Origin of the sequence: Clostridium sp. UBA4548 (genome assembly GCF_002387895.1) — a bacterium.
In the GTDB taxonomy this organism is placed as follows: Bacteria; Bacillota; Clostridia; order Clostridiales; family Clostridiaceae; genus Clostridium_J.
On the sequence record NZ_DGLI01000017.1, the window covers coordinates 1 to 43,040 of the forward strand.

36 protein-coding genes, 1 rRNA gene and 1 pseudogene are annotated in these 43,040 nt (G+C 30.3%); 26 read left to right on the plus strand and 12 right to left on the minus strand.

The features are described from left to right. Positions 1 to 321 precede the first annotated feature (321 nt). Positions 322 to 439: ribosomal RNA gene (rrf, locus tag B3040_RS06045) — 5S ribosomal RNA — on the plus strand. Positions 440 to 737: 298 nt separating this feature from the next. Here rrf and B3040_RS06050 read toward each other — a convergent pair. After that, positions 738 to 2,126 (minus strand): PLP-dependent cysteine synthase family protein, encoded by a 1,389-nt coding sequence (locus B3040_RS06050; protein WP_291571210.1) that lies wholly within the window; start codon positions 2,124 to 2,126, stop codon positions 738 to 740. 279 nt (positions 2,127 to 2,405) lie between these two features. Here B3040_RS06050 and dpaL point away from each other — a divergent pair, with 279 nt between their 5' ends. From dpaL to B3040_RS06100, 10 genes are all read left to right on the plus strand, one after another. Continuing rightward, positions 2,406 to 3,635, plus strand: a complete 1,230-nt coding sequence (dpaL, locus tag B3040_RS06055; RefSeq protein WP_291571212.1) for a diaminopropionate ammonia-lyase — start codon at positions 2,406 to 2,408, stop codon at positions 3,633 to 3,635. Positions 3,636 to 3,875: 240 nt separating this feature from the next. Further along, on the plus strand, positions 3,876 to 5,087 hold the full coding sequence (locus B3040_RS06060) for a YgeY family selenium metabolism-linked hydrolase (protein WP_291571213.1): 1,212 nt from the start codon (positions 3,876 to 3,878) through the stop codon (positions 5,085 to 5,087). A gap of 162 nt (positions 5,088 to 5,249) precedes the next feature. After that, entirely contained in the window at positions 5,250 to 6,233 is a 984-nt protein-coding gene (locus tag B3040_RS06065; RefSeq protein ID WP_291571215.1) for an ornithine carbamoyltransferase, read from the plus strand. A 288-nt stretch (positions 6,234 to 6,521) separates the two neighbouring features. Continuing rightward, positions 6,522 to 8,072: a sigma 54-interacting transcriptional regulator gene (locus B3040_RS06070; protein WP_291571217.1), complete on the plus strand. Its 1,551-nt coding sequence runs from the start codon at positions 6,522 to 6,524 to the stop codon at positions 8,070 to 8,072. Positions 8,073 to 8,443: 371 nt separating this feature from the next. Further along, positions 8,444 to 9,619 carry a methionine gamma-lyase gene (gene megL, locus B3040_RS06075; protein WP_291571276.1) on the plus strand — a complete coding sequence of 392 codons (1,176 nt, stop codon included), beginning with the start codon at positions 8,444 to 8,446 and terminating at the stop codon, positions 9,617 to 9,619. Positions 9,620 to 9,821: 202 nt separating this feature from the next. Next, entirely contained in the window at positions 9,822 to 10,430 is a 609-nt protein-coding gene (locus B3040_RS06080; RefSeq protein WP_291571218.1) for a DNA-3-methyladenine glycosylase, read from the plus strand. 137 nt (positions 10,431 to 10,567) lie between these two features. Continuing rightward, a complete protein-coding gene (locus B3040_RS06085; protein WP_291571220.1) occupies positions 10,568 to 10,981 on the plus strand; it encodes a DUF805 domain-containing protein in 414 nt (137 codons plus the stop codon). A gap of 175 nt (positions 10,982 to 11,156) precedes the next feature. Continuing rightward, positions 11,157 to 11,891, plus strand: a complete 735-nt coding sequence (locus tag B3040_RS06090; protein WP_291571222.1) for an ATP-binding cassette domain-containing protein — start codon at positions 11,157 to 11,159, stop codon at positions 11,889 to 11,891. After that, complete coding sequence (locus B3040_RS06095; RefSeq protein ID WP_291571224.1) at positions 11,881 to 13,092, plus strand: ABC transporter permease; 1,212 nt, start codon at positions 11,881 to 11,883, stop codon at positions 13,090 to 13,092. Before B3040_RS06090 ends, B3040_RS06095 begins: the two co-directional genes overlap by 11 nt. A 173-nt stretch (positions 13,093 to 13,265) precedes the next feature. Further along, entirely contained in the window at positions 13,266 to 14,657 is a 1,392-nt protein-coding gene (locus B3040_RS06100; RefSeq protein ID WP_291571225.1) for an MATE family efflux transporter, read from the plus strand. 143 nt (positions 14,658 to 14,800) lie between these two features. Here the strand turns inward: B3040_RS06100 and B3040_RS06105 are convergent, their stop codons facing one another. Further along, positions 14,801 to 15,334 carry a rubrerythrin family protein gene (locus B3040_RS06105; RefSeq protein WP_291571227.1) on the minus strand — a complete coding sequence of 178 codons (534 nt, stop codon included), beginning with the start codon at positions 15,332 to 15,334 and terminating at the stop codon, positions 14,801 to 14,803. Between the two features lie 172 nt (positions 15,335 to 15,506). On the opposite strand from B3040_RS06105, the gene B3040_RS06110 reads away from it, so the two are divergent. Further along, complete coding sequence (locus B3040_RS06110; RefSeq protein ID WP_291571229.1) at positions 15,507 to 15,785, plus strand: ArsR/SmtB family transcription factor; 279 nt, start codon at positions 15,507 to 15,509, stop codon at positions 15,783 to 15,785. Between the two features lie 98 nt (positions 15,786 to 15,883). Here B3040_RS06110 and B3040_RS06115 read toward each other — a convergent pair whose 3' ends face one another. Beyond that, positions 15,884 to 16,255, minus strand: coding sequence for a hypothetical protein (locus B3040_RS06115; protein ID WP_017416267.1), 372 nt, complete (start codon positions 16,253 to 16,255; stop codon positions 15,884 to 15,886). A 606-nt stretch (positions 16,256 to 16,861) separates the two neighbouring features. On the opposite strand from B3040_RS06115, the gene B3040_RS06120 reads away from it, so the two are divergent. Continuing rightward, positions 16,862 to 18,235 carry an 8-oxoguanine deaminase gene (locus B3040_RS06120; RefSeq protein ID WP_291571233.1) on the plus strand — a complete coding sequence of 458 codons (1,374 nt, stop codon included), beginning with the start codon at positions 16,862 to 16,864 and terminating at the stop codon, positions 18,233 to 18,235. Positions 18,236 to 18,313: 78 nt separating this feature from the next. After that, positions 18,314 to 18,466 carry a CPC_1213 family protein gene (locus B3040_RS06125; RefSeq protein WP_291571235.1) on the plus strand — a complete coding sequence of 51 codons (153 nt, stop codon included), beginning with the start codon at positions 18,314 to 18,316 and terminating at the stop codon, positions 18,464 to 18,466. 111 nt (positions 18,467 to 18,577) lie between these two features. Here B3040_RS06125 and B3040_RS06130 read toward each other — a convergent pair whose 3' ends face one another. Continuing rightward, the gene (locus B3040_RS06130; protein WP_291571237.1) at positions 18,578 to 19,024 is read right to left on the minus strand and encodes an FUSC family protein; all 447 of its coding nucleotides are present in this window, start codon (positions 19,022 to 19,024) and stop codon (positions 18,578 to 18,580) included. 329 nt (positions 19,025 to 19,353) lie between these two features. On the opposite strand from B3040_RS06130, the gene B3040_RS06135 reads away from it, so the two are divergent. Further along, complete coding sequence (locus B3040_RS06135; RefSeq protein WP_291571239.1) at positions 19,354 to 20,727, plus strand: DUF3298 and DUF4163 domain-containing protein; 1,374 nt, start codon at positions 19,354 to 19,356, stop codon at positions 20,725 to 20,727. Between the two features lie 191 nt (positions 20,728 to 20,918). Continuing rightward, entirely contained in the window at positions 20,919 to 21,368 is a 450-nt protein-coding gene (locus B3040_RS06140) for a hypothetical protein (RefSeq protein WP_291571241.1), read from the plus strand. 52 nt (positions 21,369 to 21,420) lie between these two features. Here the strand turns inward: B3040_RS06140 and B3040_RS06145 are convergent, their stop codons facing one another. Next, positions 21,421 to 21,978 carry a hypothetical protein gene (locus B3040_RS06145; protein WP_291571243.1) on the minus strand — a complete coding sequence of 186 codons (558 nt, stop codon included), beginning with the start codon at positions 21,976 to 21,978 and terminating at the stop codon, positions 21,421 to 21,423. A 422-nt stretch (positions 21,979 to 22,400) separates the two neighbouring features. On the opposite strand from B3040_RS06145, the gene B3040_RS06150 reads away from it, so the two are divergent. Beyond that, positions 22,401 to 23,750: a Na+/H+ antiporter NhaC family protein gene (locus B3040_RS06150; RefSeq protein WP_291571245.1), complete on the plus strand. Its 1,350-nt coding sequence runs from the start codon at positions 22,401 to 22,403 to the stop codon at positions 23,748 to 23,750. Between the two features lie 277 nt (positions 23,751 to 24,027). Further along, positions 24,028 to 24,963 (plus strand): annotated as a pseudogene (locus B3040_RS06155) (GH25 family lysozyme); the annotation flags it as partial. A 1,339-nt stretch (positions 24,964 to 26,302) separates the two neighbouring features. Here the strand turns inward: B3040_RS06155 and B3040_RS06160 are convergent. Then, positions 26,303 to 27,442 (minus strand): aldo/keto reductase, encoded by a 1,140-nt coding sequence (locus B3040_RS06160; protein WP_291571247.1) that lies wholly within the window; start codon positions 27,440 to 27,442, stop codon positions 26,303 to 26,305. A 214-nt stretch (positions 27,443 to 27,656) separates the two neighbouring features. On the opposite strand from B3040_RS06160, the gene pepF reads away from it, so the two are divergent. Both pepF and B3040_RS06170 read left to right on the plus strand, forming a co-directional pair. Then, positions 27,657 to 29,462 carry an oligoendopeptidase F gene (gene pepF / locus B3040_RS06165; RefSeq protein WP_291571249.1) on the plus strand — a complete coding sequence of 602 codons (1,806 nt, stop codon included), beginning with the start codon at positions 27,657 to 27,659 and terminating at the stop codon, positions 29,460 to 29,462. 254 nt (positions 29,463 to 29,716) lie between these two features. Further along, positions 29,717 to 31,024, plus strand: coding sequence for a DUF4139 domain-containing protein (locus B3040_RS06170; protein ID WP_291571252.1), 1,308 nt, complete (start codon positions 29,717 to 29,719; stop codon positions 31,022 to 31,024). A 95-nt stretch (positions 31,025 to 31,119) separates the two neighbouring features. Here the strand turns inward: B3040_RS06170 and B3040_RS06175 are convergent, their stop codons facing one another. The 4 genes from B3040_RS06175 to B3040_RS06190 form a co-directional block, all read right to left on the minus strand. Then, complete coding sequence (locus B3040_RS06175) at positions 31,120 to 32,319, minus strand: MFS transporter (protein WP_291571253.1); 1,200 nt, start codon at positions 32,317 to 32,319, stop codon at positions 31,120 to 31,122. Beyond that, the gene (locus B3040_RS06180; protein WP_291571255.1) at positions 32,306 to 33,043 is read right to left on the minus strand and encodes a glycerophosphodiester phosphodiesterase; all 738 of its coding nucleotides are present in this window, start codon (positions 33,041 to 33,043) and stop codon (positions 32,306 to 32,308) included. The genes B3040_RS06175 and B3040_RS06180 overlap by 14 nt, the downstream gene beginning before the upstream one ends. Positions 33,044 to 33,387: 344 nt before the next feature. Then, complete coding sequence (locus B3040_RS06185) at positions 33,388 to 33,852, minus strand: hypothetical protein (protein ID WP_291571257.1); 465 nt, start codon at positions 33,850 to 33,852, stop codon at positions 33,388 to 33,390. Positions 33,853 to 34,099: 247 nt separating this feature from the next. Then, positions 34,100 to 34,966 (minus strand): nitroreductase family protein, encoded by an 867-nt coding sequence (locus tag B3040_RS06190; protein ID WP_291571259.1) that lies wholly within the window; start codon positions 34,964 to 34,966, stop codon positions 34,100 to 34,102. A 132-nt stretch (positions 34,967 to 35,098) separates the two neighbouring features. Here B3040_RS06190 and B3040_RS06195 point away from each other — a divergent pair, with 132 nt between their 5' ends. Then, on the plus strand, positions 35,099 to 35,566 hold the full coding sequence (locus B3040_RS06195) for a pyridoxamine 5'-phosphate oxidase family protein (protein WP_291571261.1): 468 nt from the start codon (positions 35,099 to 35,101) through the stop codon (positions 35,564 to 35,566). Positions 35,567 to 35,652: 86 nt separating this feature from the next. On the opposite strand, the gene B3040_RS06200 is transcribed toward B3040_RS06195, so the two are convergent. Then, on the minus strand, positions 35,653 to 35,964 hold the full coding sequence (locus B3040_RS06200) for a hypothetical protein (protein WP_291571263.1): 312 nt from the start codon (positions 35,962 to 35,964) through the stop codon (positions 35,653 to 35,655). A gap of 95 nt (positions 35,965 to 36,059) precedes the next feature. Between B3040_RS06200 and B3040_RS06205 the strand changes: the two genes are divergently transcribed. After that, on the plus strand, positions 36,060 to 37,016 hold the full coding sequence (locus B3040_RS06205; protein WP_291571265.1) for a YbgA family protein: 957 nt from the start codon (positions 36,060 to 36,062) through the stop codon (positions 37,014 to 37,016). Between the two features lie 142 nt (positions 37,017 to 37,158). After that, a complete protein-coding gene (locus B3040_RS06210) occupies positions 37,159 to 37,404 on the plus strand; it encodes a hypothetical protein (RefSeq protein WP_017416248.1) in 246 nt (81 codons plus the stop codon). Positions 37,405 to 37,498: 94 nt separating this feature from the next. Here the strand turns inward: B3040_RS06210 and B3040_RS06215 are convergent, their stop codons facing one another. Beyond that, the gene (locus B3040_RS06215) at positions 37,499 to 38,248 is read right to left on the minus strand and encodes a TSUP family transporter (RefSeq protein WP_291571268.1); all 750 of its coding nucleotides are present in this window, start codon (positions 38,246 to 38,248) and stop codon (positions 37,499 to 37,501) included. Positions 38,249 to 38,804: 556 nt separating this feature from the next. On the opposite strand from B3040_RS06215, the gene rlmD reads away from it, so the two are divergent. The 3 genes from rlmD to B3040_RS06230 all read left to right on the plus strand — a co-directional run bounded on the left by rlmD (position 38,805) and on the right by B3040_RS06230 (position 42,847). Further along, the gene (gene rlmD, locus B3040_RS06220; protein WP_291571270.1) at positions 38,805 to 40,157 is read left to right on the plus strand and encodes a 23S rRNA (uracil(1939)-C(5))-methyltransferase RlmD; all 1,353 of its coding nucleotides are present in this window, start codon (positions 38,805 to 38,807) and stop codon (positions 40,155 to 40,157) included. A 605-nt stretch (positions 40,158 to 40,762) separates the two neighbouring features. Beyond that, on the plus strand, positions 40,763 to 41,833 hold the full coding sequence (locus B3040_RS06225) for an endonuclease/exonuclease/phosphatase family protein (RefSeq protein ID WP_291571272.1): 1,071 nt from the start codon (positions 40,763 to 40,765) through the stop codon (positions 41,831 to 41,833). Between the two features lie 267 nt (positions 41,834 to 42,100). Next, positions 42,101 to 42,847, plus strand: a complete 747-nt coding sequence (locus B3040_RS06230) for a MerR family transcriptional regulator (RefSeq protein WP_291571274.1) — start codon at positions 42,101 to 42,103, stop codon at positions 42,845 to 42,847. Positions 42,848 to 43,040 lie beyond the last annotated feature (193 nt).

The following is a 43,040-nucleotide window of genomic DNA, read 5'->3' on the forward strand; positions in this document are numbered from 1 at the left end:
TAAGTCGAGGGCTTGACCTAATTGATAAATTCTCAAATTTAATAGTAGCGAGCAGAACAAGGAAGTGAAGGAGTGAGGAGCAGAGTTTACATAGGCGTAAATGAGCACCGCAGTGACTGAAACTGACGTAGTAATGTGTAGTTAATATTAAATTTGAATCACTGTGCAATTTTGAAAGAACAATATAATTGTTCTTAAATTTTAATAGAATCAAGCAGAACAAGGAAGTAAAGGAATGAGGAGCAGGGTTTACATAGACGTAAATGAGCACCACAGTGGCTGAAACTGACGATGTAATGCAAAGATTATATGGAAATTTAATCTGGTGACGATGCTTCTGTTGGGTACACCCGTTCCCATACCGAACACGAAGGTTAAGCAACAGGAGGCCGATAGTACTGCAAGGGAGACTTTGTGGGAGGGTAGGAGGTCGCCAGGTATTAATGCAAAAGATGAAAAACATCAAGCTTTGCTTGGTGTTTTATTTTTTATTAGCAAAAAAATAAGAACAAATAATAACTGACTACTTTGTTCTTATTTTTATATAATAAAACAAGTATAAAATTAACTGTAGATTAGTGAAGGCTTTATACTAGGAGGATTTTATCCTAGGTTTCATAATAACTGCCGAAGCTTAACTAGATATTCATATAAAGAGGCTTAAAATTGTTTTATATGAATATATTAATTTGCAAATTTATGAACTTAATATAATAAATTGTAAACAGCAATTACCTTTAAAATCCTCTAGCTTCTTTTAAACTAGCATCAATTTTATTAATTTGTTGTTGTTTTTCAATCCAGTAGTCTTGGCACTTTTGAGCATTTAATTCTTCGACAGTTTTGCCTTGTTGCTCAACCCAAGTATAGTACTTCAAATTATGCCATCTCTTTTTATTTAACATAGTTCCTTCTTCTATATAATCTAGTTTAACTCCCTTTAAAATAGAATTAAATCTTACAGCAGCTTCCGTAGTTGTTAAAGGTCCAAAGGTTTCAGTAATTTGGTCCATAACAGAATAATATCTATCGAAGTTATCAGTAGCCATAGTAAAGATATTATCTTTTTCAGTTAACTCATAGTACTTAGCGGTTTTTATAGCACCTAATATATTGCAAATGCCTGATATGCCAAAAATTCTTGAAAGTTTTTCAATAATATCAGAACTTAGACCGATTTCCTCTAGTAAGTAATCTTTACCTACCTTATCAGTGAAAACCTGAAGCGCCTTTTTACAATCCATATCATCAATACACATCATAGCATCCATATTCATGACATTGTGAATCCAAGTTACATGTTTATCACCTATGCCTTGAATATCATGATCACCATAACCATTATTATATAAGGTTGGACATTGAATTGGTTCAAGGCCAACTATTTTTACCTCTGGAAACAGTTGTTTTACTCTATCACCAGATGCAATTGTTCCGGAAGAACCCATGGATGAGACTACAGCGGCTGCTCTTCCATTTCCAACACCTTTATTCTTTAATTCTTCAGATATTTTGCTAATAGTATTTCCAGTTACATAATAATGGAAAAGATAGTTTCCAAAACTTTCAAACTGATTTAATATATAATTAGTTTTACTAGCTTTTTTTAATTCCCAACACTTGTCATATATTTCTTTAACAGAACTTTCACATCCAGGGGTTTTAATATAACTTGCACCGTAGTAATGAATTTTATCAAATCTTTCTTGACTCATTAACTCAGGTAAAATAACTTTAGTATCATAGCCCATACGAGGACCTGTCCATGAACCACCTATACCATAGTTACCAGTAGAAGGATATACAATTGTATGCTCACCAGGAACTATTTCACCGCTTAATTGTTTTTCCATGGTAACAGAATAAGTAGCACCAACCTTATGGCTTCCAGTAGGAAAATTCATACCTAATAAACAAATTATATTCGCTTTTATACCGGTAACTTCTTTTGGTACAAGAAAATAACTTAAATTTCCTTTATGATCTGTAAAGTTAATATTGAATAAATTAATTGGATCCAAAGGATCCTCTTCTAGGGCCTTAAGGGCTTTTTCTCTGATATCAGGTTTTATTGTTTCAGGATTTAACATCTCATTAAAAGTTGGTCCCCATATTAGTTTTTGCATTAAAGTTACCTCCATTTTTATACATAAATTTGTTTTGTTACTGTAAATTAATATGATAAATTTCTTATATTATGACATTTCTCTTAAAGGTCAATGAAATAATATTAAAAATTTAATTATTTAACATAAGTAGCTGCAGATATATATGTTTTAACTATAAATTTAGTAGCTTGAGATACAAATTTAATGTAAGAAAATATAAGCTTGTTTTATGAATAAATATTTAAAGTCAGCATATGTATTTATTAATAATTCCCATAAAATGATGGAGATGAGCAAATGTCAGAAGTTACAAATAAGATTCAATTTATTCAAAACAAAAGATACAAACCTACAACAGATAAATGTCCAAAGTTTTTATCAGGAAAAGAGCTTAAAAAGGTAAGACATATACATGATTCAATTCCACAATGTAAAGCTACTCCTCTAGTACATCTTACAAATTTATCTGAATATCTAGGAGTAAAATCAATATTTGTTAAGAATGAATCAAAAAGAGGAAGTATAAACTCCTTTAAGATTTTAGGTGCCACCTATGGAATTTCCAAATTAATTTGTGATTTACTAGGAATTGAAGTGGACAAGATAACCTTTGATTTTTTAAAAACTGAAGAAATAAGAGAGAAAATTCAAGAAATAACCTTAGCCACTTGTTCAGATGGAAATCATGGCAGGGGTGTAGCTTGGACAGCTAACCAGCTAGGATTAAGAGCTATTATATACATGCCTAAGGGAACCACTCAAAGTAGAGTTAAAAATATAGAAGCCTTGGGAGCAGAGGTAATAGTAACTGATTTAAATTATGATGATACTGTAAGATATGTAAATAAAATAGCAAATAAAAACAATTGGTATATTGTTCAAGATACTTCATGGGAAGGATATGAGGAAGTTCCAAATTCAATAATTCAAGGATATTCAACCATGGGAATGGAAGCAATAGAGCAACTTCAAGATTTAGGTGTTCAAATACCAACTCATATTTTTGTTCAAGCTGGGGTTGGAGCCATGGCTGGTGGGGTTATTGGTGCCATAGCAAATTATTACAATGGTAAAATGCCAATCACAATAGTTATGGAGCCTACTAATGCAGCTTGTTATTTTAAATCTGCTGAGATAAATGATGGGATGCCACATAATGTTTCTGGAAATTTAGAAAGTATAATGGCAGGGCTTGCTTGCGGTGAGCCTGTAAAAGTTGGATGGAAAATAATAAGAGATTTTGTCTATGGTTTCTGTACATGTCCTGATTATATTACTGCAAATGGAATGCGGATACTAGGCAATCCCTTAGGAGAGGATGAAAGAATAATAGCTGGTGAGTCAGCGGGCATTGGAATAGGTCTTCTTTCAATGATTATGATAAATACTGATTATGGACATTTGAAGCAACTCTTAAACTTAAATAAAGAATCTGTGATACTAATATTTAGTACAGAGGGAGATACAGACCCTACAAATTATAGAAGAATAGTATGGGATGGGGCATTTTCTTTTATTGAGGGCTAATTAATGTACTAAAAATAGAAATTATATATTAAGGCATTAGTTATTATATCTAATAGAAATAATAATAAGGAAATTTTAACGAAGTTTTTGAAGGATAATTCTCCTATTCTCATCAGGTGGGAGTGAAATCTTCTTCCAAAGCCGCTCTACAAAATAAACTTGATCATTGCTTAATAAAAAAGTGTTAAATTAAATTTTATAAAACTACTTAAATATAAATGTTTGTAAGGAGAGGTAGAAATGAAAGTTGATTTTCAAAAAGTTTTGGAAAGGGCAAATAATTATAAGGAGGACATGTCTAAGTTTTTAAGGGATATGATTAGGATTCCAAGTGAAAGTTGTAATGAAAAAACAGTAGTTCTGCGAATAAAAGAAGAGATGGAAAAGGTAGGATTTGACAGAGTAGAAATTGATGCAATGGGTAATGTGCTTGGATTTATAGGGCATGGTAAACATGTTATTGCTATGGATGCCCACATAGACACCGTAGGAATAGGTGATATAAATTTATGGAAATACAATCCTTATGAGGGCTATGAGGATGAAAATATAATTTTAGGAAGAGGTGGAAGTGATCAAGAGGGTGGTATGGCTTCCATGGTATATGCAGGAAAAATAATTAAGGAATTAAATCTTGAGAATGATTACACTTTAATTGTTACAGGCACAGTGCAGGAAGAAGATTGTGATGGGCTTTGTTGGCAATATATAATTAATGAAGATAAAATCAAACCTGAATTTGTCGTAATCACTGAACCAACTTCCTGCAACATTTATAGGGGACATAGAGGAAGAATGGAGATTAAGGTAACAACTAATGGATTAAGTTGCCATGGTTCAGCACCTGAAAGAGGAGATAATGCTATATTTAAAATGGCGCCAATACTTAATGAATTAAAGGCACTTCATGAGAATCTAATTGACAATAAGTTCTTAGGGAAAGGTTCATTAACTGTTTCAGAAATATTTTTCACTTCTCCTTCTAGATGTGCAGTAGCTGATAGTTGTACCATATCTATAGACAGAAGACTTACTGATGGGGAAACCTTTGACTATGCATTAGAGCAAATAAGAAGACTGCCTGCAGTGAAGGCAGCTAATGCTAAAGTTGAGATGTATACTTATGAAAGACCAGCTTATACAGGATTAGTTTATCCAACTGAAAGTTATTTTCCTACTTGGGTAATTCCAGAGAACCACGAAATCTGTAAAAATGCAGTTCAGTGTTATGAAGAATTATTTGATAAAAAACCATTAGTAGATAAATGGACATTTTCCACAAACGGAGTTTCTATAATGGGGCGTTATGGAATACCATGTATAGGTTTTGGACCAGGTCATGAAGATGAAGCTCATGCACCAAATGAGAAGACCTTTAAGGGAGAATTAGTACAATGTGCTGCTATGTATGCAGTAATTCCATTTATGTACGTTGAAAACTATAAAAAGTAATTGAGAAAATATTGATTTTAAAGCAGTTGACTATAATAAGTCAGATTAGTTTAGTAATAGCCCAGGTAAGGTTTTAAAGGCTGATTATTGAAGTTAAATAACAATAAATATATAGATATTCTAGGTAACTAAATTTTGAATAAGAAGTTGGGGGAGTTATTAATGCAAAGTGTATTCAGAGGGAAACATTTAATTACACTACAAGAATGGACTAAAGAAGAGATTGACACAATACTTGACGTATCATTTGATTTAAAGAGAAAATTTGCTACTGGGGAACAAACAAATTATCTGCAAGGTCAGTCAATGTTTTTAATGTTCTTTGAACAATCAACAAGAACTAGAAATTCTATGGAAGCTGGTTTTTCGCAATTAGGAGGACATGCTAACTATTTAGATACTAGTACAATGCAAATATCTCATGGAGAAAGTGCAAAAGATACTGCTGTAATTTTATCAAGAATGGGTCATGCAATAGCTTGTAGAAACTGTTTTTGGGGTGTTGGAAATAAGTATTTAAGAGAAATGGCTGCCAATTCATCAGTGCCAATTATGAATCTTCAATGCGATTTATACCACCCAATGCAAGGTCTAGCAGATTTAATGACAATGAAAGAAAAGTTGGGAGATGTAAGACGTAAAAAGGTTTCTATAATATGGGCTTATGCTACTAGTCATAAAAAACCAATTTCTGTTCCCTTAACTCAAGTATTGTTATTCCCAAGGTATGGAATGGATGTTTGGCTTGCTTACCCAGAGGGATATGACTTACCAGAATGGGCAATTGAACAAGCAAGGGAAAATGCTGAAAAACATGGAGGAACATTAACAATAACTCATAATATGGAAGAAGCTTACAAAGATGCAGATGTAGTAATTCCTAAAAACTGGGGAAGTTGGGTTACTAATCAAAGTACTGCAGTAGTTGATGATTTATTAGAATCTTATAGAAACTGGAAATGTACAGAAGAAATCATGGCATTGACAAAAAGAAATTCAATCTATATGCATGCATTGCCTGCAGATAGGGGAAATGAGGTAGAGGATTCTGTTATAGATGGATCTCACTCAGTTGTTTATGATGAGGCTGAAAATAGATTGCATACAGCAAAGGCAGTAATGCTGCTAACTATGGGCGGAAAGTAATATTTAATTATAAACAAAGGTGCTTCATCTAATAGTGAAGTACCTTTATTTATAACTATAAGATAGTTTACTTAATTCTAAATTGAGCAATTAATTTGATTTTAGGGTAAATTTAAGGATAGTAGCTAAAAATTAATAAATAAAGAGACGCTGAACTTAAGGATTAATACTATTTAAAATAGTTTAAATAATCTATAATTAAGGTGTGGGATTAAAATTTGTATAATCCTATAAAAGTACTGTGTAATTTTTGAAAGAGAAAATTGACTATTGGAATATAGGTGAGATATGAAAAAGTACATTAGATTTGAAATAATAACTGAAGATAAGATTGGAGTTACTCTTAAAGTTTTAGAAAAGATATATAAAGCTAATATTAGCTTAACTTCTGTTGAAGTTTTTCCAACAAAGGTATGCGTAAAAATTGAAGATATTCATAAGTGCAAAAAAGAAGAATTAATTAATGAGTTCTATACTATAGAGGAAGTACTTAAGGTTGAAGAAATGGAACTTTTATATTATGAGCAAAATGAAAGAAAGTTGCTAGCAGTATTGGATTCAGTTGATGATGGCATAATTGTGGCTAATAAAAATGGAAAAGTTGAGATTTTTAATCGATATTGCGAGGAAATCTTTAGTTGTAAAAAGGAAAATATTATAGGTAATGATATTAAATCAATATTAAAAGATGAGGATATAATAAAACTAATTATAAACGGAAAGAGTTATAAAAATATTGAAATAAAGGTTAGTAATGACCAAAAGAAAAAACATTACATGATAAATGGAGCAGCTATAAAAGACGATGAGGATAATACTCTAGGAGGAGTATGTTCACTTAGAGACGTAAATAAAGCAATAGAGATGGTTAAGGTAATTTCTTCTACAGAGCAAGGTGCGTTTAAAGATGTTGTAGGTAATAGTAAAGCAATAAAAAAAGTAAAAAATCTAGCTACAACTGTGGCTAAGATAAATTCCACTGTGCTAATCAGAGGAGAAAGTGGTACTGGAAAGGAATTGTTTGCAAAAGCTATACATAACTTAAGCAGCAGAAGGGATAACCCTTTTGTGGCAATAAACTGTGCGGCTCTTCCAGAGAATCTAATTGAAAGCGAGCTTTTTGGATATGAGAAGGGAAGCTTTACAGGCGCATTGAGTAATGGAAAAGAGGGACTATTCAAGCAAGCTCATGAGGGAAGTATTTTTTTAGACGAAATTGGGGAGCTATCTTTGCCACTTCAAGCAAAGCTTTTAAGAGTATTACAAGAAGGCATAATAAGAAAAGTTGGGTCAAATAAAGAGGAGAAAATAAATATAAGAGTTATTGCAGCAACTAATAGAAATTTAGAAGAAATGATAAAAATCAAAAGCTTTAGGGAGGACTTATATTATAGATTAAATGTTATTCCTCTATACATTCCACCTTTAAGAGATAGAGTAGAAGATATACCAATACTAGTTATGCATTTTATTGAGAAACTAAACTTTATGTTGAGTAAAGATATTAAAGGTGCAGAAATGGAATTTATTAATAAACTTTTAGAATATCCTTGGCAGGGGAATATCAGGGAATTACAAAATGTTATGGAAAGAGCTATGATACTTTGTGAAGGGGACAGCTTAACTATAGAAAACCTTATATTTGACCTGGGTAGCAGTACAAGTGAAGAAATACTGGAAGTACATAAAAATGAACCTTTAAAAGTTACAATGGAAAGGGTAGAAGCTATAGAAATTAAGAAAGTGCTAAATAGTCATAAAAGTATTAGATCAGCAGCTAAAGCTCTTGGGATTTCTCACACTGCTTTAATTAATAAAATAAACAAGTATAAGCTATGATATAAATTGGAAAGTTTTAGAACCGAGTGGCAACATAAATTACCGCAAACTGAAACAAAGTGGTAATTTATATTGCCATTTTTCGAAATCTTAGTACCCTTCCTTCATTTTAAAGGTATAGGCATTAAAGTTGAAAAATGTATTCACAAAACCACAGACTAAGAAAATAACTATATATAAGTGGGAATTATATAGTGTAGCTATGCCTTTGCTAGACATAAGAAAAGGTGAAATGATTTAAAAGGTGAAAGAATATAGTATATTTAGTTCTTATTTTTAATATTGGCATAGAATTTGCTACATAATAAATTGAAACTATATGTATTAATCTTACGGGGGGAATTATTGTGGATAAAAATGTGTTAAAAAACATGGGATTTTCAACAAGAGCTGTTCATGGAGGTGCAGTAAAGGATCAATATGGTGCTTTAGCTACTCCAATACATCAAACAGCAACTTTTATATTTGATTCAGCAGAACAGGGGGGCAATAGGTTCGCATTAAAGGAAGAAGGTTACATTTATTCAAGACTTGGTAATCCTACTAATACTGTTCTAGAAGAGAAACTTGCACTTCTAGAAGGTGCAGAAGCTGCTGTGTCTATGAGCTCAGGAATGGGAGCGGTTTCATCAGCATTATGGTCTGCTTTAAGAGCTGGAGATCATGTGGTTGCAGCTAAAACTTTATATGGATGTACATTTGCATATTTAAGCCATGGTCTAACTAGATATGGAGTAGAAGTAACTTTTGTAGATACAAGAGATCCTGAAAATGTTAGAAAGGCCATGAGACCTAATACAAAAGTTGTATATTTGGAGAGCCCAGCCAACCCCAATTTAGATATAGCTGATATTGAAGGAATAAGTAAGATAGCTCATGAAAATGATGGTTGTTTAGTTATGGTAGATAATACTTTCTGCACACCATATATTACAAAGCCACTATCATTAGGTGCAGATGTGGTAATCCATTCAGGAACAAAATTTTTAAATGGTCATGGAGATGTAGTTTGCGGATTTGTAGCTGGATATAAAGAGTTTTTAACTCAAGTTAGATTATTTGGAGTTAAAGACATGACAGGTTCTGTAATGAGTCCTTTTGATGCATATCTAGTAATTAGGGGAATGAAAACCCTTGAAGTTAGAATGGAAAGACATTGTGCTAATGCTATGAAAGTAGCCGAGTTTTTAGAAAGTCATCCAGCAGTAGAAAAAGTATACTATCCGGGGTTAAAGAGCTTCCCACAATATGACTTAGCTAAAAAACAAATGGCTCTTCCAGGTGCAGTAATTGCCTTTGAAATAAAGGGTGGAGTTGAAGAAGGTAAAAAAATGATCAATAACACACATCTTTGTAGCTTGGCAGTAAGTTTAGGAGATTGTGAAACCTTAATACAACATCCAGCTTCAATGACTCATTCACCATATACTAGTGAGGAAAGATTAGAGGCAGGAATAAAGGATAACTTAGTTAGATTAGCTGTTGGTTTAGAAAATGTTGAAGATATAATTTCAGATTTAGACCAAGCACTTAATATAATTGTGTAAATATTATTAAAATAAATATGATGAACAAAATATAATTAGTTTAAAAGTAAGCTAAAGGCATCTATTTAAGTGTAATCTTAAGTGGGTGCCTTTTGTAATGAATAATAAGAATAAAATAACCTACACTATATTTAGTTTAATTTATGATTAGTTTGTTATTTAATATTAATATATTAACTTTAATTGGAGGAAAATTTGTGCTATGAAATTGAATATATCTTTTTATAGAAGGGACACATTACTAGTAGCAAAGGAATTGTTAGGAAAAAAGTTAGTACATAAAATAAATGGTAAAATATTATCTGGGGTTATAGTTGAAACAGAAGCTTATATGGGAATACAGGATAAAGCAGCACATTCCTATGGTGGAAGAAAAACAGAAAGAACTAAAGTTATGTTTGAAGCTGGTGGAGTAAGTTATATTTACTTTATATATGGGCTTTATTATTGTTTTAATGTTGTTACAGCGGAGGAAGGGATACCACAAGCTGTTCTTATTAGGGCTTTACAGCCAGTGGAAGGCATAGAAGATATGGCACTACTAAGAGTTAACAAAAATATAAAGGAACTTACTAAAAAGCAAATAATAAATATAGCAAATGGACCGGCTAAACTCTGTAGTGCTTTAAAACTTGATAAAACCTTAAATGCTGTTAACTTAACCTCTGATATATTATATATAGAAGATGTAAATTATAATAATTTTGAAATAGTTGAAACTACAAGAATAGGTATAGATTATGCTGAAGAAGCAAAGGATTATCCTTGGAGATTTTATATTAAAGATAACCCGTACATATCGAAAAAGTAACCAGTTTTGAATATTCTGTAAAAATAATATAACATTATGGTAAATAATGTATAATAGTCCTTCCTTTGGTATAAAATAAGAGTAGATAATATGATTTACTACCTTAAAAATGAGGATTATATAAGAGGGGCGATTACATGGAGAATAGTTTATTTAAACTAGAAGGAAGAATGAGTAGAAAAAAATATGGGATCTATATAACTGCTTTAATAATGGGATTTATAATTATGAATCTTTTATTTGACTTAATAATTAACTTAACTTCAACTTTTAATAATGATACATTAGGAATATTATTATTTGCTGGAAAGTTCACTTTAAAAGTGCTACTAAGCATCTTAATAGTTCTTAGTAGTTATAAAAGGGTTCAAGATATAAATATCTCTGGTATATTAGCAGTAGTATGTGGTATTCCTTATATACAAATACCTGCAATTTTAACATTACTTTTAATAAAAGGAACCGAAGGAGATAATAAATATGGAACTGCTCCTATAAAAACTAAGAATAAAAATAGAAGTGAAGTTGCTGTAGATGTATTTGAAAAATAATATGGAAAGTTGATGAAATATTAAATGGTGTAACTATAAAGGTTACACTATTTTTCTGTTTTAAGTATGTACGAATTTAAATTTATAACTTGAAGATGTGGAAGAATATGTTATATTGTGCTAGAATATATAATGATTATTAAAGTTTTACGTTTGAACGGAGGAGAGTGAATTTATGATTGAAGTAAATAGTTTGAGTAAAAGCTTTAAAGAAATAAAGGCTGTAGATAATATAAGTTTTTCAGTAAAATCTGGAGAAATTGTTGGCTTACTAGGAGAAAATGGAGCTGGAAAAACTACTACTCTAAGAATGCTAGCTACAATGCTTAAACCAACAGAGGGAACTGCTAAGATAAATGGTTACGACATCTTAACAGAAGATTCCAAAGTTCGTTCTCAAATTGGTATATTGTTTGGTGGAGAGGTAGGACTTTACGATAGACTTACTGCTAGAGAGAACATAAAATATTTCGCTATGTTAAACGGATTATCCAAAGAGGAAGCTAATAAAAATATTGAAAATTTAGCTAAAGCACTAGAAATGGAGGAGTACATCGATAGGAGAGTTGGAAAGTTTTCAAGAGGAATGAAGCAAAAGGTTGCTATAGCTAGGTCCATTGTTCACAACCCAAAAGTCATGCTTTTTGACGAACCTACAATGGGATTAGATGTAACAGCAGCGAGAATTGTTCAAAACTTCATTTTTAAGTGTAAAGAAGAAAATAAATCCATTATATTTTCCAGTCATAGCATGATGGAAGTTGAAAAGCTATGTGATAGGGTAATAATTATAAATAAAGGAAAAATAGTGGAACGTGGATCTATAACTGAGTTAAAGGAAAAATATAAAAATAATAACCTAGAAGAAGTGTTTGTTGCTTTAATTGGGGGTGATACTCATGAAAAATAATATAATAGGACTAGTTTTTAGGAAAGAAGTAATGGACATTTTTAGAGATAAGAAAACTATAATTGCCAGTATTCTAGTACCACTTTTAATATTTCCTATTATGTTTTTTGTGCTTGGGAAAGGCATGGCAAAAACCACAGAAGATGCAACAAAAGATATGAAAATTGCTATTGTTGATTCAGGTAACAGCTCTTTAAGAGAGTTTATTAAGGGGCAAGAAAATGTAATAGTAGTAGATTCTACAGAGGTTGATAGAGATATAAAGGATGGAAATCTTTCAGTTGCAATAGAAATTCCAAAGGAGTTTGATGAAAAAATTAAAGGTGAAGAGCAAATATCAGTGACTCTTATAATGGATAATGCAAGTCAAACCTCTTCAATTGTTGCTGGAACAGTTGAAAGGTTTATACAAGCCTATTCTCAAGGCATAGTAACTAATAGATTATCGGAACGAAATATAGATACCAAAATACTAACACCAATAAACATAGAACAAAAAACTGTTAAGGAAGAGGAAAGTGGAGCTTCAACTATGATTTTGTCAATGATGCTTCCATTATTACTTGTAATGTATTGTATTACAGGACCAATTCCTGCAGCAACAGATTTAGGAGCCGGTGAAAAGGAACGTGGAACCTTAGAACCTTTACTTACTACACAAGCTGGTAGAATGTCATTATTATATGGAAAGTTTTTTGCAATTACCTTACTTGGGATGATTACTGCATTAGCTTCCCTAGTAGGGCTTTATATATCCTTTGCTATAAATCCAGGAGTGTTTACTGGTGAAATGGGTGCAAACAGTGCCGCATCAGCTTTAAGTTTTGGGATAGATTACAAGGTCTTTTTATTTATATTTATTATAGCTGTGTTAACTACAATGGTGTTTGGTGCTTTAGAACTAGCTATTAGTATTTATGCTAGATCTTTTAAAGAAGCGCAAACTTATATTACTCCATTAACTGTAATAGGTATTATACCAATTTATGCAACCTACATGTTAGATGCTAAAAATATTGAGACTTTCTACTTTCATATACCTTTAGCTAATGTAGTATGTCTTCTCAAGGAATTGATATTTGGTATTTATAATTATACCCATATTGGAATCACATTAGGATGGACAGTGGTTTATATATTTATTTCTTTACTTATTGCAAGAACTATGTTCAAAAAGGAACAGGTCATTTTCAGAACTTAATATTTACTATGATGAATTCTATTTATGTATGTAAAAAAATCCCTCAATTTTGAGGGTTTTTTTTTTGAATATGCATATACGTTAATAAATATAAAAATTAAAAGGGTTTTTTATTACTGCGTTGAATATACATAATAGTATGAAAATAGAAAAGTTGAAAGGTGGATAGTGTTATGCTAGATTTAAAAAAAAGACTGAATTTTACTGAAAATATAAATGATCCAATTACAAAAGATGTAGTAAATATAGCATGGCCAGTGCTACTAGAGTCATTGTTAGGTTCATTGTTTTCCATGGTAGATATGATAATGCTGGGGAGAATCAATGATAACTTTATAGCAGCAGCATCAGTGGCGGCGGTAGGAATTACTAATCAGCCTCTATTTATTGGTCTTGCAATAGTGCAGGCTTTAAACATTGGTGGAACAGCTATGGTAGCTAGATACATAGGAAGAAAAGAAGAAGGAAAAGTAGAAAATACTGTTAAACATATTGTGTTAATTAATTTAGTTTTTTTAGTTGTTCCACTATTTATTCTAGCTCAAATATTTGCTGTAGATATTATGAGGTTTATGGGAGCAGAAGCTGATACAATTAACATTGGAATATGGTATTTTAGAATAATTATGTTTGGGTTCTTATTCCAGGGAATAAACAATTCACTGTTTGCAGTATTAAGGGGAGTTGGGGATACTAAAACTCCAATGAAAATAAATATAAAAGTTAATGCTTTGAATGTAGTTGGAAATGCACTACTTATTTATGGAGTATTTGGCTTACCAGCTCTAGGCGTTACTGGGGCTGCAATATCAACTTGTTTTTCTCAAATTGTGGCTACCTTCATGATTGTAAGATTATTTTTAAAAGGGAAAACTGGAATTAAAATTGATTTTAAGAAGAAATTTAAATATGATAAAGATATTGTAAGAAATTTTATAAGAATTGGGGTACCATCTTCTATAGAAATGATGATACTAAGAGTTGGTATTATGTTATTTACTAAAACCGTGGCCTCATTAGGTACTGTGATTTATGCTGCACATCAAATTTGCTTAAATATCTTAAGTTTTTCTTTTACTACGGGGCAATCCTTTTCAATAGCTGCTGCGTCCTTAACGGGAAGAACTTTAGGGGAAGGGGATCCTGCAAGAGCAGAAGCTTATGTTTCAAAGGCCCGTCAAATTGGATCTATACTAGCAACACTAATTGGAGTGGTTTTCTTCTTATTCGCACCTGAAATATTAGGACTTTATACTAAAGATGAGGTAATAATTAACTCAGGTGCAGATGCTTTGAAAATTGTTGCTGTAATGCAACCATTTCAATCTTCAGCTTTTATAATTGTAGGTTCCTTAAGAGGTGCAGGAGATACAACTTTTCCAATGCTATCCACTGGAATTGGAATTTTAGGTATAAGAGTTGTATTAGCATATGTGTTTATTAATATATTCAATCTGGAACTTATGGGGGCTTGGATTGCAGTATTTTTGGATCAAGTATTTAGGTGGATGATGGTTTATGCAAGATTTAAAACTGGTAAATGGAAGCATGTTAAAATTAGATAAGCAATGATAAAAAGCACCTATATTAAGGTGCTTTTCACATAATAAATTGAGCTTTTTTTAATACCACACAAAAATAAATTTGTATGAGCAAAATCTTTATAGAATAAGAGTTTTTTTGAAGTTATTAGGGAACATTAGAAAAATTAGTAATCTGGACATAAGAGTCTATACCACCCTTGAGGGAAAAAGCAAAGTGGACAAAATTCAGGAGCTTCTTTTCCTTCATGTAGATAACCACAGTTCATACATTGCCAAATTTGAACTGTCTCTCTATTATATAGAGTGCCATCCGCTAAACGAGTATATAAATCATTGAATTGTCTATAGTGAAGATTTGTTACTACTCTTGCCTCTCTATAAAAAGTAGCAATATCTTCTAAGCCTTCTTCTCTAGCAATTCTTTCATACTCTAAATAAATACTTAGTTCTGCATTCTCAGCCTTTGCAGTGGACTCCAGATTCTCTGGCAGCGATTTTATGTTTCCTAGAAAGCGTCCATATACTTGTCGTGCATGAGCTAAATTTTGTTCTGCCGCTTCTTCATATACTCTAGCAATAAATTCATAACCTTCTCTTCTAGCATTTTCAGCAAATAATTGATATTTTGTCACACTTCTGGCTTCAGCAGCAAAGGTTTTCCTTAGATTAGTTTGAGTTTGAGAACCTTCTAGTGGCATTAGATAACCTCCATAAAATGATTCTACTATAATATACTTTAAAACCTAGGTTAAGGTGACAAAATTAGCATAAAATATTGACAATAGCAAGACTTTAACATAATATACAAATAGTATCATGAATATAAAATCTATATATACAAATAATAATAAAGAGTTGGGAGGGATTAATATGGATATGAATTCTACAAGATATAATGAAGATGCAGAGATGCTTAAGGCTTTAGCACATCCTGTTAGATTATGTATAGTTAACGGATTGTTAGGAAAGGGAAATTGTAATGTTTCCTTTATGCAAAATTGTTTGGGGATGCCTCAATCTACAGTTTCTCAGCATTTGCAAAAACTAAGGGTAGCTGGAATAGTTAAAGGTGAAAGAACGGGAACAGAAATTACTTATTCAGTATGTAATCCAAAAGTAGAAAAAATATTAGAAATATTAAACACATAAATTCAGATATAAAAAATATCTGAGTCTATGTGTTTAATTTTAAAATGAAATAATATTTACAATATTATTCTTTATAATATTGTAAACCTTAATGAAAACTAATCCTCATAATAGCTAAAGCAATACCAGAGACAGTCTTTACCATAAGGTAAGTCACTTTCTATAATTACATGACCATTGTCAGGCATTTTATTATAGAATTTTTTTGTTCCATCATCAAATCTACACTCTATAGTTCTAAGCTTTTTAAACAGTTCATTAGCTAACTCGTATGGAATTGGTTTTACAATTCTCCATTTATCACTTAAGCTAACATGCTTATCCTTAGCCATTTTGATACGACGATGAATTATAAATTTTTCTTCTCCTCTTAGTTCCAAAGTATGACCTTCTGCATTAACAGCTCTATAGGTTGGATTCTCATCTAAGATTTGAAATGCTTCAATAGTTGATAGGTTATATTCTACCATCGAAACAACTCCTTTCTTATTTTAATAAATATTATAATTGGAAGTTTAAGCAATAACATAACCAATATATTATTAGCTAAAATATGACCAATTATGAAATGACATGAATAGTATACATATATAATAACATAATAATTATTAAAATTATATAAATATTTAGAAAATTTAAATAAATTATTGTGAATTTATAAATCCTCAATTTATATATATTATGAAGTATATATGTTATTTAGGACAAAATAATATTATATTAACTAAGGATCAGAATATATAAGATAGTGAGTATTACAAAAATATATTATCAAGTATATTATTAAGTATATGAATTTCCTGTTAAAAGTTGCATAATAGTGTATTAAGTTAAAAGAGTTCACTAATGTAAAATTTCAGTAGGACTAGAATTTTATAAGGATATAGGATGAAAAATACTTCCTAACACATCTAAACAACCTATCAAAACTATTATAGTTAAAGTATAGTAAATAGGAATCTTCTCTAATTATTGTAACAATGCAATCTAAAATAATATAGCTCCTTCTTGTCATTAAAGTGAGGGATTTTACATAGTATTTATTAAATTAAAAAAACTTAATAGGAGGAGAGAATTTGTCTAGTATTTTATTTAAAAATATAGGTTATCTAATTACCATGAATGATAATAATGATATTTTAGAAGGAGTAGATTTATTAATAAAGGATAATAAAATTATTTCTATGGGTAAAAACCTTTGTCCCTTTGAGGATAGTGAAATTATATCTTGCGACAACTTAGTAGTAATGCCTGGATTTGTAAACACACACCATCATCTATACCAAACTTTATTTAGAGGTATTCAAGAAGTACAAGATATGCCATTATTTCCATGGCTAGTTGGACTTTATGAATTTTGGAAGCACATAACACCAGAGGCAGTATATTATGGTGCCATGGTAGGATTTAGTGAATTGCTAAGAACAGGTTGTACAACTACTATGGATCACCATTATTTATTTCCAAAGTTTACATCAGGTAAACTTATAGATGATCAAATAAAAGCAGCTAGTGAAATTGGAATTAGATTTCATGCCACAAGGGGTTCAATGTCTTTAGGAAAAAGCGGTGGTGGATTGCCACCAGACTGTGTAGTCCAAAAGGAAGAAGATATATTAGTGGATTCGGAAAGATTGATAAATAAGTACCACAATTCTAAAGATTTTGCAATGACTAGAATTGCATTAGCACCTTGCTCCCCTTTTTCAGTAAGCACAAGACTAATGACGGATACAAAGGACTTAGCACGTAAAAGAGGAGTAATGATGCATACACATTTATGTGAGACTATTGATGAGGAGAAGTTTTGTATTGAAAGGTATGGAAGAAGACCTGTAGAATTAATGGAGGATTTAGAGTGGATCGGATCTGATGTATGGTTTGCCCATGGAATATATCTTAATGATAGAGAAATAAAGGCTATAAAAGGTGCTGGTATTGCACATTGTCCAAGCTCTAATATGAAGTTAGGTAGCGGTATTTGTAGAACCTCTGAACTTATAGAAGCAGAGGTTCCTTTAGGAATAGCAGTAGATGGTAGTGCATCCAACGATGGCTCTAATATGTGGGAAGAAGTAAGAAGAGCTTATTTATTAAACCACTTAAAATATGGAGATAAAGGGCTTACTGCCTACGAGACTTTGAGGATGGCAACCAGAGGAGGGGCTGAAGTTCTAGGAAGAACAGATACAGGTTATTTAGAGATTAATAAAGCAGCAGATATTATTGTATTAGACTTAAGTGATATTGCTTTTGCAGGGTGTCATGATCCCTTAGTTTCAATAATTTGCTGTGGAAATACTAGTTTTGTTAAACATACTATAGTAAATGGTAAAGTTTTAGTTAGAGATGGTGTGATATGTACTATAGATATAGATAAAACAAAAGAAATAGCACATGGTATTGCAAAAAATATTGTGGAAAAGGAAAGAAATTTAAAGCTTAAGTAAAATTTAAAAATGGATATTATTAATTTGAATAAAAGGATTTTAAGTGGATACTCTAAATTTAGAGAGGAGAGTGTTCATATGACAAAAATGAAAGATACTAAGGAAAATAGAAAGCATGATGGTAAGTTTAGGAAGAAACATATAAATCATGACCCAGCTGCTGAAAGTGCAAGAGCTACCTTTGGAGAACCTAGAGTAAATGATGATAATCCTAGAGACTTCAAGATTTAAGTTTGTTTTTGCAGATTAAAATTCTTTAATAATTAAATATATGATAAAATCCTTAGCCAATTTAGGCTAGGGATTTTTTATTAATTGTAGTAATTTAAACTATAGAATAAATTAATTTTTTGGAGGAAATAAGGTTACATTAACTATAACAGCGATAACAATACCAAGTAAAGTTTGAAGCAATCTTTCAATACCGCTTTGAATGGGTGAGACAACAGTAGGATCAACCATAATAGCTATTACTACAATACAAGCAATGTTAACTGCTCCCTTGCTATTTAATAAAGTGATAGTATATATAGCACAAAGTAAAGCAAGTGCAGTGAAGAAGGAGCTATTTTGACCAAAATAAGAAAAAATCACACCAAAAAAGGCACCAATAGCACTTCCAACCATTCTATCTCTTCCAACTACAAAGGAAGATTGGATAGAGGTTTGAATTGTTGATACTGCAGCAATACAGGAATAAAAAGGATCTATGCCAAACATAGCGGTTATAGTAATACAAAAATATACTGCTATTGAAGTTTTAATAGTTCTTAATCCTAATCTAGGCATATTAAACTCTCCTTTAGTTTAAATTAGGGTTATTGAATATTGTTGGTGCTATATTTTCAAGGGTATTTTAAAACTGAAATATTTGAAAGTTTTTGATTAAAGTATATAAAATACAAAGATACAACAAATGAAAGTTTATGTTAACGTGTGAATTAAATAATTTTGTGTAGTGGATAACTATAAATTAGTATGGATAATAAACGTGTAAATTATTAAGAAATAAATATAATTATTAGGTGTAGTTGAGATTTTCATGGGTAAACTAATTGTAAAATGGAAAGGGTGGTACCATGAGGAAAATAAAGATTTGGCTATTATTTATAATTTTTATGTCTAATTTATCTTATAATACCTATGCAATGGAAAATTCAATTTATTTAGGAGAGAATTTATGTCAAAAAGCAGGGGAAGTCACAAATAATAGTAAAGTAACTTCAAAGTTAGTTGAATATAGTAATGAATATATAGCGGTAAAATTGGATATCCCTGTAATCTCTGGTTTAAAAAATAGTGATGCTGAAAAAGCTATTAATGACAAAATTCAAAGTACTATACTAACTATCAAAGATTCTGTAGAAAAAATGGCTAAAGAAGATAGTGAGTTAAACAAAAAAACTGGATATGATGTAAGGCAATATAATGTTACTTCTGAATACAATATCTCTTATAATAAAGACAATTTATTATCTGTGGTACTAACCATATACCAGTATACTGGTGGTGCTCATGGTAGTACAAATAAAATAGCCTACAATTTTGATTTAAATACTGGGAAATATGGAGTGTTACAGGACTTCTTTGGGAACAATCCAGATTACAGAGCTACGATTTTAAAAGAAATAAAGACCCAAATGGAAAAAGATATACAGAAATACTTTCCTGATTCAATAAAGAATCTCAATGGTATTCCTTACAACCAAAATTTTTATTTAACTGACGATGGAGTTGTTATATATTTTGGGGAATATGCAATAGCGCCTTATGCTTCGGGAATTTCTGAGTTTAAGATTCCAGATAAAATATTCCCTAAGGGTTTGAATAAGAAGGTGAAGATTTTAAAAAATCCTTTAGAAATTCAAACTGAAACATATATATCAAGTGAAGATGGTTTTCAGTCTTATTTATCTTACCCTGTGATAAAGGATGATGATAATACAATAGTAAATAATATAAACAAGACTATAAAAGAACAAGTATTTAGCTTTAATAGCTTAATTAAAAGTAAGGCTAATGAAGATAAAGTTAAAATCAATGAGTCTGGTGAGGCAAAAGTATGGGGAGCTTCAACCTATTTTAAAAGTTACTACGTAAACAAAGATTTATTAAGCATAGTTATAACTTACTCCGGAAATAATGGAACCACTGAAAATTATGTTTTATATAATAAAGGATATAATATTAACCTTAGAGATGGAAGAATATATAAGTTAAAGGACGTATTTAAAGGAGACTTTAATTTCATTTCAGCAATAAATAAGGAAATAAAAGATCAAATAAAGAACTTAGAAATGACTTTAGGTCATAGTAATATATATAACTTTAACAGTGTAAATGCAGATACAGAATTTTATATTGAAAATGGAAATTTAATAATTACTTTTCCGCAAGGTGAAATTGCACCGAAGGAATATTATAATCCAGAATTTAAAATACCTTTAAGTAAATTTCAAGGTAATATTAATAAAGAATTCTTAGAAATATAGCTTTAAAAGTCCTTCAAAGAAAATTTACAAATATTTTTAGGGTTACAGAGCTGATTCAATGAAAATAATCATATACTTAAGTAAAAAGACTGATGTGAAAGCAGTTTTTTTACTAGCATATATTTCCAATATTTTACTATTGTGTTATAATAATACTACATTGCAGTAAATAAAATAGAGGGGGACAGGTTATGTACAAATTTAGAAATTCAATTTTTGTAAGAAAAAACATTAATGAGGTGTTCAGGTTCTGTAGTGATTTTAAGAGGTTTTGTACAGTATGGAATGATATCCTCTCTATTAATAAAATCACAGAAGGCCCAGTAGTTAATGGGAGTAAGTATGAAAATGTTATACTTCATAATGGCAGAGATTTTAAGTATGAAAGCGAGATCATAGAGATTATAAATAACAGAAGATTTATTTTTCATACCATTAAATATGGGGTGAAAGTAGTTTATAGTTACGAATTTGAACAGGTAGGAATGGGAACTACCATTAATTTTAAAGGGGAGGTAATGTTTAAGGATTATCCGGAAGATTTATCAAGGGATATTTTTAGTGTTATAGCAGAAGAAGATGAAAATCATCTAGAGATAATAAAAGCTTATTTAGAATCTGATGAGGAAATAGCAATATAGTGTTAAGTATATTGTTTCAAATTAATAAAGGGTAACTTTAATAGTTACCCTTTTAATTTATAGAAAAATCTGTTTTTAATTTAATTACCATGTTTCTTACAGAATTAACCTCATCAATCAAATCACTATTAGATGGAGAAATATTAGTTTTTAAAATACTTTGCAAATTTTCATCTCCAGTTTCAGTCCAGTGATTGTAATTTTTCTGAAGGGAATCAAAATGATACATTAAATCAATGATTTGACGAAGTTCTAATTCAGTTAAATAATCTCTAAGAATAAGTATATCGTTAAACCATTGATTATTTATAATTATATTACTGATACATATTCTTAAATTATTATTTAAATACAAGTGTATTTGTTGAATTATTTCAGTAGATTCTAGAACTTGAATCTCCAAAAGATTAATAACTTTAATAGATTGTTGTAGATCATTATATTTTCTTATCCTTAGAAATAGCCATAGTATGATTAAGGTAACAGTAGTTAAAGACACAAATATTGATAGTGCTAAATTTTCGTTCATATTAAACATTGATAGGATCAAGAATCCAACTATTACTAATAAAATATCTTGCGGAAAATAAAAAAGTTTTAAGCCATTCATTATACTTCACCTCATAAAAAATTTACTATTGTTTATATTCTACAAAACAATTGAAAATCCTCTATTAAAAGTAATATTTGTTATATTATGGATAAATAAACTGCGATTAGTATATTGAAGGAGACATAATTTACTAAAGATATTTCCTTATAATATAAGTTGTTTTGGGTTACATCTAGTCACATTTTATAGTTATGAAATTTCCGTTGTATTCATGTTAGTAAAGAGGTAATATATTATTAGAAATTTATTATAATACCATATAAATAATGTTTATTTTATAAAGACTATTTACAAGTGTAATTTGAAAGCTTAACGATGTTTTGGAAGGATAACTTTCTCATCCTCATCAGGTGGAAGCCAAATCTCCTTTCAAAGCTGCTATACAAAATGAACTTGTTCATTATTAAAAAGGAGATTTTATGGACGTAATTTTAGGTTTAATACTATCAGCTACTTTATTAATTTTTAGTGTGATTAAAGGCATAGATATTTTAGTGCCACTGACATTAGTTCTAGGTATATTTTTAATTTTATCTATGAAAAAGGGATTAACTCTCAAGGAAAGTTTAAAAGTTGCCTTTAAGGGAGGAAAAAAATCCTTTATCGTTCTTCAAATCTTTGTGCTTATTGGAGCCATTATTTCTTTATGGATGGTTTCAGGAACGGTGCCAGCAATAGTTTATTACGGAATAAAATTAATAAGTCCAAGTTACTTTATAATTAGTGCATTCCTTTTATCTTCATTAGTTTCATTACTTATTGGCACCTCTTTTGGGACTATTGGAACTGTAGGTATTTCACTAATGGTAATGGCTAGAGCAGGGGACGCAAATTTATTTGCTGTAGCAGGAGCAATATTATCTGGAGCTTATTTTGGAGATCGATGCTCACCTATGTCCTCAAGTGCAAATTTAGTAGCAAATATAACAGAAACAGAGTTATATAGAAATATTAGGAATATGATAAAGTCTTCGATTATACCTCTAATCTTAACTTGTATTATATATACTTTTTTATCTTTAAGGCACCCCTTAGATTATAGTAACTCAAACATTATTATAGAAATAGTAAACTATTTTGATGTAAGCATCATGGTTCTTTCTCCTGCTTTTATAATAATGGTATTATCCCTATTCAAGGTGAAAGTCAAAACTTCAATGTATATAAGCATGGCAACAGCTTCACTTATTGCATTCTCTATACAAGATTATAAAATAATAGATATAACTAAAACCTTAATTTGGGGCTTTAAGTTACAAGAAAATAATCCGCTTTTTCATATTATTAAAGGTGGAGGAGTTCTATCTATGGTGAAGCTTTCTCTTATTGTATTTATGTCATCAGCACTTAATGGAATTTTTGAGGGAGCTAATATGCTTCAATTTATTCAAGAACCAATAAATAAAATAAAGAGAAAAGATTTATTGTTTTTAGTAACTATAGTAGTAAGCATTGTGAGTGCTATGGTAGGCTGTACTCAAGTCCTAGCTGTGATGCTTACTAATATGACTATGAAAGGTTCTTACGAAAAAAATGGTATTAATAAGTATAATCTTGCTATGGACTTAGAAAACACGGCAATAGTCATAGCCCCGCTTATTCCTTGGAATGTAGCAGTTTTAGTTCCATTGACAAGTTTACAAGTTGGGCCAAAGGCAATATTATTTTCATTTTACTGTATTTTAGTTCCAGTAGTTAATTTAATCATTTTATACTTTAAATCAAAAGTTCATATAAAAAGTGTTATTAATAGCAAACTAGGTAGTTAGGACTAATAAGTTAATAGTAAAGAGTTAGTATAGTCTATAAGATTTTTAAAATAATTCTAATTTTTTAATTCCTATAATCAAAGTTGATCATGTTAATTTAACTTGTATAAATGCTTAAATTTGAATCACAAAATATTTTAAGAAGAATATAAATAAACTAGTGAGATATATAAACTTGCTAGTTTATTTTTTATATAAAATAACTTGTTATATTGTAACAAATTACCCATAAAATTAATAATATATTAAGTGAATTACTATTATTATGGAGGAGAGTATGCAACAGGCAACTTTTGCTAATATAATAGGTCCAGACATAAATGAATTTAGAGGTGAAGTTAATTATGCCTTGCTAGCAACAAAGACTAGTTATTGTTACGTACGTGGATCAAGCTCTGGCACTGGAAGATTTAGAGTGGATAGAAGATTTTTTGAGTATGTAAGAGGATTAAGATCAGTAGGAATACTTAGTGGAGCATATCATTATGCAGTGCCGTCAACAGATTTAACCACTGCAGATGCTCAGTGTGATGATTTTATACGAGTTCTTCAAGAAGCGTATGGTCCTGGAAATTTTGGGGACCTATTTCCAGTAGTTGACATAGAAAGCCCACAGGATAAATCCATATCTACTGACAATTTATTAGATTGGGTAGACAGATTTAGAAAAAGGTTTGAAAGAAGAACAAGAAGAAGATTAATGATTTATACAGGACTATTCTTCATTCAACTATACAATAACTTCCGTCATTCAACTAAGGGATATATTCTATCAAATATGCCTCTTTGGATTGCTATGTATAAGGAAATTCCAATTAATCCACCGTTCCCACCTGATGCTGGAGGATGGACTAGATGGAGATTATGGCAGTATACAGAAAGTGGAACTATGGCTGGGGTTAACCCACCGGTAGATCTAAACTATGGGCCAACGAACTTAGACTATTTGAAACCACCAGTAGCGGTTAAAAACTTTAAAGCTTATCCAAGAAAAAATGAAATAGTACTAAGTTGGTCTAAAAACCCTGATGTAGACCTAAATGGATATAACATTTTTATAAATTCTAATTATGTTACTACTGTGTCTAAGAATGCTACAAGCTATACATTAAAGCTTGCAAAAACTCCTAGACCTAATGAAAGATACGAAATGACAATTGAGGCCTTTGATGTTGATGGAGACTTCTCACCTACAAGGGCTAAGGCACAGGTTACTTTCAGAAGTGCTGATATAAAGTATGATGATGTGGAGGATACTATGGTCAAGGATAGGTTGACTCAAAACAATATTAATAAAAATACAGTTTCACCTAGGGTTACTACAAGGAAAAAATATAAAGATCCTGTAGACAATATGCAGCGTGAGTTTATTAGTAAGCAATCAGATAGAACAGAGTTCTTTGGGCAAGAGGAAGAATTTGATTTCTATAGTTTGCCCACAGAGGATTTAGATGAAAAAGAATTTAATGAATATAATTTTGAAGAAGATCAACAAATAGATATGGACAATGTTAATCCAAATGTTAAATACAGGGAAATAGAAGGAGATTTTAACCAATATGAGATTAAGCCTGTGTTTAAATATTATTTAGATGAAGAGGACGAAGAATTTGATGAGTTTGATGAGCTTGATGATTTAGATGAGTTTAATACTGTTCCAGTATTTAGTGATAGCACTGATGACTTGAATGAAGACAACTATGATATAAACTATGAAGATGAGGCATATTATCGTGAGGATGACCTTTATGAATATGATGATAAGCTTACAACTGAAGAGTATAACACCTTTAATGAGCAAAACTTTGGTGATTATAACTTAATGATTAATCCAAAATATAATAAGTATATTAAGGATAATAGACAGGAAAGTAATACCAAAGCATGGGAGCAAGAGAGTTATAATGAGGAAGAGGAATTTGAGAATAAGAAAGAAGAAAGTTTAGAAAAACCAATTTTCCAAACTTCATCCTTAAGCGATGAAGAGGAAAATAAAGATAAGGACAATAACTTTATAGTCTTTAACAATGATGTTGAAGATAAGATGCGCTATCGCAGAGTTGTTGAAAATCAAATAGATTCTAGAAATAAAAAATGTAAGAAGTGCAAGAAATATAAAAAGAGTAAAAAGTACTGTTATAATTGTAAGCACTATAACAATCAATATGGATTCCAGTCCTATTCTCATGACAAAGATGAACATCACCATGATTATGAAAAGCACAATGATGATTATTTATACCATCCTGACTATCTCCCTAAAGATCATCACAAAAACAAGAAGAAAAAGAAACATCATAGGGATTATTAGTTAAAATTATGAGATGAGTCTTAAAATATATAAAGAAAAATTGTTATAAGTAAATAAATATGTAAATGTTGAATCCAGGGCTAATAGAAATTTAACCCTGGATTTTTTATGAACTTTTATTTAAAACAATAACTATAAGGTATATAATACTATAAAGAAACCTAAAAATTATTAGTTCCTTGTTACATTGTCTTTGGATATCTTTTAATACAGAAATAATATTTGAACTTATATAAAATAATTATTTTCTACCAAGTTCGGCATGAACCTCTTTAAGTAATTGCCTAATAGGTAAGTTTTGAGGGCATTCTTCCTCACATTTTCCACACTCAGTACAGTTTGATGCAGTTTGATTTTTGGGCATGAAATTATTGTAGGAATTTGATGATGCTTCTAACATGTTAAACATATGGCCCTCATTGTACAATTCAAAGTTTCTTGGAATATCAACTTCGAAAGGACAAGGTTGACAATAGTTACAGCCTGTACAATTAACTTTAGTTAGTCTTAGATAAGCGTCTTTAGCTTTATCCATAATCTCAAGTTCTTCACTGTTCATTGAATTTGCACTATAAGTAGAAGCAATTTGTAAATTTTCCTTCAGCTGCTCCATGGTTGACATGCCACTTAAAATTGTTGTTACCTCTGGAAAATTGTACAACCATTTTAATGCCCAGTTTGCTGGAGTTCTTAAACTATCATAACTTTCAAATAACTCTTTAACTTCATTTGGTGGGTTTCCAGCTAATTTTCCACCCTTCAGAGGTTCCATAATAACCACTGCCATGCCTTTTTCAGCTGCATATTTTAACCCTCTAAGTCCAGCTTGATATTCTACATCCATATAGTTTAATTGAATTTGACAGAAAGTCCATGGATAGCTATCAGCTATTTCATAGAAAGCATCCTCTTCATCATGGAAGGAGAACCCGGCATACTTAATTTTCCCACTAGCAATGGCCTCATCTAGGAATTTAAAAACATTATTTTTCTTTAAGCTGTCAAATCGTTCCTTATTCAAAGCATGCATTAAATAAAAATCTATATAATCTGTTTGAAGTTTTTCTAGTTGCTCATTTAAGTACTTGTCAAAATCATTATATTCTTTTACTAGCCAAACAGGGGATTTAGTAGCAAGTCTTACTTTTTCTCTATAGCCATCTTTTAGTGCTTTTCCAACTACAATTTCAGAATTTTTACCATGATAAGGGTAAGCAGTATCAATATAATTTACACCATTATCGATAGCATGTCTTATCATTGCTATTGCTTTATCTTCATGAATTTTAGAAGAATCCTTATCAATAACAGGAAATCTCATGCAACCAAAGCCTAAAGCCGATACAGTAAAGTTACAGTTACCAAATTTTCTATATTCCATTTTATTCCTCCTAAACATTATAAAATTTAAGTATAACTTTACATTTTTAAAATAATATTAAATATATGGTAGATTTATTTCAGAAACATAAGGTTATATAAAAATAATTAACTCGTCTTTATATATTATAGCAGAAAAGCCTTTGAAATAAATGCACTAAATTCATAATTATGGTAAAATGTATTTAAATTTATTAATATGTAGGAGGACAATCATGGGAGAAGTAAAGAAATTAAAAACCAGAAAAGAAATTGAAGCTAAATATAAATGGAATGTAGAAAAAATGTATGCAACAGACGAGGTTTGGGAAGAAGATTTTAAAAAACTTCAGGAAATTGCACCTAGGTTAGGAGAATATAAAGGTAAGCTTAATGAAGCAAAGACTTTGTTACAATACCTTAATAATTATGTAGATGTATTAAGTTTGTTTGAAGACTTGGCAGTATATGCGCACTTAAGAGGGGACGAAGATACTGCAAACTCAAAATATCAAATTATGAAAGATAAAATTTCTACTTATGGAGCAGAGTTTAGTGCCATAACCTCTTTTTTCATACCAGAGGTTTTAAAAATGAAGGAAAATCAAATAAAAAAACTAATTGAAGAGGAAGATGGATTAAAACTATATGAGTTCTTCTTAGAGCAAATTATGGAGAAAAAACCTCATGTGCTTTCCGAAGAGGAGGAGAAGATATTAGCTTCAGTTAGTGATTGCTTAAGTGCTCCTGGAAATATATTCGGAATGTTTACTAATGCAGATATGACCTTCCCAGTGATTAGAGATGAAGAAGAAAATGAAGTTGAACTTACAGAGGGAAATTATACAGTATTTATTAGAAGCAAGGACAGGAGAGTTAGAAAAGAAGCTTTTGAGGCTTTATTTGGAACTTATGAGAAATTTAAAAATACAGTAGCAACTACCTATACAGCATCACATAAGAATTTTATATTTAAGGCTAAAACTAGAAAGTATAATTCCGCTTTAGAGAGTTCCTTAAAACCAGATAAAATTCCAGTAGAAGTATATCATAATGTAGTTGATACAATAAATAAAAACTTAGCTTCTCTTCATAGATATGTAGATATTAAGAAAAGACTTTTAGGTTTAGAAGAAATTCATATGTATGATTTATATGTTTCTGTTATAGATGCACCAGAATTTAACGTAGAATACGAAGATGGAGTAATCCTTTGTGAAAAGGCATTAGAGCCACTAGGAGCGGAGTATTTAGATATTTTTAGAGAAGGTATAGAAGAAGGTTGGATTGATGTATACGAGAATAAAGGAAAAAGAGGAGGAGCCTATTCTAGTGGAAGCTATAACTCCATGCCTTACGTTCTATTAAACTATAATAATCAAGTTAATGATGTTTCAACTTTAGCTCATGAAATGGGGCATAGTATTCATTCTTACTATGCAAGAAAGAATCAGCCATATATCTATGCAGATTATGTATTGTTTTGTGCAGAAGTGGCATCTACAACTAATGAATGCTTGTTAATGGATTACTTAATTAAAAATGAAAAGGATAAGGCTAGAAGGTTATTCTTAATAAATCAACAGCTTGAAGGCATTAGAACTACAGTATTTAGACAAACCATGTTCGCTGAGTTTGAATTATTAACTCATGAAAAAATGGAAGAGGGTGAGTCCCTATCAAGTGAAGAATTATGTAAAATATACCATGACTTAAATGAAAAATACTTTGGAAAATCCATGGTAGTAGATAAAGGCATTGATATGGAATGGTCAAGAATTCCACATTTCTATAGAGATTTTTATGTATATCAATATGTAACTGGTTTTGCAGCAGCGAACTCCTTCTCACAAATTATATTAAATGGTACAGAAGAAGATGTAGAAAAGTATAAAGGTTTCTTAAAAGCAGGTGGAAGTGATTATCCAATTAATATTCTTAAAAATGCTGGGGTAGATATGACAACTCCAAAACCATTAGAAGATACTATAAGAAGATTTGATGAGCTTTTAGATATGCTTGAGAAGGAACTAGCTCAATAATATTTATTTATATTGTGTAATATCTACTACTAGATAACTTTATATTTCAAATCTAGTATTGTTTAAAAATGCCTCAAAAATAAAGTAGAGTAAAATATAATAATATGAAAAAGTTTTAACTCACCTTTAAGTATTTAAATAATGCTTTTGATGAGTTAAAACTTTAAATATACAATTTGAATTAACATAAAATAGTACAAAACTGGAGATTCTTCGTATAATATTATGAAAGAATATTTATGCGAGGGGTAATAATGGGTTTTATTTCTACAAAAAAAGATATTAAGGCATTGTCTATTTCTGTGTATCAAAATAATTTTGGTTTAATTAGAGAAAAAAGGAGTATAAATCTATCTGGAGAGGAAGAAAAGATTTATTACTTAGATGTTTCAGAGTTAATAGAATTTAACTCAATTATTGTGGAAAACATAGACGCCTATGAAATAAATTATGATTACGATATTATAAATCCTAGGGATGTACTAGAAAAATTTATAGGAAAAGAAGTAACTCTTTTTGATCCAGATAGCGGTAAGAAAGTTCATGGGATATTATTATCAACTCAAGGTGGATACATCATAGAGGATGCTAAAACTAATGAAGTTTATGTAAGTCCTAAGGGGGAAATTATACTTCCGTGTCTCCCAAAAGGATTTGTATTAAAGCCTACCATAGCATTTAAAATTTGCCCAACAAACTCAAGAGAATTCACAGTATCCTATCTTACCAAAGGACTAGTGTGGATGGCAAATTATACTATAGAATTATATAGTCAGTATTTAAGTTTAAATTGCTATGCACAAATCGATAATACTACAGGAATTGATTTAAAAAACACAGAAGTTAGCCTTGTGTCAGGAGATATTAAAAGATTGAAAGAGACACCTCCAGTAGTACCTTACAATGAAGCTAGTTTTATGGTGAAATCAAGTAGTGCAGTTGCTGGTGTATCTCCAACGGCATTGGGGGATTATTATATATATAATTATCCATTTACTACAGATTTAAACAATAAAACTTCTAAGCAAATAAGGTTATTTTGGAGCAAAAATGTAAGATACACTAAGTATTACACAAATCCTTTTAATGGAAATGAATTAAGTACGGTAATCGAATTCAAAAATTCAAGGAATAATAATTTAGGAGAACCTTTACCAAATGGAATTGCTAAAGTTTATGACACCCTAAAAGATAGAAATAACTTAGAGTTTATTGGTGAGGGAGAGATAGATTATACGCCAGAGGATGAATTAGTTAAATTAGAACTTGGAAGACCATTTAACATTGTTTTTGATAAGGTACAAACTGATTACAGAAGGCTTGAAGGTATTGAAGAGTATGAATATGAAATTACAATAAAAAATACTGGAAATGAAGAAGCTTTACTAAAGGTTACTCATTTTATCCCAGGGGATTGGAAGATGATAAGTTCTACAGACAGATTTATTAAAAAAGATGCAAATACTATAGAATTTATTGTCAGTGTTTCACCAAAATCTGAAAAGAAAATAATCTTTAGATATGCTGTAGTTGTTATAGAACCTAATAGAGAACAGGAGTAAATTTTAAAAAGACTGCTAATCTTCCGTTTAGCAGTCTTTTTTACTGAAAAATTTAGTTTTAAAATTCAATAGCTATAATTATAAATTTTAATGTGTTAGTTATTAGAAATGTAATTTTTACTTTTAACCAAGCTAATAAAGAATAAAGCTAAGATAAAGAATAGAGCACCATACAAGAACATGTATTTATAACCTAAGGTATCCATAATGCCACCTAATAGTGGAGGTGAAATTATAGCTGCCACAGAAGAAAATAAATAATATAGCCCTGTATAAGTTCCAATACTACCTTTAGGGGCCATTTCTGCCACAAAGGGGTAAGAATTTATATTAATCATAGACCAGAAAAAACCAGAAAATAAAAAACAAACTCTAATGAGAAGAATTGATCTTAAAGTAGCTAGAATTATAAACACAATAATTAACCCAATAATTCCAGCTACAATAGCTTTTTTCTTTCCTAATTTTGTTCCAATAAGTCCAGCTGGAATTGCAAAGACTAGAAAACTCAAGGACATAAAAGCAAAAGACATAGATGCCACATTTGCAGGAACTCCTAAGAAGTTTTCTCCATATCTAGTAAAAAAAGTTTCAATGCCATTATAGCCAATAAACCAAGAACAAATAGCAAAGAGTAGATTTCTGATATTTTTATTTTTCAAGCCACTAAGGATACCTTTTAAAATATGAACTTTCTCCTCTGAGGCTTTATAATGTACTACGTCTTTTTTTTCCTTAATAAAGAAAAATAACACTACGAAGGATAGTAAAACTAAAAAAGAAGCAAGGTAAAAAGGATAAGCCTTATTATACCCCCATAAAATGGAACCAATGAAAAAAGCTATAAGTGAGCCTATACCACCCATGAAATTAATAATACTATTAGCTTTACTCCTATTGCTCTCATGAGTTATATCAGGCATTAGAGCTATTACGGGAGAACGAAATAAGCTCATAGATAGATTCATTAGAATTATAAAAATAATTAAAGTTAAAAGAGTTCTATGGCTAGGAATGAGAAAAGTAAAAATAACTGCAAGAGGCATTCCAATCATTAAGAAAGGCATTCTTTTTCCAAACCTAGTATCTATTCTATCACTAAAGATTCCAACCGTTGGCTGGATAAAAAGGGCTAAATAATTATCTACTGTCATAATAAAACCAATTAATGCAGAACTTTTAATAAAGTTTCCAAGAAGTATTGGCATAAAAGCATTATAAACAGACCAAGTGATAGCTATGGCAAAAAAACCAAAGCCTAAAAGAAAAGTCTTTTTGTAATTAAGCTTTTCCATAAAAATCCTCCATAACATTTTTAAGTCTATCGGGATAATTAGTAATGATTCCGTCTGTGCCGGATAAAATTAAATTCTTCATGATATTTTCATCATCAACAGTGAATGGATTAACCTTAAGCCCTTTATCATGAGCAGCTTCTATAATTTCAGGTTGTGCAGAGAAAAAATGAGGATGGAGAGCATTTGCTCCAATAGAAACACAATAGTTTTCAGGTTTATATAAAGCCTCCATGTATAAAATTCCTGTGTTAATTTCCTTTGAAACTTCTTTACATTTAACTAAAGAATAATGATTAAAACTTGAAAGGATAACATTATCCTGAAGACCTTTTTTATAAATGAATTCTATTAATTTTTCTTCAATGTTAGGGTAAATAATAATTCCACTTTTAATTTCAAAGTTTACTGTAATATTTTTTTCTTTTGCTAAAGCTATAAGCTCCTCTACTGTAGGAATAGATGTAGGACTCGCATAGGTTTTCATATAACTTGATGCATTTAATTTCATTAGTTCCTTATAAGTGAAATCCTTAACAAGACCTATGCCATCAGTAGTTCTGTTAACATATTCATCATGGATTAATACAAGTACCCCATCCTTAGTCATTTGCACGTCAGTTTCTATGCCTGTTGCTCCCATCTCAAGGGCCTTTTCAAAAGCTATCATTGTGTTTTCAGGAAAATAGCCACTGGCACCTCTATGACCATAATTAATAATCATAATAAAATCCCCCCTTATTAATTTTACAAAATATATATTTTTCTTATTCCACAATATTAAGAAAAAACCTTGTAAATCCTATAAATAATTTATTAACTTAGTAAAGTTGTCAGCACTTAAAATAATTAACCTATATTCTAATAGTAAAGAACTGTTATCTAAATTAAGAGATTAAGTAATTTGATAAAAAGCGGGAATAAATCAAATAACAACTAAAACTATAATATTTTATTAATAACTAAATAGCTCATAATAGAAGATATAAATTATAGTAAATAGTGAAAATAAAATTAGTCTATAATACTAACTATATGAAGTTAATATTATAGACTATAATAAGTTTATTAAATTGTACCTAATTCAGGATTGCCAATGATGTCATCATCAGCACTAAACATTGAATTTTCTTCAGTAATTTTCTCAATGTGATTCATAGTAGAAGTTTCTTCATTCATTTCATTATATATAGATTCCTCGCTAGGTCTAACTTTAATACTATACTGGAAGGTAAAGTTTTCATGTCCATCACTTGCTTTAGGACTTACATATTTCTTTATATCAGGCAATATTTTATGAAAATTTCTAAATTTGCTTTCAGTTGGTCTTTTAATTTCTACAGTGCCACTACAGCAGCAATCATCGATGTTTTCAATGTCTTCAACAATATTAAAATTACTTTTATCTAAGTTGCTTAGACATTTGCTGATTTGTCTTTTATGGGCTGTAGACACCATATCAGCAAGTCTATCTACAACAACAATGGCACCAACTACTGATAGGGTAGTTGTCAACATTTTACCTAACTTCATAATACCACTCCTTTTTTGAAATCCACTAGTTATAATATCTGTTATCTATATAATCAAAGATAAAAATAGTTTGCCTTATTTAGAAATTTTTATGTTTGGTAATTATTCTGATTAAATGTAATAATTAGAAAAAAATAAGTTGATATATACTTCATGATTGGGTTTAAAAAATTTTTAAAACTAATAAAAGAATAACACGGGTAACTATCAGGAATAAGTCAGAGTAAAGATTAATATCCTAAAAAGATTACTGCTCAACAACTGTAATAAAATAATTCAGGCCTTTTCTCTCAACATTTTCCACAGCTTTTAATTCTAATCTTTTTCCTTTAAGTTGAGCAGCTGCCACCAAGTGACATAAGGCTATTCCTAAATCAATTTTATTGATATGTTCTAAAGTTTGTGCAATTTTTAATCTTTTTACTCCATACAAGTGAACCAGGTTACCATCCTTGTAAAACCTCCAAGGTTGACTATTAATAGCAGATGGTGCATGCCTTACAGCATCCATAATAGAAAGCCAAGTCTCATCTAACTTACCACAAATAATCTCATTAATTTCCTTTCGTTTTGTTGCAGCCACTAGTTTTGTAGTAGAATCATAGTATTTGTCAGGATTTGGTTCTATTTCTTTTGAAAGATTGTAGCTTAAATTTCTAGACTTATATTCCTCAGGATTTAATGGATAACCAAAGGAAATAACTATTACTGGTACATGATTTTCTGGGATTTCAATAATATCTTTTAATAAGCTCTTTTTAATAAATCCTCCAATCCAGCAAGTTCCTAGGTTTAAAGTAGTAAGTTTTAGTATTAGGTATTCCAAAGAGAATCCTATATTTTCCATAAACCAAGGTTTTTCTTCCGAGGTGACTACAAGGTAGTGAGGTGCGCTAATCTTTCCATAACTTCCAACAATGCCTCTAGAAATGTTTTGAATTTTATATCCATCCTGAACTAAATGGACTTTCATTGAAATTGTAGGGTCAAGCTGAGGCATTGAATGAGTTAATTCCTCAATTTGCTTAAGCAGTCCATGAGCTAAAGGTTCATTTTTGTATTTTCTTACAGAACAGCGTTTATAAATAGCTTCAAACAACGAATTATTTTCCATAAAATTACCTCACTATAATTTAATAATAATAGTATATGTAAAAAATCATATATTATTTTTGTTAAATACTGTATAATTATCTGATAAAATTATATATTTAAAAATAATTCATATCACAAGGGGGAGAAAGCAGTGTTTAGAGAAATGAGACGTAGTGATAAGGCAATATCAGAAACAGAAGCAATAGATCTATTAACAAAAGGGGAGTATGGTATTTTATCTACAGTTGGAGATAATGGATATAGTTATGGAGTACCACTAAGCTATGGCTATAAAAATGGAAACCTATATTTTCATGGAGCTACTGAAGGAGCCAAGTTAGAAAATTTAGCATATAGCAATAAGGTTTCTTTCACAGTAGTTGGACCTACAAAGGTTTTACCCAGTGCTTTCAGCACAAATTACGAAAGTGTAATAGTATTTGGAACAGCTGAGTTTTTACAAGGAGAAGAGAAAATAGAAGGTTTAAAGGTAATATTAGAAAAATATTCTCCAGAATTTATGGACAGCGGTGTTAAATATATTAATAATGATGAAAATAAAACAAAGGTTTTCAAAGTTAAAATAGAGAAGATTACAGGAAAAGCAGGAAGAAGATAGCTTTAAATAAATACCAAGAAACTTTTAAGGTAACCAAGTTAACTTTAAGCAATGTTAAAGTTAACTTGGTTACTCATTTTTTATAGTTAAATGTTCTGTTTTTTTAGCTTTTTCATTAAATCTTCCATATGGAACATGGAACTTTGAAGATTATTTATATTCGAGGTTCCATGATAAAAGTTGCTTTGTAAGTTATTAAAAACTGAAGTTTCTCTTGAAGTTAAAGAAATTTTGAAGTTATTTTGATTTTCTTCACTTAAATTATTGTAAATTTTCATTATTTCATTGGCAAATTCTAAAAGATTATCATTGATGGTGGTTGCTCTATTTTTGTAGTTGTTTTTAGAAATATAAAATCCAACTAAAATCACTATTGCTAAAATTAAAATACTAGGCATGATTGTCTCCTTTTATTACACATATTTTCTATAGTATAAACCATAAATTTAGTACAAACAATATAATTACTTTAATTATAGAGAGGAAAATTTTTATGATAAAACCTATAATTGTGGCTAGTAAATGTTTAGGATTTCACCCTTGTAGATATAATGGGGGAATGCAAAATGATGAGTTTATAAAAAAGTTAAATAAATATGTGGATTTTATTACTGTGTGTCCTGAAGTTGAGATAGGACTTACAACACCTAGAGATCCTATTAGAATTGTTCAAAGTAAAGAGAAGGTATCTTTACTTCAACCTAAAACTGGATTAGATGTATCTAAGGCTATGTATGAATTCTCCACAGAATTTTTGACTTCACTAGGAGAGGTGGATGGATTTATTCTTAAAAGCAGGTCGCCTTCCTGTGGAATAAAAGATGTTAAGATTTACCCCAGCAGTGAAAAAGGCGGAGGATCATCTAAAGGAAAGGGTTTTTTCGCTGCGGCAGCACAGGAAAAATTTCCACATATCGCAATTGAAGATGAGGGAAGACTTAGGGATTTTAAGATAAGAGAGCACTTTTTAACTAAAATATTTATTCTATCTGAACTTAGAGACCTTAGAACAAGAATGTCAATTAGTGAGTTAATTGATTTTCATAGCAAAAACAAACTACTATTTATGGCTTATAGTCAAAAGCATTTGAAGCTATTGGGTAGTATTCTTGGAAATAATGAAAGAAGACCTGAGAAGGAAGTGTACTCTTTGTATATGGATGCAATCAATGGATTGCTAGCAAGAGCTCCAAGGTATACCTCAAACATCAATGTACTCATGAAAGCTATGGGATATTTCAGTGATAAGCTTACTCATAATGAAAAAATGTTTATATTAGATACTATTGAAAAATATAGAACGGGAAATGTTCCTTTTAGTGTGCCATTATACGTAATTAAATCTCATATGGTAAGATTTAATGAAGAGAAACTCTTGAATCAAAGCTTTTTCATGCCTTATCCTGAAGATTTAATTGAAATGAGAGATTCTGGAAAGGTAGTTCATTAGAAGCTAAGTTTCAAACATCAAAAACTAAATGTTAACAAATTGTTAAATGGGATATATTGGAAAGAAAAATAATACCTCCTCTTGAATAAGATATTAAGGATTTATATCTTATATAAAATCCATTTATTTAGGGGGCGTTATTATGAACAAAATTTATTATTGTGTAGATTGCAAAAGAATAGGAAGTAACAGTGAAAAATGTTCTTATTGCAATGGAAGCTATTTAAAAGAAATAGTTCAAGGTTCTCCGGTTAATGTTATTGGCACTAAACAAAAGGGTAAAGTTTTAAAAGTTGAACAGGATAGGGTGAAACTTATCGTTATTGATGAAGCCAAAAATAAACTAATTAAAGAATATAAAATCGAGCAGTTAAAAAAGGTTTTATAGGAGAAAATAACGCCAGAATAAAAAAGAGCACTTTTATTTAAAATGTCCTTTATAGGAAGATTTTAAAATAAAAGTGCTCATAAATTTTATAATATTAAAATATACTCAATAACATTTTTAAAGCTACTGCTAGAGACATAGTTACAAAAATCGGTTTAATAATTTTTGCACCTTTTTTTATAGCAAGTTTTGTACCAGCTCTAGCTCCAATTACCATAAATACTGCTACCATTGCTCCAATTTTGTAATTAATAGATGCACTGAAGGCGAAGGTAACAAGAGCAGTTACGTTACTTACAAAATTTAAAAATCTTGCATTAGCAGAGGCGTTTAAAAAGTTGAAACCAAAAATGTTAATCATTCCAAATACTAAGAAAGAGCCAGTACCTGGACCAAAGAATCCATCATAAAAACCTAAGGAAAAGGCAAGTAGTATTCCAAGGGTAATATTTTTCTTATTAAGTCCTGTAAAGTTATCCTCTTGTCCTATAGACTTTGAAAACAGAGTGTATACTCCAATACAAAGCACTAAAACTAAAACTAAAGGTTGCAAGAATTTTTGATCTATAAGTAATACTGTTTTAACTCCAAGAATAGAACCAACAAAAGTAAAAGGAATCAATATTTTTAGCAATTTAAAGTTACATAATCCTGATTTTGCAAACTTTAAAGAACTAGTAAAGGAACCTGTAGTTGCAGCAAATTTATTAGTTCCCAGCACTACGTGAGCACTTAAGCCTGCAATCATAAAGGCAGGAACACTAATTAGTCCTCCACCTCCAGCAATAGAGTCTATAAAAGAAGCTAAAAAACCAGCTATGCATAGAAAAACCATATTAAACATTTTCGTAACACTCCTTAATTTTACATGATTAAGCATAATAAAACACGTTGTCCACTTATATTATATATGAAATTTTTAGTATTAGAAGTATTAAATTAAAAAATTTAGTATATTAAATTTTTATCAAAGAATTAACGAGGATTTTCATATAACAATAGGATAAACAACTGAAAGTTACACTTAGATTCATAAATAGAAATTGCTTAGCTGAAATTTTTTTAAAATTAACCGGGGAAAAATTAAATTACTAGGCTTCTACACGCTTAAAATAAGAGCTTATTAATATATAATACTCAAATTTCAATAAAACAATAGAAAATCCCTTTATTTTTACAAAAATCACATATATACTATATAATGTTGGAAAAATAATAAATAGAAAATTATAATCACATATTTATGGCTCATTAATAAATGTATATTTTTATAATTATACTTAGGCTAAAATATAAATTGCAAATATGCAAAATTTACTGTACTTGTACAACGCTTAGGGTAAAACAATAAAATCTTCAATAAGAGTCAATTAAAATAATAAATACATAGGAGAGATAGCGTGAGAAAGAGAAAAGAATATGAATTTAATATAGAAGGAACAGAGTTTCCAGGTAAAGGTATAGCATACTATGAAGGTGAAAAGGTAGCTATTAAAGGCACCCTACCAGGACAAAAGGTTAGAGCAAGAGTTTCTAAGAAAAATAGCAATGGAATAGAAGCAAAGCTTACTGAGGTTTTAGAAGATATAGATTATAAAGTAGAACCAAAATGCGTAAACTTTGGTATGTGTGGTGGTTGCAGTCATGGACACTTATCTTTAGAAAAACAGTTAGAGTTTAAAGAGCAACAGGTTCTAGATTTATTAAAAGAAAAAAATATAAATGACTTTGAATTCTTAGGAATTGAAAGCAGCCCATTGGATTATGAATACAGAAATAAAATGGAGTTCACCTTTGGGGACTTTGAAAAAGGGGGAGAATTATCTCTTGGAATGCATGCAAAGAATAAAAGCTTTGCTATAGTTACTGTAGACAAGTGCCAAATCGTTGATGAGGATTTCAGAGCTATATTAAGCAACACCTTAGAGCATTTTAAAGAGGAACAACTTCCCTACTATAAAATAATGAAGCATGAAGGATTTCTAAGAAATTTAGTAATCAGAAAAGCTAGCAATACTGGAGAAGTACTAGTTAATATAGTAACAACTTCTCAAATTCAATATGATTTTACTAACTTTACTAATAAATTATTAGAACTAAACCTTAAGGGGAAAATCACAGGAATTATACATACAGTTAATGATTCACTATCTGATGTGGTTCAAGCAGATAAAGTCAATATACTTTATGGAAGAGAATACATAATCGAAAATCTTCTAGGCCTTAACTTTAAAATAAATCCTTTTGCATTTTTCCAAACAAACACAAAAGGTGCAGAAGCTCTTTACTCAATGGTTCGAGACTTTATGGGAGATTCTGAAGCTAAGGTAGTATTTGATCTATACTGTGGAACAGGAACTATAGGACAAATAGTAGCTCCAAAGGCTAAAAAAGTTTTAGGCATAGAACTAATTGAAGAAGCAGTAGAGGCAGCAAAAGAAAATGCAAAACTAAACAACTTAAATAACTGTGAATTTATTGCAGGAGATGTAGCTCAAGTTATTAAGGATGTAAAAATTAAACCAGATATAATAATCTTAGACCCTCCAAGACCAGGAGTTCATCCAGTAGCACTAGATTATGTAATAAAATTTAATGCTCCAGAAATAATTTATGTATCCTGCAACCCTAAATCTCTAGCTGTAGACTTAGCTGTTTTAGTAGCTCATGGATATAAAGTTGAAAAAGTTAAATTGATGGATATGTTCCCGCATACGCCGCACGTTGAAACAGTAGTAAGACTAAGTAAGTAAAGTCAATGGTTTCAAGGTGTTGGTTACAGAGTAAAATGATGAGTTTCCGACATTCTTCCGACATTGAAATTATTATGTCGGAAGGTTGGAAGAAATGATTTTTTCAAATATACTGACAGTTTCATGAGACAGTGTTTAGGCTAGAGAAGAAATAGGCTGATATCAAAGTGTTTAAGGTTTTTAAGTGAATATTGAAGTGTGTTTTATGTTCCCTCAGACTACGGTTTGGGGGAGTTTTTGCTTTAGGGGGTCTAACTTTTACGCAAAATCAAGGATATTTGCGTTAGGGTTTAGGTATTGAATATTTGTTTTTTATATTTTAAGCGACCTTGGCTTCTATGGAAACTATCAGATAAAGTATATCATTAGATCTTTTGATTATATTAATTATTTACAATGTATAATAGCGACAATAACATTTTATATTATAAGGGTAAAGTGTTCCTTATATATTAATCTAGAGGAGGGTTTTCTAAAAATTCTCCAAATATATTGTAGCAACTCGTTATTAAATATATAATCATGGGAGATAAAGTTTTGAAGATATAAAATAAATAAAAATTTTATAAAGTATAGATAAATTAATATAAGTAGAGGGGAGCATTATGGGAATATTAAAGTTTAAACTTTTTAAAATAATTTTGATAATTATTTTGATACCTGCAATTTTATTCGGTGTATATTTACTTATGATGGTTATTACAGATTATCGACCAGAACAAGCAGTTAAATTAGAGGTAGACAATAATAAAAAGGAAATAATAAAAAAGGATAATCCCTTTTCTATAGTTACATTTAATATAGGATATGGAGGAATGGATAAAGAACAAGACTTTTTCATGGATGGGGGAGTAGGTTCTAGATCTAAGAGCAAGGAAAAGACTACAGAAAACATAACTAAGATGTCTGAATTCTTAAAGTCAAAGAATGCTGATTTTATTATACTTCAAGAAGTTGATAAGAAATCAACACGAAGCTTTAAGATTAATGAAATTGATTTTATGAAGAATAATTTGAAAGACTATGCTTCAACCTTTGCGCTGAATTACAAGGTGCTTTGGGTTCCAATACCAATTTCAAAGCCACATGGAAGTGTGCAAGGTGGGTTACTAACAATGTCTAAATATAATATTGAATCTTCAACCAGGTATAGTCTTCCTGGAACAGAAAGTTTTTTTAGACAATTAGCTGACCTAGATAGGTGTATTCAGGAAAATCGAATCCCAGTAGAGGGAGGAAAAGAACTTATTCTAGTAAATGCACATCTTTCTGCCTATGATAAGGGTGGAGTTATAAGAAAGCAGCAACTTGGATTTTTAAAGGAATATATTCAAAAAGAATTTGAAAAAGGTAATTATGTTGTAGTGGGAGGAGATTGGAATCACGTAATACCAGGCACAGATCCATTAATGTTTAATACAGAACAACAGTTTCCTCAGTGGCTAAAAACTATTCCGGAAGATTTTACTCCAGAGGGATATAAATGGGCTGCCGATAAAACAATTCCATCAAATAGAACAGTTGATATTCCCTATAAAGAAGGAGTTAATTTTCTTAGCGTTATAGATGGGTTTCTTATTTCGCCAAATGTAGAAGTAATTGATACAAAAGGAATAAATCTAGAGTTTAATAATTCAGATCATAATCCTGTTTATACTGAGTTAAAATTGAAGTAATAAATAATTAAACATTTAATATTTTTCAATTATAAAAATGGAAACAAGTGAAAAATTATAAAGACATTTAACAGTATATTTCTTGTGAGACTTAATCTAAACCAAAGGGGATAATTATAAGGAGTTAAGATCATAGGAAAAAATACTAGACAATGTGAATTGGGGGAGACTAAATACTTTTCTGAACATTATTTAGGAAAAAATTAAAAAATATTATTGACTCTTACCTTAGAGGAGCCATTATGATTTTAAATGAGGTGAGGAATTATGCTATACATGGTTAAAGAAATTGCAAAACTTACAGGAGTTACAGTGAAGACTCTCCATTATTACCATAAGATAGGACTACTTGAACCTTCCGAAATTAGTGAAGCAGGTTATCGTCTATATGGAACAGGGGATTTGGAAAGGTTACAACAGATATTGTTCTACCGTGAGCTTGATTTTTCTCTCAAAGATATCAAAATAGCACTTGAGAATGAACCGAATCGATTGAATTGTTTATTAGAACAACAAAAACTGCTTAATGCGCGCAGGCAGAGACTGGATTGTTTGTTAAAAACTCTTGATGAGTCGATTATTCTCACTAAGAAAGGAGTAATTATGGATAAGTTAACTATGTTTCAGGGACTTAACAAAGAAGAATGGAATGAGGCTCTTACTGAGCAAAATGAATACCTTAAAGATAAATATAATTATGATATGATGAAAGAAAATGATTTTGAAGTCATTGAAATGAATGAAATAGCAGCAGAGGCTCAAAACTTTATGAAGAGTGTCGCAAAGGCTTTAAAAGATGGGTTGAAAGCAAGTGATGAAAGAGTACAAAAAATGCTTGAACAGCACATTGCATTTCTAAACGAACACAGTGTAGAAATAGATGCAAAAGCGCTAGCAATTCAATCAAAATTCTTTTTAGAAGATGATTTTCATAGAAATATGCTTGAAAGCCAACAAACAGGATTAAGTTATTATCTTTGCTTTGCAACGGAAATGTATGCAAGTGGGAAGTAGCTTCATAAAATTTAACTACAAGTGTTTAAAGTAAATCGAAGAGGAGAGGTGAGTTTAGCTTGCCTCTTTTCTTTTATTTTTGTGAAGGGGATTAAGGGTGAAGGCATAAGTAATATAAATTGATTATTTTTATTTATAGATTTTATTAGAAAGCCGTATTTTAAATATTTTCGGAGTGTGTAAATAAGTCTGT

Bases quoted from the DNA above. Each gene is read 5' to 3' on its own strand.
- B3040_RS06050 (WP_291571210.1), bottom strand. From the start codon at position 2,126: ATGCAAAAACTAATATGGGGACCAACTTTTAATGAGATGTTAAATCCT.
- dpaL (WP_291571212.1), top strand. From the start codon at position 2,406: ATGTCAGAAGTTACAAATAAGATTCAATTTATTCAAAACAAAAGATAC.
- B3040_RS06060 (WP_291571213.1), top strand. From the start codon at position 3,876: ATGAAAGTTGATTTTCAAAAAGTTTTGGAAAGGGCAAATAATTATAAG.
- B3040_RS06065 (WP_291571215.1), top strand. From the start codon at position 5,250: ATGCAAAGTGTATTCAGAGGGAAACATTTAATTACACTACAAGAATGG.
- B3040_RS06070 (WP_291571217.1), top strand. From the start codon at position 6,522: ATGAAAAAGTACATTAGATTTGAAATAATAACTGAAGATAAGATTGGA.
- megL (WP_291571276.1), top strand. From the start codon at position 8,444: ATGGGATTTTCAACAAGAGCTGTTCATGGAGGTGCAGTAAAGGATCAA.
- B3040_RS06080 (WP_291571218.1), top strand. From the start codon at position 9,822: ATGAAATTGAATATATCTTTTTATAGAAGGGACACATTACTAGTAGCA.
- B3040_RS06085 (WP_291571220.1), top strand. From the start codon at position 10,568: ATGGAGAATAGTTTATTTAAACTAGAAGGAAGAATGAGTAGAAAAAAA.
- B3040_RS06090 (WP_291571222.1), top strand. From the start codon at position 11,157: ATGATTGAAGTAAATAGTTTGAGTAAAAGCTTTAAAGAAATAAAGGCT.
- B3040_RS06095 (WP_291571224.1), top strand. From the start codon at position 11,881: ATGAAAAATAATATAATAGGACTAGTTTTTAGGAAAGAAGTAATGGAC.
- B3040_RS06100 (WP_291571225.1), top strand. From the start codon at position 13,266: ATGCTAGATTTAAAAAAAAGACTGAATTTTACTGAAAATATAAATGAT.
- B3040_RS06105 (WP_291571227.1), bottom strand. From the start codon at position 15,334: ATGCCACTAGAAGGTTCTCAAACTCAAACTAATCTAAGGAAAACCTTT.
- B3040_RS06110 (WP_291571229.1), top strand. From the start codon at position 15,507: ATGGATATGAATTCTACAAGATATAATGAAGATGCAGAGATGCTTAAG.
- B3040_RS06115 (WP_017416267.1), bottom strand. From the start codon at position 16,255: ATGGTAGAATATAACCTATCAACTATTGAAGCATTTCAAATCTTAGAT.
- B3040_RS06125 (WP_291571235.1), top strand. From the start codon at position 18,314: ATGACAAAAATGAAAGATACTAAGGAAAATAGAAAGCATGATGGTAAG.
- B3040_RS06130 (WP_291571237.1), bottom strand. From the start codon at position 19,024: ATGCCTAGATTAGGATTAAGAACTATTAAAACTTCAATAGCAGTATAT.
- B3040_RS06135 (WP_291571239.1), top strand. From the start codon at position 19,354: ATGTCTAATTTATCTTATAATACCTATGCAATGGAAAATTCAATTTAT.
- B3040_RS06140 (WP_291571241.1), top strand. From the start codon at position 20,919: ATGTACAAATTTAGAAATTCAATTTTTGTAAGAAAAAACATTAATGAG.
- B3040_RS06145 (WP_291571243.1), bottom strand. From the start codon at position 21,978: ATGAATGGCTTAAAACTTTTTTATTTTCCGCAAGATATTTTATTAGTA.
- B3040_RS06150 (WP_291571245.1), top strand. From the start codon at position 22,401: ATGGACGTAATTTTAGGTTTAATACTATCAGCTACTTTATTAATTTTT.
- B3040_RS06160 (WP_291571247.1), bottom strand. From the start codon at position 27,442: ATGGAATATAGAAAATTTGGTAACTGTAACTTTACTGTATCGGCTTTA.
- pepF (WP_291571249.1), top strand. From the start codon at position 27,657: ATGGGAGAAGTAAAGAAATTAAAAACCAGAAAAGAAATTGAAGCTAAA.
- B3040_RS06170 (WP_291571252.1), top strand. From the start codon at position 29,717: ATGGGTTTTATTTCTACAAAAAAAGATATTAAGGCATTGTCTATTTCT.
- B3040_RS06175 (WP_291571253.1), bottom strand. From the start codon at position 32,319: ATGGAAAAGCTTAATTACAAAAAGACTTTTCTTTTAGGCTTTGGTTTT.
- B3040_RS06180 (WP_291571255.1), bottom strand. From the start codon at position 33,043: ATGATTATTAATTATGGTCATAGAGGTGCCAGTGGCTATTTTCCTGAA.
- B3040_RS06185 (WP_291571257.1), bottom strand. From the start codon at position 33,852: ATGAAGTTAGGTAAAATGTTGACAACTACCCTATCAGTAGTTGGTGCC.
- B3040_RS06190 (WP_291571259.1), bottom strand. From the start codon at position 34,966: ATGGAAAATAATTCGTTGTTTGAAGCTATTTATAAACGCTGTTCTGTA.
- B3040_RS06200 (WP_291571263.1), bottom strand. From the start codon at position 35,964: ATGCCTAGTATTTTAATTTTAGCAATAGTGATTTTAGTTGGATTTTAT.
- B3040_RS06205 (WP_291571265.1), top strand. From the start codon at position 36,060: ATGATAAAACCTATAATTGTGGCTAGTAAATGTTTAGGATTTCACCCT.
- B3040_RS06210 (WP_017416248.1), top strand. From the start codon at position 37,159: ATGAACAAAATTTATTATTGTGTAGATTGCAAAAGAATAGGAAGTAAC.
- B3040_RS06215 (WP_291571268.1), bottom strand. From the start codon at position 38,248: ATGTTTAATATGGTTTTTCTATGCATAGCTGGTTTTTTAGCTTCTTTT.
- B3040_RS06225 (WP_291571272.1), top strand. From the start codon at position 40,763: ATGGGAATATTAAAGTTTAAACTTTTTAAAATAATTTTGATAATTATT.
- B3040_RS06230 (WP_291571274.1), top strand. From the start codon at position 42,101: ATGCTATACATGGTTAAAGAAATTGCAAAACTTACAGGAGTTACAGTG.